The sequence below is a fragment of the Mycobacterium sp. IS-1742 genome (assembly GCF_001500125.1).
In the GTDB taxonomy this organism is placed as follows: Bacteria; Actinomycetota; Actinomycetes; order Mycobacteriales; family Mycobacteriaceae; genus Mycobacterium.
In genome coordinates, this window is record NZ_LQIV01000034.1 from 115,343 (window position 1) to 172,645 (window position 57,303).

The 57,303-nt window shown below is 69.2% G+C and carries 52 protein-coding genes and 3 tRNA genes (1 of these 55 running past the window's edge); 22 read left to right on the forward strand and 33 right to left on the reverse strand.

Going from position 1 to position 57,303, the window contains the following annotated elements; translation table 11 throughout:
• Positions 1-1,317, forward strand: partial view of a YncE family protein gene (locus AU196_RS18040; RefSeq protein ID WP_059096438.1) — the final stretch only. It extends 1,341 nt beyond the left edge of the window; the window shows 1,317 of its 2,658 coding nt (coding positions 1,342-2,658); the start codon falls outside the window, past its left edge; it ends in the stop codon at positions 1,315-1,317.
• Positions 1,318-1,337: 20 nt separating this feature from the next.
• Here AU196_RS18040 and AU196_RS18045 read toward each other — a convergent pair whose 3' ends face one another.
• The 11 genes from AU196_RS18045 to AU196_RS25625 all read right to left on the reverse strand — a co-directional run bounded on the left by AU196_RS18045 (position 1,338) and on the right by AU196_RS25625 (position 14,949).
• Positions 1,338-3,695 carry an AAA family ATPase gene (locus tag AU196_RS18045; protein WP_059096439.1) on the reverse strand — a complete coding sequence of 786 codons (2,358 nt, stop codon included), beginning with the start codon at positions 3,693-3,695 and terminating at the stop codon, positions 1,338-1,340.
• Entirely contained in the window at positions 3,692-4,708 is a 1,017-nt protein-coding gene (locus tag AU196_RS18050) for a TIGR03617 family F420-dependent LLM class oxidoreductase (protein WP_059096440.1), read from the reverse strand. The genes AU196_RS18045 and AU196_RS18050 overlap by 4 nt, the downstream gene beginning before the upstream one ends.
• A gap of 97 nt (positions 4,709-4,805) precedes the next feature.
• Positions 4,806-8,168: an ATP-binding protein gene (locus AU196_RS18055; protein WP_059096441.1), complete on the reverse strand. Its 3,363-nt coding sequence runs from the start codon at positions 8,166-8,168 to the stop codon at positions 4,806-4,808.
• On the reverse strand, positions 8,161-8,850 hold the full coding sequence (locus AU196_RS18060) for a DUF4194 domain-containing protein (protein WP_059096442.1): 690 nt from the start codon (positions 8,848-8,850) through the stop codon (positions 8,161-8,163). The genes AU196_RS18055 and AU196_RS18060 overlap by 8 nt, the downstream gene beginning before the upstream one ends.
• Positions 8,847-10,289, reverse strand: coding sequence for a DUF3375 domain-containing protein (locus tag AU196_RS18065; RefSeq protein WP_059096443.1), 1,443 nt, complete (start codon positions 10,287-10,289; stop codon positions 8,847-8,849). The genes AU196_RS18060 and AU196_RS18065 overlap by 4 nt, the downstream gene beginning before the upstream one ends.
• A 104-nt stretch (positions 10,290-10,393) precedes the next feature.
• The gene (locus tag AU196_RS18070) at positions 10,394-11,263 is read right to left on the reverse strand and encodes an LLM class F420-dependent oxidoreductase (protein ID WP_059096444.1); all 870 of its coding nucleotides are present in this window, start codon (positions 11,261-11,263) and stop codon (positions 10,394-10,396) included.
• Between the two features lie 59 nt (positions 11,264-11,322).
• Entirely contained in the window at positions 11,323-12,300 is a 978-nt protein-coding gene (locus tag AU196_RS18075; RefSeq protein WP_059096445.1) for a hypothetical protein, read from the reverse strand.
• 33 nt (positions 12,301-12,333) lie between these two features.
• Positions 12,334-13,323 (reverse strand): SDR family NAD(P)-dependent oxidoreductase, encoded by a 990-nt coding sequence (locus tag AU196_RS18080; protein ID WP_059096446.1) that lies wholly within the window; start codon positions 13,321-13,323, stop codon positions 12,334-12,336.
• A 79-nt stretch (positions 13,324-13,402) separates the two neighbouring features.
• Entirely contained in the window at positions 13,403-13,981 is a 579-nt protein-coding gene (locus tag AU196_RS18085; RefSeq protein WP_059096447.1) for a YdcF family protein, read from the reverse strand.
• A 104-nt stretch (positions 13,982-14,085) separates the two neighbouring features.
• On the reverse strand, positions 14,086-14,769 hold the full coding sequence (locus AU196_RS18090; RefSeq protein ID WP_197415832.1) for a DUF3060 domain-containing protein: 684 nt from the start codon (positions 14,767-14,769) through the stop codon (positions 14,086-14,088).
• Positions 14,770-14,811: 42 nt separating this feature from the next.
• Positions 14,812-14,949 (reverse strand): hypothetical protein, encoded by a 138-nt coding sequence (locus AU196_RS25625; protein ID WP_157546465.1) that lies wholly within the window; start codon positions 14,947-14,949, stop codon positions 14,812-14,814.
• A gap of 117 nt (positions 14,950-15,066) precedes the next feature.
• On the opposite strand from AU196_RS25625, the gene AU196_RS18095 reads away from it, so the two are divergent.
• The 3 genes from AU196_RS18095 to AU196_RS18105 are packed head-to-tail and all read left to right on the forward strand — an operon-like array spanning position 15,067 to position 16,031.
• Entirely contained in the window at positions 15,067-15,285 is a 219-nt protein-coding gene (locus tag AU196_RS18095) for a hypothetical protein (RefSeq protein WP_059096449.1), read from the forward strand.
• A gap of 44 nt (positions 15,286-15,329) precedes the next feature.
• Positions 15,330-15,782 carry a carboxymuconolactone decarboxylase family protein gene (locus AU196_RS18100; RefSeq protein ID WP_059096450.1) on the forward strand — a complete coding sequence of 151 codons (453 nt, stop codon included), beginning with the start codon at positions 15,330-15,332 and terminating at the stop codon, positions 15,780-15,782.
• A 33-nt stretch (positions 15,783-15,815) separates the two neighbouring features.
• The gene (locus AU196_RS18105; RefSeq protein ID WP_059096451.1) at positions 15,816-16,031 is read left to right on the forward strand and encodes a hypothetical protein; all 216 of its coding nucleotides are present in this window, start codon (positions 15,816-15,818) and stop codon (positions 16,029-16,031) included.
• Positions 16,032-16,119: 88 nt separating this feature from the next.
• On the opposite strand, the gene AU196_RS18110 is transcribed toward AU196_RS18105, so the two are convergent.
• The 11 genes from AU196_RS18110 to recC form a co-directional block, all read right to left on the reverse strand.
• Complete coding sequence (locus AU196_RS18110; RefSeq protein WP_059096452.1) at positions 16,120-17,316, reverse strand: SfnB family sulfur acquisition oxidoreductase; 1,197 nt, start codon at positions 17,314-17,316, stop codon at positions 16,120-16,122.
• The gene (locus AU196_RS18115) at positions 17,313-18,482 is read right to left on the reverse strand and encodes an LLM class flavin-dependent oxidoreductase (RefSeq protein WP_059096453.1); all 1,170 of its coding nucleotides are present in this window, start codon (positions 18,480-18,482) and stop codon (positions 17,313-17,315) included. Before AU196_RS18115 ends, AU196_RS18110 begins: the two co-directional genes overlap by 4 nt.
• A 1-nt stretch (position 18,483) precedes the next feature.
• Positions 18,484-19,914: an LLM class flavin-dependent oxidoreductase gene (locus AU196_RS18120; RefSeq protein WP_059096454.1), complete on the reverse strand. Its 1,431-nt coding sequence runs from the start codon at positions 19,912-19,914 to the stop codon at positions 18,484-18,486.
• Between the two features lie 90 nt (positions 19,915-20,004).
• Positions 20,005-22,368, reverse strand: coding sequence for a lysylphosphatidylglycerol synthase transmembrane domain-containing protein (locus tag AU196_RS18125; protein WP_059096455.1), 2,364 nt, complete (start codon positions 22,366-22,368; stop codon positions 20,005-20,007).
• A 2-nt stretch (positions 22,369-22,370) separates the two neighbouring features.
• On the reverse strand, positions 22,371-24,140 hold the full coding sequence (locus tag AU196_RS18130) for a sulfatase-like hydrolase/transferase (RefSeq protein WP_059096648.1): 1,770 nt from the start codon (positions 24,138-24,140) through the stop codon (positions 22,371-22,373).
• Between the two features lie 25 nt (positions 24,141-24,165).
• A complete protein-coding gene (locus AU196_RS18135) occupies positions 24,166-24,618 on the reverse strand; it encodes an SRPBCC family protein (RefSeq protein WP_059096456.1) in 453 nt (150 codons plus the stop codon).
• 57 nt (positions 24,619-24,675) lie between these two features.
• Positions 24,676-26,373, reverse strand: a complete 1,698-nt coding sequence (gene recD / locus AU196_RS18140; protein ID WP_059096457.1) for an exodeoxyribonuclease V subunit alpha — start codon at positions 26,371-26,373, stop codon at positions 24,676-24,678.
• The gene (locus AU196_RS18145; RefSeq protein WP_059096458.1) at positions 26,370-27,260 is read right to left on the reverse strand and encodes an NYN domain-containing protein; all 891 of its coding nucleotides are present in this window, start codon (positions 27,258-27,260) and stop codon (positions 26,370-26,372) included. Before AU196_RS18145 ends, recD begins: the two co-directional genes overlap by 4 nt.
• A gap of 31 nt (positions 27,261-27,291) precedes the next feature.
• Entirely contained in the window at positions 27,292-27,612 is a 321-nt protein-coding gene (locus AU196_RS18150; protein ID WP_059096459.1) for an STAS domain-containing protein, read from the reverse strand.
• 169 nt (positions 27,613-27,781) lie between these two features.
• Entirely contained in the window at positions 27,782-31,078 is a 3,297-nt protein-coding gene (recB, locus tag AU196_RS18155) for an exodeoxyribonuclease V subunit beta (RefSeq protein ID WP_059096460.1), read from the reverse strand.
• Complete coding sequence (gene recC / locus AU196_RS18160; RefSeq protein WP_059096461.1) at positions 31,078-34,326, reverse strand: exodeoxyribonuclease V subunit gamma; 3,249 nt, start codon at positions 34,324-34,326, stop codon at positions 31,078-31,080. The genes recB and recC overlap by 1 nt, the downstream gene beginning before the upstream one ends.
• Before the next feature lie 60 nt (positions 34,327-34,386).
• Here recC and AU196_RS18165 point away from each other — a divergent pair, with 60 nt between their 5' ends.
• On the forward strand, positions 34,387-34,983 hold the full coding sequence (locus tag AU196_RS18165; protein WP_059096462.1) for an HD domain-containing protein: 597 nt from the start codon (positions 34,387-34,389) through the stop codon (positions 34,981-34,983).
• Here AU196_RS18165 and AU196_RS18170 read toward each other — a convergent pair.
• Entirely contained in the window at positions 34,935-36,203 is a 1,269-nt protein-coding gene (locus AU196_RS18170) for an MFS transporter (protein ID WP_059096463.1), read from the reverse strand. The two genes, AU196_RS18165 and AU196_RS18170, sit on opposite strands and share 49 nt — an antisense overlap.
• Positions 36,200-36,676, reverse strand: coding sequence for a MarR family winged helix-turn-helix transcriptional regulator (locus AU196_RS18175; protein WP_059096464.1), 477 nt, complete (start codon positions 36,674-36,676; stop codon positions 36,200-36,202). Before AU196_RS18175 ends, AU196_RS18170 begins: the two co-directional genes overlap by 4 nt.
• Before the next feature lie 72 nt (positions 36,677-36,748).
• Here AU196_RS18175 and AU196_RS18180 point away from each other — a divergent pair, with 72 nt between their 5' ends.
• Complete coding sequence (locus AU196_RS18180) at positions 36,749-37,903, forward strand: NAD(P)/FAD-dependent oxidoreductase (protein ID WP_059096465.1); 1,155 nt, start codon at positions 36,749-36,751, stop codon at positions 37,901-37,903.
• On the opposite strand, the gene AU196_RS18185 is transcribed toward AU196_RS18180, so the two are convergent.
• Positions 37,849-38,730 (reverse strand): hypothetical protein, encoded by an 882-nt coding sequence (locus AU196_RS18185; protein WP_059096466.1) that lies wholly within the window; start codon positions 38,728-38,730, stop codon positions 37,849-37,851. The genes AU196_RS18180 and AU196_RS18185 overlap by 55 nt on opposite strands.
• Positions 38,731-38,898: 168 nt before the next feature.
• A complete protein-coding gene (locus AU196_RS18190; RefSeq protein ID WP_059096467.1) occupies positions 38,899-39,894 on the reverse strand; it encodes a magnesium transporter CorA family protein in 996 nt (331 codons plus the stop codon).
• A gap of 76 nt (positions 39,895-39,970) precedes the next feature.
• Here AU196_RS18190 and usfY point away from each other — a divergent pair, with 76 nt between their 5' ends.
• On the forward strand, positions 39,971-40,279 hold the full coding sequence (gene usfY / locus AU196_RS18195; RefSeq protein WP_059096468.1) for a protein UsfY: 309 nt from the start codon (positions 39,971-39,973) through the stop codon (positions 40,277-40,279).
• Here usfY and AU196_RS18200 read toward each other — a convergent pair.
• The 4 genes from AU196_RS18200 to AU196_RS18215 form a co-directional block, all read right to left on the reverse strand.
• Positions 40,276-41,856 (reverse strand): HD domain-containing phosphohydrolase, encoded by a 1,581-nt coding sequence (locus AU196_RS18200; protein WP_059096469.1) that lies wholly within the window; start codon positions 41,854-41,856, stop codon positions 40,276-40,278. The genes usfY and AU196_RS18200 overlap by 4 nt on opposite strands.
• A gap of 10 nt (positions 41,857-41,866) precedes the next feature.
• Positions 41,867-42,607 (reverse strand): hypothetical protein, encoded by a 741-nt coding sequence (locus AU196_RS18205; RefSeq protein ID WP_059096470.1) that lies wholly within the window; start codon positions 42,605-42,607, stop codon positions 41,867-41,869.
• Positions 42,608-42,716: 109 nt separating this feature from the next.
• Positions 42,717-43,304 (reverse strand): TetR/AcrR family transcriptional regulator, encoded by a 588-nt coding sequence (locus AU196_RS18210; RefSeq protein WP_059096471.1) that lies wholly within the window; start codon positions 43,302-43,304, stop codon positions 42,717-42,719.
• 7 nt (positions 43,305-43,311) lie between these two features.
• On the reverse strand, positions 43,312-44,010 hold the full coding sequence (locus tag AU196_RS18215; RefSeq protein ID WP_059096472.1) for a crotonase/enoyl-CoA hydratase family protein: 699 nt from the start codon (positions 44,008-44,010) through the stop codon (positions 43,312-43,314).
• Positions 44,011-44,123: 113 nt separating this feature from the next.
• Here AU196_RS18215 and AU196_RS18220 point away from each other — a divergent pair, with 113 nt between their 5' ends.
• A complete protein-coding gene (locus AU196_RS18220) occupies positions 44,124-44,774 on the forward strand; it encodes an HD domain-containing protein (RefSeq protein ID WP_059096473.1) in 651 nt (216 codons plus the stop codon).
• A 14-nt stretch (positions 44,775-44,788) separates the two neighbouring features.
• On the opposite strand, the gene AU196_RS18225 is transcribed toward AU196_RS18220, so the two are convergent.
• Positions 44,789-45,802 carry a phospholipase effector Tle1 domain-containing protein gene (locus tag AU196_RS18225; protein WP_059096474.1) on the reverse strand — a complete coding sequence of 338 codons (1,014 nt, stop codon included), beginning with the start codon at positions 45,800-45,802 and terminating at the stop codon, positions 44,789-44,791.
• Positions 45,803-46,019: 217 nt separating this feature from the next.
• Positions 46,020-46,670, reverse strand: coding sequence for an MBL fold metallo-hydrolase (locus AU196_RS18230; RefSeq protein ID WP_231737648.1), 651 nt, complete (start codon positions 46,668-46,670; stop codon positions 46,020-46,022).
• 173 nt (positions 46,671-46,843) lie between these two features.
• Between AU196_RS18230 and AU196_RS18235 the strand changes: the two genes are divergently transcribed.
• The 13 genes from AU196_RS18235 (at position 46,844) to rplA (ending at position 53,346) form a co-directional block, all read left to right on the forward strand.
• Complete coding sequence (locus AU196_RS18235; RefSeq protein ID WP_059096476.1) at positions 46,844-47,305, forward strand: RrF2 family transcriptional regulator; 462 nt, start codon at positions 46,844-46,846, stop codon at positions 47,303-47,305.
• Positions 47,305-48,510 carry a globin domain-containing protein gene (locus AU196_RS18240; protein ID WP_059096477.1) on the forward strand — a complete coding sequence of 402 codons (1,206 nt, stop codon included), beginning with the start codon at positions 47,305-47,307 and terminating at the stop codon, positions 48,508-48,510. Before AU196_RS18235 ends, AU196_RS18240 begins: the two co-directional genes overlap by 1 nt.
• Positions 48,511-48,630: 120 nt before the next feature.
• Positions 48,631-48,703, forward strand: a tRNA-Thr gene (locus AU196_RS18245).
• 31 nt (positions 48,704-48,734) lie between these two features.
• A tRNA-Met gene (locus AU196_RS18250) sits at positions 48,735-48,808 on the forward strand.
• Between the two features lie 45 nt (positions 48,809-48,853).
• Positions 48,854-49,021 carry a 50S ribosomal protein L33 gene (gene rpmG / locus AU196_RS18255; RefSeq protein WP_011854752.1) on the forward strand — a complete coding sequence of 56 codons (168 nt, stop codon included), beginning with the start codon at positions 48,854-48,856 and terminating at the stop codon, positions 49,019-49,021.
• Between the two features lie 53 nt (positions 49,022-49,074).
• Positions 49,075-49,554 (forward strand): (3R)-hydroxyacyl-ACP dehydratase subunit HadA, encoded by a 480-nt coding sequence (gene hadA / locus AU196_RS18260; protein ID WP_059096478.1) that lies wholly within the window; start codon positions 49,075-49,077, stop codon positions 49,552-49,554.
• Complete coding sequence (hadB, locus tag AU196_RS18265) at positions 49,541-49,969, forward strand: (3R)-hydroxyacyl-ACP dehydratase subunit HadB (protein WP_059096479.1); 429 nt, start codon at positions 49,541-49,543, stop codon at positions 49,967-49,969. The genes hadA and hadB overlap by 14 nt, the downstream gene beginning before the upstream one ends.
• 12 nt (positions 49,970-49,981) lie before the next feature.
• Positions 49,982-50,521 carry a (3R)-hydroxyacyl-ACP dehydratase subunit HadC gene (hadC, locus tag AU196_RS18270; protein WP_059096480.1) on the forward strand — a complete coding sequence of 180 codons (540 nt, stop codon included), beginning with the start codon at positions 49,982-49,984 and terminating at the stop codon, positions 50,519-50,521.
• A gap of 135 nt (positions 50,522-50,656) precedes the next feature.
• Positions 50,657-50,732, forward strand: a tRNA-Trp gene (locus AU196_RS18275).
• Positions 50,733-50,811: 79 nt separating this feature from the next.
• On the forward strand, positions 50,812-51,255 hold the full coding sequence (gene secE / locus AU196_RS18280; protein ID WP_059096481.1) for a preprotein translocase subunit SecE: 444 nt from the start codon (positions 50,812-50,814) through the stop codon (positions 51,253-51,255).
• Positions 51,256-51,291: 36 nt separating this feature from the next.
• Entirely contained in the window at positions 51,292-52,104 is an 813-nt protein-coding gene (gene nusG, locus AU196_RS18285; protein ID WP_059096482.1) for a transcription termination/antitermination protein NusG, read from the forward strand.
• Between the two features lie 37 nt (positions 52,105-52,141).
• Positions 52,142-52,570 (forward strand): 50S ribosomal protein L11, encoded by a 429-nt coding sequence (gene rplK, locus AU196_RS18290; RefSeq protein ID WP_011558342.1) that lies wholly within the window; start codon positions 52,142-52,144, stop codon positions 52,568-52,570.
• A gap of 68 nt (positions 52,571-52,638) precedes the next feature.
• Positions 52,639-53,346 carry a 50S ribosomal protein L1 gene (rplA, locus tag AU196_RS18295; protein ID WP_059096483.1) on the forward strand — a complete coding sequence of 236 codons (708 nt, stop codon included), beginning with the start codon at positions 52,639-52,641 and terminating at the stop codon, positions 53,344-53,346.
• Between the two features lie 1,690 nt (positions 53,347-55,036).
• On the opposite strand, the gene AU196_RS25630 is transcribed toward rplA, so the two are convergent.
• Positions 55,037-55,324 (reverse strand): hypothetical protein, encoded by a 288-nt coding sequence (locus tag AU196_RS25630; protein WP_059096484.1) that lies wholly within the window; start codon positions 55,322-55,324, stop codon positions 55,037-55,039.
• A gap of 377 nt (positions 55,325-55,701) precedes the next feature.
• On the opposite strand from AU196_RS25630, the gene AU196_RS18305 reads away from it, so the two are divergent.
• Entirely contained in the window at positions 55,702-57,030 is a 1,329-nt protein-coding gene (locus AU196_RS18305) for a UDP-glucose dehydrogenase family protein (RefSeq protein ID WP_059096649.1), read from the forward strand.
• Positions 57,031-57,303 lie beyond the last annotated feature (273 nt).

The following is a 57,303-nucleotide window of genomic DNA, read 5'->3' on the forward strand; positions in this document are numbered from 1 at the left end:
GCGACCAACGCGGTGAACCCCGATCCGATCCTGATCGACGGCAACCCGGTGTCGTTGGCGCTGTCGCCGGACGGCTCGCGCCTCTTCGTCAATGCCATGTCGTTCACCGATCCACTCGGCTCTCCGACGAACCAGTCGACCCTCGTCGTCGTCAACACGGCGACGAAAGCGATAGTCGGGACCCCGATCTCCTACGGCTCGGTCGCCGAAGGGCCTGCGACCAACGGTATGACCTTGGTGAGCCCGAACGGGCGGTACGTCTACACCGAGTCTTTCGCGTTGACGCCAGGCGCCACGCCGTCCGGGACCCTGTGGAAGATCGACACCGTGAACGGGACTGCACAGGCGCTGTTGAGCGGAGTGTACCCGTCGGCGCCGGTCATGAGTGCTGACGGCACTCGGCTGTACGTGCCGGCTGTCGCGGTCGTCGACGGCGAGCCCCACCTCGCGATCGGCGCAGTGAGCGCACAGGACGGCGCGATGCTCACTCGGATCCCCATCGACGCGGGAACCCCGATGGGGATCGCGCTGAGCGCCAACGGCAGCCGCATCTATCTTGGTCAACTGCTGGTGGGCGACGGGGGAGACCCCACAAGCCTGACGGGACAGCTCGCGGTGATCGACACGGGGACGAGCAACTCGGTGACGCCGCCGAGGGCGGTCAATCCGATCACGCGCATCGTGCGCGGGGTGACCAATGCGGGACGCGCTTCGGCGCAGGCCATCGCGCATGCGCTCGAACGCAGCGTCACGACGATCGGCAGGTTGGTCCAGTCCGCTCGCGAGATAGCCCTCGCTGACGGCAACAGCCACGCAGAGGTTCCGTTCTGGAATGATCTCGGCACTGGCTTCTCGATAGCCGGGCTCGTCGACGACATCAGCAACTTCCTCACCGACAACCTGGTGAGAAGACCGATCATGAGCGCGGTTCTCGGTGTCGGCAACCTCGCCTTCGGGCTGCGCGACATGATCGTCGGCCACGCATCGAACGACCCCGGTAGAGAGCTCAGCGGTCTGATCGACACAGCCTCCGTCATCGTGGCTCGAGTCAGCGCTCCCATCGCCATCGCCGCCCAACTGGCCAAGCTCTATGCATCCTTCTGGGTGCCGATAGGGAACTCCGAGCAGACAGCGTTCCTCAACCACATCAGCCAGTGCTACTTCAAGAAGAACGCTGACCAGCTCAACAGCGGGCAAGCCAAGCGGATCACTGATCGCTACAGCGGCGGTTGGGGATTGGCGAACCTCCTGAGCGACCATTCGCTGTACAAGACCAAGGGATTCTGGAACTTCGTCGGCCAGTCCGGTTGTCCGTAGCGCAGCGTCACCGCGTGGTGTCACCCACGCGACGTCGGCGGTGTGACACCGCTCAGCCAGGCGAAGAACTCCTCGGCGGTGAACACCGGCTTGCCGTACTCCTGCGCCTTGCGCGCCTTGCCCGACTGCGTGCCCGCCTCCGCCGTCACCAGCACCTCGCACCGCGTCTTGGTCACCGACCGCACCGGTGTCAAACCCGCCGCCTCGGCCATCCGCTCGATCTCGTCGCGCTCCACCACGCGCCCCGACGGGTCCAGAGCCGTTCCGGTGAAACAGATCCGCGCGCCGGGCACCAACGTGTCGCCGATGTCGTGTCGGGTCACCGACCCGGCCTCGCCCACCACGTCGACACCGAGCAGCGTCGACGCCTCGTGCAGGCGTGCCACCACCTCGCCGGGCAGCAGTGCCCTGGAGGCGGCCGCACGTAACTGGTCGGCCACCGCCAGCCGCGCCGCCGCGTCCCAGGAGGAGTCGAGGCCTCGGCGCACCGACGCGCCCAGCAGCACCGCCCCCACATCGCGGCTGACCCGCAGCAGCGCCGACAACGCCGGGAGATGGCCCGCCGCCGGCGTCGGCACGTCGGGGTCGCGGCTGACCAGCAGACCCGAAACCGAATTCCCCGGTTCGGGTTCCTCGAACGCCGACGAGCCCTCCTCGACGGTCGCCGAGGCCAGTGCCGCGAGCGTCGACCGCGCACGTTCGAGCGCCGTCCGGCCCAACACTCTCGCCCCGCGTAGTTCGACACCCAGCGGCATCACCGCCACATGCCCGCATCGTTTGAGCTCGAAGTCGATCAGTCCCAGGGTCTCGTCCACCCCCGGCCCGACCGGCGTGCAACCGGCCAGCATCGGTGCGATCACCGCCCACGCCTCCCGCAGTGTCGGCGCCAACAACACGTCGGACACGCCGATGCCGTACGCCTTCCGCGCATCGGCGAGATCGCGCTGCGGGTTCACCAGCGTCGACACCGCGGTGCCGTCGTCGAACGCCACCGCCAGCTCCACCGGCCGCGGCCGCGACATCCGACCCTCGTCGCCGACGGTGAGCATGCCGATCGCGCAGTACCTCCGCGCGGCGGCGCTTTCCACCGAGCTGCGCAGGAACCGCGCGATACGCCGGTCGGTCTTCAGATCCTTCGGCAGCACAGGGCGTTTGAGCACCAGGCCCGCCAGCGACGTACAGCGGCTCAACGCCACGTAGAGCTGGCCCGTCGAGAACATGCCGCCGGTCAGGTCGACGACCACCCGCTCGAGCGTCTGGCCCTGGCTCTTGTGGATGGTGATCGCCCACGCCAGCTTGAACGGCAACTGCGTGAACGTTCCGACGACCTCGCGCCGCAGCGCACCGCCGTCGACCACCGGACGCGTCGCCTCCCAGGTGAGCGGCGTGACGTCTGCGCACGATCCGTCGGCGAACTCCACCTCGACGACCACGCCGTACCGGTCGTAGCCCACCCCGACGACGCGCCCGATCGACCCGTTGACCCACCGGTCGCCCTGGTCGTTGTTGAGCATCATCACCTGTGCGCCGACCTTGAACCGCAGCTCGTCCTCGATCGGCTTGTCGAACAGCGACAGGTCGCCGGACTCGCGGGCACGGTGCAGCATCTCGTCGCCGGGCAGCCGCTCGAGCTGCTGGCGGTTGCGCGCCGTGACCAGCCGATTGGTCGGCGCCAGCGTCAACCAGAACTCGTCGTCGGGCGGCACGAAGTCCTTGTCGGCGCGGGCATTGAGCTGCGCCTGCGCATGCCCCAGCAGGATGCCTTCACGAATCTCGTTGAGGATGGCGGTCATTCGATCGTCACCGAGTTGGCGGAACACCGTCGTCAACGAGATCGTCGGAAAGTCGTCGCGGGAGAACGTGCGGGCCGAGAAGAAGTACGGCGTGTCATAGACCGACGAGAAGTAGCCCGCCTCGCCGTCGCCGACCACCGGCGGCAACTGGTACAGATCGCCGACGAGGACGATCTGCACTCCGCCGAACGGTGCGCCGGGTTCCGGGCCGTACCGCTGCAGCGCGGTGGCCACCATGTCGAAGACGTCGGCTCGGATCATGGACGCCTCGTCGATGATCAGCGTCTGCAGCGACGCCAGCGTCCTGGCGAACCGGCCCGGCCGGTACTCGCCGCCGGTGACGTCGGCCAGCGTGGTCGTGGTGCGGAACCCGAACAGCCGGTGGACGGTGTAGCCGTCGACGTTGAGCGCCGCGATGCCGGTCGGCGCGACCACCACCACGCTGCGGTCCGTCTGTGCCATGAAGTGCCGGATGAGCGTGGATTTACCGGTGCCGGCCTTGCCCGTCAGGAACAGATGCCGGCCACCCGCCAGCAGCGCCAACGCCTCCCGGAACTCGTCGGTGAGGACCAGGCCCTGCGTCATGGTCTCGACAAGCGTTGCGCCACAGCGCCGTAGCGTTCGAACCGCTCAGGGTCGGACAGCGCGTTGTAGAACACGAGCCGCGTGGCGGTGTCGCCGTACGCGGCGGTGAGCGCGTCGGCCAAGCCGTCCCAGGTCGACTCCGTCGCGAACGTGGCGATGTGCTCGTCGGAAATCTGCGCGGCCATGCCCGCGTAGTCGCCGGCCTTCTGCTTCTCCCGGATCCGGGCTGTCGTGCCCTCGAAGCCGGCCTCGTCCCAGATGAACGCATAGTTCGGCGTGCTGCCGTAGAAGCTCATGCTCGCCCGCACCAGCTCGCGTTCGCGGTGACGTTCCTCGTCGGTGTCGCCGACGATCGTCATCACCGGCACGATCAGCGCGATGTCCTCCGGTGAGCGGCCCGACTTCGCCGCTCCCTCAGCGCGATTCGGCAGCACGTGCCGGGCGATGTAACCCGGTTCGCCGAGCGGATGCACATGGATGCCGTCGGCCACCTCACCGGCCATCCGCAGCATCCACGGATTCACCGCGGCGATGTCGACCTTGGGGTCCGGCGCGTCGATCGGCCCGGCGCTCCACTGGGGGGTGATGAAGTCGAGACTGTAGAAGTCGCCGCGGTGGTCGAGCTTGCCGGTCCGGAACGCCCGGAAGCACGCCTTCACCGCCAGCACGTAGTCCCGCAGCCGCGGGCCCGGATGCTCGAACTCCGTGCCGTAGCGGCGCACCACGTGCGTGCGGACCTGCGTGCCGAGCCCGAGCCGGAACCTGCCGTCCGTCGCCTCCTGCAGTTCCCACGCCGTCGCGGCGGTCACGAAGGGACTGCGCGGGAACGCGACCGCCACCCCGGTCGACAACTCCAGACCCGGCGCCGCCTGCGCCGCCACCGCGGCGTTGAGGTAGGCGGTTCTCCCGGTCTCGGTGAACAGCAGACCGTCGAAACCGGCCGTCTGCGTGCGCCGGGCGAGATCGCCGATCGACTGCAGTGGCTGCGGGGTCGTCATCGCGTCGACGTGCACGTTTCGCACCCTACGCGGTGCTTGCCGAATGTGAATCCATTGCGATTTTCCGGCCGAATTCTCGCAGTGGTTTCACACTCGGCGACGGGGCCGTGCGTCACACCCCGGCGGGCACCTTCGCGCCGGCCCGCATCTCGCGGCGCAGCTCTCCGAACTCCGAGATGGTCCGCGTCGCGACCGTCGCCACCGGGCGGGCGTTGCGGCCCGTCGCCTCCGTCTTGCTCACCATCACGACGCTGTCGATGTACGGCTGGATCGTCGTCGCGTTCTGCACCGTCGCCACGATCACCAATTGGAATCCGAACTTGCGGAACGCCTGCAGCGCCTGCTGCGCGAACTGCGGATCCGATTTGGAGAACGCTTCGTCGAGCATCAACTGCGCGAAAACCGGCCGGTTGTCGGTGCTCTCGGGGTTCGCGAGGTTGAAGCTCAACGCCCCCGCCAGGCAGAACGCCATGAGCTTCTCCTGCTCACCGCCGGAGTTGTCGCCCGCGTTCGAATGCGTACGGATCAGCTCCTCGGTACTGATGTCCCACTCCGCGCAGTCGAACGTGAACCGGTTACGGACGTCCAGAGCATCGCGCGTCCACGCCTTGTCCTCCGGCGCCGGAGACGCCAGCCGGTTGCGCAGCCGCAGGATGTCGGCGTACTGGTCGAGGATCGCCTGCTTGTCGCCCAGGCCGACCTCGGCGATGCGCCGGGAGATCGCCCGCACGATCTCGGTCAGCTCCGACACCGCGGTCAGCTGCCGCGGCGTGGCCCGCAGCGTCAACCGGGTGCCGCGGTTGAACTCCACCGCCCCGAGCCCGGTATTGACCCGCTCGATCTGCTCGGCGATGCGCCGCGCCTCCTGCTCGGCTACCCGGTGCAGGGTCAGGATCGCGTCGGGCGCCTGCTCGGTCACCAGCCGCATCATCCGCTCGTAGGCCTCGGGCAGCTCACGCTCGTCGATGTGCCGGCACAGCGCCACGTAGTCGTGCACGCGCTCGTCGAAGTTGGTGCTGTCGTTGGGGATCGCGTCGGGGAACGCGGTGTCGAACGTGTTGAGGATCCGGGCGAGTTCGTCGTAGGAGCGGCGCCGGCTCTCCCGCAGCTGCTCGCGCTCCTTCTTGATCGCCGCGAACAGCGCATCGCGGTGTGGTTCCGGGTTCAGCAGCTCCAGCGTCACCGGGACCTGCCCGGCGTAACGGTGCAGCAGCTCGGTCAACGGCTCCGACACGAAGGCGGGCTGCAACCGTTCGGACAGTTCCAGAAGCTGCGTGCGCCGGGAGTCGAGATCGTCGCGGCGGGTCTGGATCGCTCCGCGGCGCGTCATCAACACCTGGATCTGCGACCAGCATTCGTCGGCGCGCGCGTTGAGCGCCTCGATGTCGGGGTGGTCGGCGAGCAGCAGCTCGTACTGTTCGCGCAAGCGGTCGGCGTGCCCGTCGGCGGTCTCGACATCGATGTGGCTCCACTGCGGGAACTGCTCGCAGATCGCCTTGCACGCGGCCGCCCGGTCGCGCCACTGCTGCCGCTGCGCGGCGATCTCATCGGCGGCGCGCCGGGCCTTCTGGTAGGACTCCTCGGCGGCGGCGAGATCGACGGTGAGCGCGTTGATCTTCGCCGACACGTCGCCCTGGTACAGATACTCCGACTGCTTGAGCGGGCGGCGGTCGTCCTTGATCGCCAACCGGTCGGAGTCCTTGTAGAGCCCCGTGTCGGTGACCGCGCGGCGGAACCGCGCGAACACGTCGGGGGTGTCGACGCAGATGTGGTCACCGGCCCCGGTGACGACGTCGACGGCCTCGGCCGCGCACGGATGGCTCGGGTCGACGGCGAACAGCTTGCCCGCCAACGTGTTCGGCTCGGGGTCGACCGGTTCGGCCCCGTAGAGCTTCGCCCGCACGTGGTGCAGCGCCAGCCGCCCGCGCATGTTCGTCGCGTTGACGAACTGCAGGACCTTCGTCCAGTGCTGGTCGGGGACCAGCAGCCGCAGACCCGCCCCGCGCAGTACCTTCTCCACCGCGATCCGCCAGCGCGTCTGGTCCGGACGCAGATCCATCAGTTCGGCGACGTAGGGCAACTCCGCCGCCTCGACGCCGATCGCCGCGCAGATCTGGTCGCGCATCAGCAGCGCGAATTCCGGCAGCGCCGACCCGACGTGTTCGACGCGTTTGAGTTCTTTGGCCGCGTCGTCGCGGGCGATGCGCGCCGCCTTCTGGGCGTATTCGGCGTCGGTGGACGCCTCCCGGTTGCGCTCGACCTTGGCCAGCAGCTCGGTCGCCTCGGTGAGCAGTTCCTCGCGCAGGTTCCAGAACTCCTCGGCGGTGTCCGGCACGTCGAGCCCCTGAGCGGTCACCATGTCCTCGTAGGCGCTGCGCCGGCGCGACACCTGCTCGGCCTCGGTCTCGGCGGCGGTCACCTGCGACTGCAGCGGCCCGATGCTCGCGCTGTTGCCGCTGATCTGCGCGTTGAGTGAATCCGCCTCGGCCTTGGCGAGATTCAGGCTTCGGGTGACGTCCTCGTACTCGTTGTCGAGCTGGTCGATCGTGGTGTCGAGCTGCGCGATCTGCGCCGGACACTGCGCTAGCCGGACGTGGTCGGTGTACGCGCGCACCATCGGCAGGTCGACCAGGTCGATGATGCCCAGATCCGACGACTCCGAGGCGTAGCGGTGCTGGATCTTCTCGATGTCGCCGAGGATCTTGCGCTTGCGCTGCGCGACCGCGAGCAGTTCACGCGCCTCGACGAGCGGGTCGATCTGCTTGAGCGCCTCGGGCAGGCGCGCCAGGCTGTCGGGTTCGTCGAGCATGAACTCGCGGACGAACTGTTCGAGGCCGCCCACGCTCTTCAGCGACTTCGCCTTGCCGAGCAACTGCTGGGCGGCGTCTGAGGCGCGGATGCCGATGGTCGCGTACAGCTGCGCCAGGTACTGCGATTCGACCTTGGTGCTGAACCGCCAGCCGTGACTCTTGAACACGCCGGTGTCGAAACGCCCCGCCGCCCAGCGGTTGCAGACGTCCTCGATGTCGAGGTCCCCGTCGCCGATCACGAACCGGCTCGAGGAGTCCGACCGCGACTCCCCGGTCAGCCACTTGAGCACCAGGCCGGTCACGGTGCGCCCCGAGTCGCCGGCGTAGGTGACCGCGACCGCCGACCAGGCGGTGCCGTCCCCGCGCAGGTACATCACCCGGCTGGTGCCGCCGTCGCTGCGCTGGCCCCACGCGCCGCGTACGTACTTGTCGACGGTGCGGCGGCCCGCGCTCGACCCGGCTGCTGTGTTGTCGCCCGAGGCATTGAAGTTGCGTCGGTTGAACGGCAGGAAGCCGAGCGAGATCGCGTCCAGCAGCGAGGATTTGCCGCTGCCGGAGGCGCCGGCGATCAGCGCTCCGCCGGGGCTGAACGGGATCGAGTGGTAACCGTCGAAGACACCCCAGTTGATGACCTGCAGCCGGGACAGGTGGAACTGTTCAGTCAACGGCCACTTCCTCCTGGTCCTCCGGCGCGGGGCCGCCGCCCAGCAGCTGTTCGAACTGCTGCTGCAGTTCGGTGATCACGCTCGCCGTCATCACGGCGGTGATCACCGCGCTGATGGTGTAGCTGTCCTCGTCGTCGCGGCTGCGGCGCAGGATCTCCAGCCCGGCGAGGCGGGCGATCGCGCCGTCGATGCGCGCGGTGAACGTCACCGCGTCGCGGTCGGTGTCGTTGAGCACGCCGGAGAACAGGCCGTGGATCTCCTCGCGGCTGATCAGCACGCTCTGCCCGCCGGCGGCGCGCATCATCTGCGCGAGGTGCAACGCCAGGATCGAATCGTAGGTGCCCAGCGGTTCGCGGCGCAGAAGCTTGGCGCCCCTTGCAGATTCGTATCGGGCCTGTTCGACGAACGCGACGTCGGTGCCGTCGACGATGCGCAGGATCAGGTCAAGTTCGGAGAGCCGCACGCTGAGCTGCTTGCGGTACTCGAGCACCCAGCTGTAGAGATCGCTGTCGGACTCGGCGCTGATGTAGCGGCGGGTGAGCAGGTTCTGCAGCGCCCAGCACGCCCGGTCGGGCAGTTCGGAGACGTCGCCGTCGAACCGCGGCCTGTGCTGGTGCGGGGGCCGGGCGTTCTGGTCGACCTGGGGGAGTTGTGAGAAGTCGATGTCCGGCTCGGTGGTCACTGCGAAACTCCGGCGAGGGTGGTGATCGGTTCGGTGAACATCAATGCGGGGACGGCTATTTCGCGGTCACGGCCGTCGAGGGACCGGAACCGCACGGTGGTCGACGCCGGCGGGCCGTCGAAGGGCTGCTTCAACGCCCACGACCACAGGACGATCACGTGGCCGAGGTACGCGTTGTCCAGCATCGCCACCGCGTCGGGCAGGGACACGGGCAGCGCCTCGTTCAGCATGTCCGACATCGCGGGCGCGTCGACCTGCGTGGTGAGCGCGGCGAAGCTGGCCAGATCCACCTCGCCCCCAGCGGGTTTGGCGGGTTTGGGTGCGGACAGGTCGCCGATCTTGAAGGTCAGCGCGCCGACGGAGCTGATTGCGTGGCGGGCCAGCGGCACGTCGATGCCGAGCCGCGAGTCGGCCAACGACGTCTTGAGCAGGGCCCGCGCGGCGCCGATCGCCTCGTTGAGCTGACGGGCCACCCCGCGGCTCTGCTCGAGCGTCCCGAACGCGGTGAACCGCTTGACCCGCTGTGCGCAGCGCTGCTGGATGCGTTCGACCTCGTCGATCTGGTGGCCCACCAGTTCGAAGAACCCGGCCATCACCTTGCGCAGCGCCGGATCCAGGGCGGGCAACGCCTCGGCGACCGCCGCGACGTCGGCCTCGAACTCCGCGCGCTGGTCGGGGTCGTTGATCATCCGCAGGAACGCGCGGTGGCTGTCGCGGCCCTGCGAATCCCACGCGGCCTGGTAGTCGGCGTACATCTGGCGCTGCCGGTCGCGGTACTCGGCATTGCTGTCGATCGGCTCGTCCAGCGCCGCGGTCGCCTGTTCGATCATCGACCCGTACTGGCCGATGTCGGTGATGAGCCGTTCCATCTGCAGCGCGATCGCGCGGGCCTCGTCGTAGGCGTCGGTGACATCGGGCTCGGGGCGCCGGCCGGTGTCGAGCTCGTCGAGCTCGGCCTGCAGCGCGGCGATCTCGGCTTCGATGCTCTTGCGGATGCGCGCGGGGTCGTTGCCGACGCGGATCGCGACCTGCTTGAGGCGCGAGGCGATGCCGTTGATCGACCCGCCGGTGGCGATGGTGTCCTGGCGGCGCATTCCGCGCAGGAAGTCCAGCGCGCGGCGGGCGTCCTGGGTGAGGTAGCAGATGTTCTGGTCGCTGCGTTCGTCGACGATGCGGTGCAGCCAGCCCTGGCTGGCCCACGACTTGATCAGCGCCAGGCCGGACTGGCCATCGGGGTCGAGGTCGTGCAGGTCACGCTCCAGGCGCACCACCAGTTCGGTCTCGGGGACGACACCGTCGCTGAGATGGCGCTCCATGAGCGTCGCGTAGAGCCCGAGGTTGTGGGTGGCCAGCAACCGAATCGCCCGGGATCCGTGCAGGTCGCGGTTGAATTCGAGCAGCTCAGCCGCCGACAGCCCCCTGTTGTCGTCCACCTGCATTTCTCGATCTGTCCCCGTCCGTCTGCCTCGCCCGTGGCCGGACGACCCAACATAGGCCACGGCGGGGACATCGGCGGTGCGGGGGCTAGAGGTCCACGCGCCCGCTACCCCAGATCGGCGAGTTGCGGCACGACCGGCGCGATGCCTTCGATCCACGACGACGGCGATCCGCCCGGCGGCATGACGATCGCGGTCTGCACGCCGACCTTCGCGTATTCGGCCATGGCGCGCACGAATTCGTCCTTGGTGTCCGGGGTGGGGCCGTCGTGGGCGAGGATCGTGACGCGGATGTCGTCGACGTCGCCGCCGACGTCGTCGCAGTGCCGCCGCAGCACGTCGAGTTTGTGCGCCACCTCGTCCGGCGAGCCGAACAGGTTGCACGCGTCGCCGTACTGCGCCACCAGTCGCAGGGTCTTACGTTCACCGCTACCGCCGATCATCACCTTCGGCTTGTTGATCGGCTGCGGATTGCACAGCGTCTCGGCCAGCTGGTAGTGCTTGCCCTCGAACGGCCCGTTGTTTGCGGGATCCCACATCTGCGCACAGATCCGCAGCGTCTCCTCCAGACGCTCGAAGCGCTCGGAGACAGGCGGATACGGCACGCCGAGCCCGTGGTGTTCACGTTCGAACCAGGCGGCGCCGATTCCCAGCCACGCCCGTCCGCCGGAGAGCACGTCGACCGTCGTCACCGTCTTGGCGAGCAGCCCGGGATGCCGGTATGTCACGCCCGTGACCAGCAGGCCGAGCTCGATGGTGGAGGTGTGGGCGGCCATGAAGCCGAGCGACGTGTAGCCCTCGAGCATGTTCGCCTCGGCGGGCAGGCCGGTCGGTTCGATCTGAAAGAAGTGGTCCATGAACGACAGCCAGGTCGCACCGGACGTTTCCGCCGCCTGGCCGACGCGGGCGAGTTCACCGGCGATGGCCGTCGTTCCGCCGTCGATGTCGAAGATGGGTACGTGGTATCCGAGTTCCATGTCTCCGGACAACCGGTGTGACCGGCGTCCCATTCCCACCTTCGCCGGCGAATGTGAGGTCAATCCGCCAGGATCGCGTTCATCCGTCTGGCGATGCGGCTGGTCAACTGCTCGTCGATGTCCATGTGCAGCACCACCGGATCCGCCTCGACGATGCCTCCGTTCGCGTAGCGCAACAACTGGGGCATCTCGCCGACCCGCTCGACGAACTCGTCGACGAACGTGCGATACGCCTGCAGCGGGATGTCCGCCACCCGTGCGCAGTCGCGCAGCACGTCGGCGTACTCACCGGAGACCGAGACGCTGCGACAGCGCTCCGAGATGTCGAGCAACCGGTCGTGGTAATCCATCAGCCGGTTGGCGGTGTGCACGACACCGTCGGCGTCGGCGGTCTGCTCGTCATGGCCGAACACGTCGGTGAAGGCCGGCGCCCGCATGAAGCTCTCCAGTTGGTCGACGAGGACGACCAACTCGTCGAGCAGCCCGCTGAAGTAGTGCACCACCCGCGTGCCGGTGTACAGACGCTCTCCCGTGGCGGAGGTGAAACCCAGTGCGCTGTCGCGTAATCGCGCCTGCAGCGGCGCGCGCCGCTGCACGAGAACGGACGCGAAAGCCGCCCACTGCCAGCACGGCGGCTTGTCCCGCAGGAGGACGGCCAAATCTTCCTTGGTGTACGCGACGGCGGCCACCGCCGGAAGATCAGGTGGTGCGCCGCCGGTGTCCTCGAGTCTCGGTGCCGGGGAGATCGCGTCCATCGCCTCGGCGCCGCCGGGGCCGAAGACACCTCTCCTGTCGCCGCGCAAGGTCCACCGGTGTTGTTGCTCGGCGCGTCGCGCCAGTTCGGCGTCCCGTTCAGCCGCCTCGAGGCGACGCTTCTCGACTCCCCGCACGATCGCGCGCGCGGCGAAGAACGCGCCCACCAACGCCGCCGCGCCGGCGAACCACAAGAAGTACTCGACGATCAGGCCGAGGACGACCAGCAGCACGAACACCGCCGCGAAGCCGGCACCGTGGTCGTTCTGACGCCTCGCCCCCATGGCCCGAGGCTAGAAGAGGGCACCGACAACGGGCTACAGGCGACCAACTTCGCGCAGTCCCGCGACGGTGTCGGCGATCGTCTCGGCGACCTCGCGCTGGGTGATGCCGAGGTCGCGCTCCGCGGGGGAGTCGTCGGACGTCGGCATCTGCGTGTAGTACTGCATCGCCGCTGAGTTGATCGGCGTCTCGAACGGCAGTTGGTCGCCGATCACGTCGAAGATCCGGCCCACGGTGCGCAGCGCGACGTCGGGGATCGGGATCGGCGCCAGGTCGCGGGCGGCGGCGTCGCCGATCACCGAGGCCAGTTCACCGACCGGCACCCGCCGGCCGCCCAGCATGTAGCGGCGCGGTCCGCGGCCCTTCTCCAGCAGCGCCACGTGCAGCGCGGCCAGATCGCGGACGTCGATGACGATCCACCCCGCCCCGCGTCCGGGCACCGAGCGCATCTTGATCGACGCCTCGACACCTTCGGCGGCCTCGCCGAACTGGTCGCCGGCGGGCGGGCCGAGCACCATGCCCGGGTAGGTGATGTTCACCGGCGCCCCGGCATCCTGCAGGCCCCGGGCGTACGCCTCGACGACGGCCTTCGACTTCCCGTAGCCGTCGGATCCGCCGGTGACGGGCAGGTCGGCGTTCAGCACGTCGAGGCCCGGACGGAACAGCGCGGTGAAGCTCGAGACGTGGATGATCGGGTCCAGCTTGGCCTTGGCCGCGCCGCCGAGGACGTACCGAGCGCCCTCGAGATTGGTGCGCAGCATCTCGTCGGCCATCGCCGGGTCGGTGGAAACCGTTGCCGCACAGTGGATCACCGCATCGCAACCGTCGAGCGCCGCGGCGGTCGACTCGGGATCGGAGATGTCGCCGACGACGTAATCGCCGATGTCGGCACCGATCTTCTGCGCGCTGGTGGTCAGGCGTTCGGGTTTGCGGACCAGGAAGCGGACCTGATGGCCGGCGTCTTGAACGGCCTTGGCGGTCCAGGCGCCGACGAAACCGGTGCCCCCTGTGACCAGAACTTTCATCGAACCCCCGGTTGCGGCGTTGCGGAAGGATGGCACCGGACAGTACCCCTCGTAGTGTCCGGTGAAACCCTGGGGCGCGTCAGCTCTGGTTGACGAGCGGGCTGATGACGTCGCGGGCGAACTGCGCGGCGTTCACCTGCGGGTTGCCGTCGGGATAGCTGACCGTCGCGAGCACGTTCGCGCCCGCGTCGACGAAGTTGCCGTCGGCACGGTCCTGATGGGTCGACGAGGTGACGAGAATGATGCCCGAGGTGCCCGCCTCCCTGGCGAGCGGCACCGAGAAGCGGGCGTTCTGAACGGTGCTGTTCGCCTTGTCCTCCACGATGATTCGGTGGGCGGGGAAGCCCAGGATGGTCAGCATGCGCCGCATCGCGGCGGCCTCGGTGATGCCGTTGCGGGGGTTGCCGCCGGTGACGATGATCGGCGACTGTGGAAAGAACTGGGCGACCGTCAGGCCGGTGATGACGCGGCGGCGCAGGATCGGTCGCATGGTGCCGTCGGGTTCCAGGCCGTAGCCCAGGATGACGATGGCCGGCTTCGAGAAGTCCTTGACCGCGACGGCAGGTTGCGCATGGGCGACCGGCGGGGAGACGTCGGCGACGACGGCGGCCGCTGCGAGCGCCACGGCTGCCGCGGCGGTTCTCCAGGATCTCCGCATACGCCTCTCCGACTCCTGCGACCACCGGGGTTGATGGTGCTGACGGTGTGATCGTGATCTCTGTCGCAGGTGTTACGGACGAGGTTCGGGCTGGGGGGAGTGCCTCAGCCGCGCTCGACGACGTTGTCCCCGAAGCTGTCGATCTGGGGGTCGCCGGTCTGGAACGTCACCCGGTTCTCGAAACCCGACGCGCTGATGCGGTCCGCGCTCTCCACGACCACCTCGTTGCTCACTCCGGACACCGTCACGCTCACGCAGTGCCCGGTGATCGTCACCGTGTTCGACACCCCGCTCACGCTGATCAGGCTGTCGTTACAGGCAACTCGCTTGTCGCCCTCGACACCCGACACGCTGAACTGCCCGCCCGGTGGCGCCTGCGCGATCGCCTCGCCGCCACCGGACGGCCCGCCGGGCAGGATCACGATCGGCAACTCCCCGGTGGCCGGCGCCTCCGGCGTCTCGTCGAGCGCCCCGCCACCGCCGGCGATCGTCGGCCGGCCCGCCGTGACCGCCCCGTCGCCCGGCCCGGCCTTCGCGAAGTAGATCGCCACGCCCGCGCCGAAGACCAGCAGCAGCAGCACCACGACCACCAGCACGATCACGCCCGTATGCGAGGTCGTCTTCGAATACGGTTGCGGCGCAGCCTGATACGGCGTGTCGTAGACCGGCTGTGGATACGCCCCGGCGACGGTGTAGGGCTGGGTGCCCAGCTCGGACGTCTGTGCCCGGTCGGCCAACGGGCGCTCGAGGTCACGGATGCGGGCCTCGGGGTCGTCCTGCGGGTTCATGCGCAGATGCTCCCACACGCATCGCCCCTGCTCAATGGCTGATCAGCGGGTCTGCGAGCGCACCTGCTGCACCACCGCCGTCGCCCCGACGAACACCACGCCGAGCACGGTGATCAGCCCCCACAGGCCCGACTCGAGGAACTCGCCGTCCAGCGCCCGCGACACCGACGACGCGATCAACTGGCGTTAGTCGTGCCCGCTCCGAGCCCGCATGACAACGTGCGTTGCCGGATCCGGTTGTGATTGCGATCACGATCAGTTTAAATTGTGTCCGCCACCACAACGAAAGGCCGAACCATGGATGCGGTAAACGACGGTTCGTTGACTCCGGCCCAGCCCGCGGTAACCCGTCGAGCCAAGCCGGCCGACCGCCACACCGTTCAGTCCGTCCTGTTGACCGCGGTGTTCATCCTCGGGCTCATCGGCGTCATCGGCGCCCTGACCCTCGGACAGTCCACGGCGGCGATCATCATCGCGCTGATCTCCAGCGCGGTCATCCTCGGCACCGTCTGCTGAGCGCGCCCGTCCGAAGGCCGCCGGATGCTGCGTAGCATCGGGCGATGGGCACCCGGCACCTCCACATCGACAAGCATTCGCCGTCGGCGTACAAATCGCTGATCGGCGTCTCGACCGCCGTCACCGCGCTGGCCAAGGAGACCGGCCTGCCGCGCAGCCTCGTCGAACTGGTCAACGTACGGGTATCCCAACTCAACGGCTGCGCCTCGTGTCTCGAGGTGCACCACCGCCGCGCCGACGACGCCGGCGTGAGCGCCAAACAACTCGCGACGGTGTCGGTCTGGCGGGACACCGAACTGTTCGACGAGCGCGAACAGGCCGCGCTGCGCCTGGCGGAGATCACCACCACGCTGCCCGACCACGACGCCGCCGAACGCGAATACGCCTTGGCCCGCGAGGTTCTCGACGACGACGAACTCTCCGCGGTCATCTGGGTGGCGACGACCATCAACGCGTTCAACCGCGTCTCGATCCTGAGCGGTCACACCGTTCGATGATGCGCAAGTCAAGATCGCACTGAGTTTTTCTCTGTGCGCCTCGGCAACATGTACCTGGGGATCGCCGAGGGCGCGCACCGCGTCTACGCGGTCACCGGTTCCAGTTCCGCCCGCAGTGACGTGGGGCTGGATCTGTTCTGGCGCAACGTCCGAACGCATTCACTGCACGACCCCGTCGACTACAAGAGGCTCGAGGTCGGCGCGCACTACCTGACCGGCGACGTGCAGCCGATCGCGCTCTACACCTGAGACACCCACCGCGAGCGTGCGCAGACTGCTGCACTCCTCGCGGCGTGTCGTGTGCAGACACGCACCCTCGCGGGGGGTGGTAGGGACCCTAGATCTGGCCGTGGCGGGGCGGGTGCGTGCCCGCGAGCGTGTAGCGGCCGATGTGCTGCAGCTTCCACCGCACCGGGTCGTGCAGCGTGTGCGTGCGCGCGTCGCGCCAGTAGCGGGACAGGTTGCCCGAGACCGAAGCGCTTCGCGTACCGCCCAATTCGAACAGCCCGGTCGACGCCTCCAGCGACGCGCGCACCGCGGCCACCTTCACGACGGCCACGGCCACCGACGCCGCGGCCGCCGACTCGTCGGTCAGGTGCTCGGTCGCGACATCCACCGCGCGGGCGGCGTCGGCGAGCAGGGCCTGCGCCCCGCGGACTGTCACCGTCAACTCGGCGGCGGCCTGGATCAGCGTCGGATCGTCGACCGCCGTCGCGACGTTCGCCTCGAAGTGCGGGCGCGCGCGTTCCGCCTGGCGTACCCCGGCGGCCAGCGCACCCGTCGCGATGCCGACATCGATCGCGCTGTGCAGCAACTGTGCTCGCGCGCCATAGGTCGTCGGCTCGGAGAAGATCGGGGAGAACGGCACGACGTGTTCGTCGGGCACCGCGACGTCGGTCAGCGTCACGGTGCCCGACGCCGTCGTCCGCTGGCCCATCCCCTCCCAGTCGTCGACGATCGAGACGCCGGCCGCATCGCGCGGGACGAACGCGACCGCCTTGGGCGTCGACGCCGTCGGCACCGACCCGTCGTCCAGCGACGCCCGCACGACCACCCAGTCCGCGAACAGCGCACCCGTCGAGTAGAACTTGCGTCCCGTCAGCAGGTGGTCACCCGACGGGTTCCGGGTCAGCGTGGTCGTGTCGACGTCGATCGGATGCGGCCCGCGTTCGGACTGTGCGTTCACCAGCAGTGCGCCGTCGAGCACCTGCCGGTAGAAGTAGGCCTGCTGGGCGGCGGTGCCCTGCAACCGCAGTGCTTCGAGGAACACGAAATGCGAGTGCGGGATCTGCGCCAGCGACGGGTCGGCGTGGGCGATCAGCCGGAACACCTCGGCCAGCACGGTCGCGGGCGCGTCGATGCCGCCGTGCTCGACCGGCACCGAGATCGCCAGCAGCCCCGACTCTTTCAGTGCGCGGACCTGCTCGTGCGGGAGTTGCCGCTCGGCGTCGCGAGCGGAGGCCTCGGCGTCGAACTCCGCGGACAGCTTCGCCGCGACGTCGAGTGCGTCGTCGGCGGTGGCGATCACCGTCATCGCGTCGCGCCGATGAACGGGATGTGCGCCGGTGACGCCGACGTGGCCTGGCCCTTGAACAGCCCGCGCTCGCGCAGGATCGGCACGACGCCCTCGCCGAACCAGAACAACTCCTCGAGGTGCGGATAGCCGGAGAAGATGAACTCGTCGATACCGATCTCGGCGTATTCGGCGATCCGGTCGGCCACCTCGGCGTGGCTGCCGACCAGCGCCGTGCCGGCGCCGCCGCGCACCAGGCCCACACCGGCCCACAGGTTCGGGGCGACCTCGAGGGTGCGGGCGTCGTTCCAGCTGCCGTTGCGCCGGTTCTCCTCGTGCAGGGCGAGCATCCGCTTCTGGCCCTCGGACTGGCTGCGGTGCAACCCTTCCTGCGCCTTGCGGACGGTGTCCTCGTCGAGTGCGGCGACCAGTCTGTCGGCCTGCTGCCACGCCTCGTCGGCGGTGTCGCGGGAGATGGTGTGCAGGCGGATGCCGAAGCGGACCTGGCGACCCTCCGCTTCGGCCAGCCGGCGGATCCAGTCGATCTTCTCGGCCACCGCCGCCGGCGGTTCGCCCCACGTCAAGTAGACGTCGGCGTGTCTGGCGGCGACCGGCCCCGCGGCGGCCGAGCTGCCGCCGAAGTACAACGGCGGCACCGGGTTCGGCAGCGTCGGGATCGCCGCGTTCTCGACCTGGATGTGCTCGCCGTCGAGCGACACCGTCTCACCCGCCCACAGGCGGCGCACCACCTCGAGAAACTCGTCGCAGCGCTGGTAGCGGCCGTCCTTGTCGAGGTGGTCGCCGAACGCGCGCTGCTCGTGCGCCTCGCCGCCGACGACGACGTTGAGCAGTATGCGGCCCGGCGCGTGCCGGGCGAACGTCGCGGCCATCTGCGCCGACAGCGTCGGGCTGACCAGGCCGGGGCGGAACGCGACGAGGAAGGCCAGCGACGTGGTCTCGCGGGCCAGCAGCGCCGCGGTGATGAACGCGTCCTCGCACCACGCGCCCGTCGGGATCAGCGCGCCGGTGAAGCCGAACGACTCCGCCGCCCGCACGATCGACCCGAGGTAGTCGATCGACGCGTCGCGGTCACCGTGGGCCGCGCCCGCGGGCATGCCGTGACCGCCGCCGACGATCAGCCTGCTGTCGCCGTAGGTGGGCAGGAACCAGTGCAAGTGGATGGTCATGTCAGCGGCCTCCCGCTGGTGAGGACGGCACGGTCGAGGGCCGGTCGATGATCGTGGACGCCGGCCCGCCGACACGGTAGCGCGCGCCGCGATGCTCCTCGGGCAGCCGGTCGCCGCGGCCGAGCAGCTTGTGGCGCAGCGTACCCGGCGCGTAAGACGACTGGTAGGCGCCGCGGGCGGTCAGCACCGGCACGACGTGGTCGACGAAGTCCGCGAACGACCCGGGCGTGACGGCGTAGGCGAGGTTGAAGCCGTCGACGTCGGTCTCGTCCACCCACTCCTGGATCGTATCGGCTACGGAGACACCGGAACCGACGATGCGCGGGCCCATGCCGCCGATCTTGCCCCATTCGGCGATGTCGCGGACGGCCCACTCGCGGCCGTCGGGGTCGGCGGACTGGAACGCCGAGACCGCCGACAGGATCGCGTTGGAATCGACGTTGCCGACGGGTTCGTCGAGCCCGAAGCGGGCCAGGTCGACGCCCATCCACCCGGACATGAACGTCAACGCGCCCTCCGCGTCGCCGTAGGACAGGTACTCGGCGTGCTTGGCGTGGGCCTCCTCGTCGGTCGCGGCGGTGATCACCGTCGACAGGTTGAAGATCTTCACCGCGTACGGATCGCGGCCGGCGATCTCGAGTTCACGACGGATCGTGGTCACCGTCTCGCGCAGCAGCGCCTTGGTGGGAGCGGCGGTGAAGATGGCCTCCGCGTTCTCGGCGGCGAACCGCACCCCGCGCGGGCTGGAGCCGGCCTGGTAGATGACCGGGGTGCGCTGCGGTGACGGCTCGGACAGGTGAATGCCCGGGACGGTGAAATGCGTTCCCTCATGGCCGATGTGGTGGATCTTGGCCGGATCGGTGAAGATGCCGCGCTGGGCGTCGCGGACGACGGCGTCGTCCTCCCAGGAGCCCTCCCACAGCTTGTAGAGGACCTCGAGGTATTCGTCGGCGTGGTCGTAGCGGGCGTCGTGGGCGGGTTGGTCGGTCTGGCCCATGTTGCGCGCGGCGGCGGGCAGATAGCCGGTGACGACGTTCCAGCCGATGCGGCCGTTCGTCAGGTGGTCGAGCGTCGAGAGCCGCCGGGCGAACGGATAGGGGTGTTCGAAGCCGGTGCCGGTGGTGATCCCGAAGCCGAGGTCGTCGGTGACGTACGCCATCGCGGACACCAGCAGCAGCGGATCGTTGACCGGCACCTGCGCGGCCTGCCGGATCGCGGCCTCGTCACTGGCGCCGTACACGTCGTAGGTGCCCAGCACGTCGGCGATGAACAGCCCGTCGAAACGGCCGCGTTCGAGCAGCTGGGCCAGTTCGGTCCAGTAGTGCAGGTCCTTGTACCGCCAGGACTGGTCCTCGGGGTGCTTCCACAGCCCGGGGGACTGATGGGCGACGCAGTTCATGTCGAAGGCGTTGAAGCGGATCACACGAGTCACCGCGAAATCGTTGCCGATGGCGCCGGGCCGGTCACGGGTTCGACTCAGCGCGATTCTGGGGCGATGCCTGCGCCGTTCGGCGGGGAGGGGTCAGATCATCTCCCGGCGGGTGAGCCACCGCATGACCTGCCAGCCGATGAACACCGGCAGCCAGCACGTCAGCACCCGGTAGAGCAGCACCGCCGGGACCGCCACCGCCGCGGCCACCCCGAACGCCGCGAGCCCGCCGATCAGCGCCGCCTCCACCGCGCCGACACCGCCCGGGGTGGGCGCCGCCGAGGCCAGCGTGCCGCCGACCATCGTCACCACGGTCACCGTCACGAACGACGTGTCCCCGCCGAACGCCTCGATGCTGGCCCACAGCGCGAACGCGGCGCCCAATGTCGTTGCCGCACAACCGAGCACGATCAGCGCCAGCCGCTGCGGTTCGGCGGCCAGGTCGCGGAAGTCCTGAAGCACCTCGAGCAGCCTGGGCCGGACGGTCGTGAGCACCCACTGCCGCAGGCTCGGCACCACGAGGAACACCCCGACCAGGCCCAGCACCACCCCGCCGATCAGATAGATCAGCGTGGTGGACGGGACGAACTTCGACAGGTCGGCCGACGCGCCCGCCACGAAGCTGAACACGATCAGCAGCGTGATGTGCGTGACCACCTGCACCGACTGCTGCAGCGCCACCGCGGTGGTGGCCCGCACCGCGCCCAGTCCGCCCTTCTGCAGGAACCGCGTGCTCAGCGCGAGCCCGCCCACTCCGGCCGGGGTGGTGGTCGCGGCGAAGGTGTTCGCCACCTGCATCAGCGCCAGATGCCGGAAGGTCACCAGCCCGTCGGCGCACGCCCACAGCGCGGCCGCGGCGCCGAGGTACTTGAGCGCCGACACGGCCAGCCCGAGCAGCGCCCACCACATGTTGACGTTGCGCAGCTCGTTGGAGAACGTCGGGACGGCGGTGAGGAACGGGTAGGCGACGTACACCAGTGCGCCGATCAGCACCAGCTGGATGATCTGGTTGCGGGTGAACCGGGTGATGCTCTCGGTGCTGATGCTGTCGGTTCCGGTCTGCCGCATCACCTCTTCGCGGGTGGCCGCGGCGACGGCCCGCGCATCGGGGAGCAGCTTCCAGAACCTTCCGCCCACCGCGTGTTTGGTGAGACGGCGCGACGCGACCAGGACGGCCTCCGCGCCGAGCACCTCGATCGCCGCGGCGACAGCCCGCTCCGCGCCGTGCAGTTCGGCGGTGGTCAGCAGCAGCTGAGCGACATCGGTCTGCAGCTGCGTGTCCGTCGCACCGTACTCGGCGTATCCGAAGCCGCCGAACAGCACCGTACCGTCGTCGACGGTGATCTCGGCCGCCCGCAGGTCCCCGTGGGAGATCGTGCGCGCGTGCAGATCGCGCAACGCCTCCCACACCTTCTCCGGCGGGGTGCCGACGTCGAGCGGCACCCCGTGGACGGCGTCGTGCGCGTAGAGCGCCCAGCTGCGCGCCAGCGTCCCCGCCGCCACCGACGACGTGTTGGCCAGGCCCGCCTCGCCGATCGCGATCGCCATCAGCGCCCGGTGTTCGACGGCGCGCCGCAAGGAGGCCTGCAGCGGCGCCGTCTCCGACGACCGCAGCCGCAGCTTGCGCCAGACCTGCCGGACGGCGCCGCCACTTCGCTGGTTCGGCCCGTACATGTGCACGGTCGCGTGACCCTGGCCCGCGGTGTCGGCGGTCATCACCAGCGGGCCGCGGCCTGCCGGCCGCACCACCGTCAGCGCGGTCACCTCGAATCCGCGCCGCGCCAGCGCCCGCACCGCGTCGGCCAGCGGCACCTCCAGGGCGGGTGTGCCCACCACCAGCACCACCAGCGCCCCGACGAAGAAGCCCACCGACAGCCCCAGCAGCGAGCGGGCCGGGACGACGGCGCTGACCACCAGATGGATCGGCACGAACGCCAGCAGCAGCGCCCACCACCAGCGCCGCCACCGTGCGGGCACCCACGGCCCCGAGACCGTCAGCACCGCGGCGAGCATCGCGATCCACCGCGGATCGTCGAGGATCTGCGAGAGCAGCGTGTCGAGCCGCTCGGACAGGTCGAAATGCCATGTCGGCGCCGCGATCCCGTTACCCGTGATCGACAACGACAGCGTCGCGATCAACCCGGCCGCGGCGAACGCGCCGAGCAACCGCCACTGCCGCACGATGATCAGACCGACCAGGATCACGAACGGCAGCGCCAGGATCGCGACGCCGTAGGCGAGGTAGACCAGGTTGGACTGCGTCGGCGTGAGCACCCCGACGATCTCGGAGATCGACTGTTCGAGCGCGCTCCACTCGTAGCGGGTGATGAACGAACTGGTGATCACGACGGCCAACAGCACCGTCGCCAACGCCAGGCGCAGGATGTCGTTGGTGCGTCGAGTCAGCGGCAGCAGCAAGCTGCCCGTTACGGCGATCTCCCGCCCGTCGACTCGCATGCTCAAACCGCGGCGCCGACCCCCAGGCGCCCGAGCGCCCGGCGGACGAGGCCGACGCGGGCCCGTCCCGCCGGTGGGCGCCGGACGGCGTACGGCCACGGCTCATTGCGCTCCGGAACCGATTCGGCCCTGACGAGTTTGAGTTGCCGGCGCAGGTGTGCGCGCAGTTCGTGCAAGCCCGGGTCGAACCAGCGGTTGACCGCCTCGGTCGGGTCGTCGGTGAGGTCGTAGAGTTCCCACTGGTCGTCGAGCGGGCTCGCGCGGTACGCCTCGCCACCCAGACCGTTGGCGGCGAGGTGGCGCACACCCGGTTCGGTCCAGGTTGCCGGATCGTCGAAACTGCGCACCAGCTTCCACAGGTGGCCGTCGACCCGGGTGACGAGCCCCTCGAAGTTCGACGCCACGTGCGCGGGTACCCGGATCCGCAGCGGGCCCGGCGGATTGACGGTGCGCTTGAGCTTGCGGGCCAGACCCGATGCGCCGCTGTCGCCTTCGAGCATGTTGTCGCGGGTCATCAGGTACACCGCGCGGTCCTCGTCGGGCGCGCCGCCGTCGACCACCGGCATCAGGTTCCGGCCCGGAAGGGGATGGACCTCGGAGAACGATTCTGCGAGGGCGGCGGCAGTGGCGTCGACGTCGATACCGGCGGCGCCCAGCAGCGTCGGAACGAGGTCGACGTGCGAGGTGGGTGCGGTCACCGTGCGCGCCCCGGTGGCACGGGAACCCGTCCGGGCGATGACGAACGGGACGCGGGTCGCCTCGTCGTAGAGGTTGAACCACTTCTGGTGCAGGCCGCCGTGCGCGCCGAGCAGGTCGCCGTGGTCGGCGGTGCGGACCAGCACGGCATCGCGTGAACCCTCGACGACGGCGCGGCGCACCCGGTCCAGCGGACCGTCCACCTCGGCGTGCAGGCGGTAGTAAAGGTCGCGATATCGCTGGGCGTTGCGCCGATAGGTGCGCTCCATCACCGCCGCGGGGCCGTAGCCGGAGTAGTACGCCTCGCGGAAGGCGATCTGCGCGGCCGGTTTGGTCGACAGGTCCTCGTCGGCGGTGGGCGCCGCGGGCACATGCGGAGGGTCCAGCGGTGAGGGTTTCACCGGGCTGCGCCGCACCCACTGCGGGAACAACACGATGTCGTGCGGGTTGACGAAGCTGGCCACCAGCAGGAACGGCCGAAGGGCATCCGCGTCACCGGCGCGGCGTCGGGCGTAACGGTCCTGCAGCCACGCCACCACGCGGGCGGCGATCAGCGGGTCGCGGCGAAACCCGCTGTTGGACAACGCCGCTCCGTGCGGTTCGGGGCCGACCCACCCGGAGAACCCGTACGGGGCCAACGGATCCGCGTCGAGATAGCGCCGCACCGCATCCGGGTCGACCACACCGTCGTCGTCGTTGGTGTCCAGTGGCAGCCCGGTCGCCGGGTCGGTGACGTCGGCGTGGGAGATGTGCCACTTGCCGTCGTAGTGGGTGTCGTAACCGGCGGCGCGGAACCAGTTGCCCAGCGTCGGCACCTCACCCGGGCGCAGCCAGCGCATGCGGGAGTCCTCGTACGTCTTGCCGATGCCGTCGGTCTGGGTGACGCCGTGCAGATCGGGGAACTGCCCGGTGAAGATCGTCGGGCGGCTGGGCACGCAGGCCAGCGATCCGGTGTAGTGCCTGCCGAAGCTGACGCCGTGCTCGTCGAACCATCCGCGGCCGGGCAGCGCCCGGTCGCGCCAGGCCAACACCTCGGGCGCCTCGTAGGGCGGGACCGCGCGTTCCTCGTCGGTCATGAGGATGACGATGTCGGGCTTGATTTCAGACACGGGTGGACTCCGATCGCGTTGCCAGGGCGACGAGCATGGTGTCGGACGACATCTTCGCCAGCACCAGACACACCAGCCGTGCGGCCAGTCCCCGGATCCGGCCGGGTCCGAGGTCCACGGTGGTGGTCAGCGTGACGGCCGTCGCGGAGCCGTCGGGTCGCAGCGTCCAGCGGTTGTTGAAGCGTCGCAGCCGGCGGGGCAACCCGACGATGTCGTAGGCCAGCGTGGTCGGGGCGTCGAAGTCGGTGATGGTCTCGACCAGCGTGAGACGGCCCATCTGCACGCGGCGCGCGGTGCCGATCGGCCCGTCGGGATCGGTGCGCAGCAGGCACGAATGGTCGACACCGGACAGCCAGTCCCCGATCGCCCCGAAATCGGCGAGCGCCGCCCACACCGTCTGCGGGTCGGCGCGCACGATCCGGCGACGACTGATCTGGGCCACCACAGGGCCACCCTACGGTGCGGGATGCGCGATGGTCAGCAGTAACGGGCGAGTCGGACGCTATCGGCCCGCGGCGCTCAACCGGTCGGCCAGTCCCGACGCCCGCACCACGCGCCGTTCGATCGCGGCCCGCACCGCCGCCTCCGAACCGACCACCCGCACCTTCGTCTTCGCGCGGGTGACCGCGGTGTAGAACAGCTCCCGGGTCAGCAACCGCGACTCCTCGTCGGGGAGCAGCACGGTCACCTCCTGTGCCTGGCTGCCCTGGCTCTTGTGGATCGTCATGGCGTGCACGGTCTCGACGTCGGCGAGCCGGCTGGTCGAGAACTCCACCGGCCCGGCGCCCGCGCCCACCACGGCCGCCAGCCCGTGGTCGCGCACGACGGTCACACCGGTGTCGCCGTTGTAGAGCTGCAGTCCGTAGTCGTTCGCGGTGACCAGCAGCGGCCGCCCGGCATACCAGTCCGACCAGATCGGCTCGCCGGTCGCATCGGTGAGCCAGCGTTCGACCTGCCGGTTCCAGTACCGCACGCCGTACGGCCCGCGCCGGTGCGCGCACAGCAGCCGGTGCTCGTCGAGCGTGGCCAACGCGGTCCGCGCGTCGCCGAGGACCGCCGCCTCGCGCAGCCGCAACGCATGCGGCACAAGCACTCTGCGCAACTGCTCACCGGGGTTGTCGGTGTCGACCCACTCGATGTCCGAGCCGCCGTCGCGCAGCAGCGCGATCACGTCGTCGGTGTGGCCCTCCCGGATCGCCGACGCGAGCGCCCCGATCGGCGCGCCGAAGCGGTGGGAGGTGACGAGCCGGGCGATCCGCACGTCGTCGCGCGCACCCAACCCGTCGACCAGGTCGGCCAACACGGCGCCGGCCTCCACCGAGGCCAGCTGGTCGGCGTCCCCCACGAGTAGCAACCGGCTGTCGGGCCGAACGGCCTCCAGCAGCCGGGCCATCAACGTCAGAGACACCATCGACGTCTCGTCGACGACGATCACGTCGTGCGGCAACCGGTTCTCCCGGTGGTGGCGGAACCGCGACGCGTTGTCCCTGCGCCGCTGCAACAGCCGGTGCAGCGTCGAGGCCGTCAGCTCGGGCAGCCGGTCACGGTCGACGGCGTCGAGTTCGGCGATCTGCAGGTGCACGGCCTCGAGCAGACGCGCCGCGGCCTTGCCCGTCGGGGCGGCCAGCGCGATGCGCAGCGGCGGACGGTTCTGCAACGACGCCTGCTCGGCGAGCAGCGCCAGCAGCCGCGCCACGGTCGTCGTCTTGCCGGTGCCGGGGCCGCCCGTCAGCACGGTGAGCGATTGCGACAGCGCGATTTCCGCGGCGACGCGTTGCTCGGGGAAGTCCGCGGCGGGGAACAGGCGGTCCAGGCCCGGCACATCCCCGGGCGGCGACGATTCCAGCAGCGCGAGCACGTCGTCGCACACCTGCTGTTCTTCGCGCCAGTAGCGATCGAGGTAGAGCAGGTCGGCATGCAGCCGCAGCACGGGCGGCGCGCCGGTCAGCGGGCTCGCCCGCACCGCCGCCAGCCACACCTCCGGATCGGGCCACGGCAGCTCCGGCATACCGACCTGGGCGGCCACCGACCTCAGGTCGACGCACACCGATCCGTTCCGCAGCGCACGCACCGCGAACGCGACGGCGAGCGCCACGGATTCGTCGGCGTCCCCGGCCAATTCGGTGAGCCGCCGGGCGACGTGCACGTCGGCGGGTTCGAAGACCTCGGCGTCGGTGAAAGCGGGGGCGAACGCGGTCATGAGCCGCCGGGAGCGCGCAGCCGCACCATGCGGGTGGTCGAGCTCTCGTCGAGTTCGACGAGGTCCTGGCGTGAACGCAGGAAGTCGCTGAACGACTTGAAGCCCAGCGACTTCTCGGAAAACGACGGGTCCATCCGCTTCATCTGCGCCTTGACCGCGGAGTTGTGCAGCCAGTCGGCGTCGTCCTTCTCCAGGCCGATCTGCAGGGCGCGGGCGAGCAGACCCGTGGCGGCGATCTGCGGGTCGGGCTCGTCGGAGTCCGAGTCGGTCTTGCGGCGCCGCGTGCGCTTCTTCGGTGCGTCGCCGGCCTCGGCGGGCGGCGGGTCGGGCTGGGGCACCGGGACGCCGGGCAGCGCGTCGTAGGTGACGAACTCGTCGCACGCCGCCGCCAGCGACCGGCTCGACGCGCCCGCCACTCCGATGCCGACCACATACCGGCCGAGCCGTTTGCAGCGCTGCGCCAGCGCGATGTAGTCCGAATCGCCGCCGACGATGACGACGTGGGTCAGGTCGGGGAGCCGGAACATGTCCTCGACCGCGTCGACGGCCAGGCGGATGTCGGCGCCGTTCTTGCCGTAGGCGGCGGCCGGGAACAGTTGCACCAGGTCGACGGCGCGGGCCACGAGTTGGCCGCGGTAGTTCGCGTTGACGTCCGAGGACCAGTCCGCGTACGCGCGGGTGAGCACCAGGGTGCCGAACGACGACGCGAAGTCGATCACCGCGCCGATGTCGACGGTTGCCCGGGTGAGCTTCTCGGCGAAGTCGTCGGCGGCCTTGGTCTTGTCTCGCTGGAACGAATTGCGCCCGTTGACCTGGTCGTACCGCGAGATGACGATGTTGTCGAAGTCGAGGTAGACCGCGACGCGTGTGGCTCCCGGTTCCGTCACCCGTTCAGTGTCGCGTATCGGGCTTCCGTAGTCAGGAGGCCTGCGGCAGTGTCACGTGCGGATCGCAGACCTCGAGCACCCGGCGCACCGTCGGGTTGCTCACCAGCGTCCACGGGACCTCGGCGCGGACGCAACGTTGACCGATCGTGCACAGCACCGAGAACCCCGCGGTGGACAGGAAGTCGACACCCGTCATGTCGAGGGTCAGCCGGCGCGAGTTCGCGCCCCGGCGCAGCACGTACTCCTCCAGCTCAGGGGCGTTCGACGCGTCGATGGACCCGGCGACGGTGATGCGCACGTCGTATGCGTCGAGCCATTCGGTGGAAAAGGTCAGATGATCGATGGAAGGCATAAGGATCAAGCTCCGGAACCGCGCCGATACGGCGCAAGGGAAGATGTGGGGGGCGTCTGCGAGGCTGGCTCCATGAGCCTTTTAGTGCGACATGCCCGCGGCTGATTGATCAACCTCGACAGACTTTACGCCGGTGGCCCCCCATCGGCGCAAGCCCGCGCGCGAGACGTCATACTTTCGCGCCCGCGTCGAGCAGGTTCGACAGCGCGACGATCAACTCCGCGGGCGGTTGCCAGGTGAACACCCCCGCCGGCTGCCCGTCCGCCATCGGTGTCGACGCTCCGCACATGCCCCGCACGAACAGGTACTGCACCCCGCCGAGATGTTCAGCCGGGTCGTAACCCGGCTGCCGCCAACGCAGAAAACGATGCAGCACAACGCAATACAGCAGAGCCTGCAGCGGATAGTCCGAGTGCAGCATCGCCTCGGCCATCCGGTGACGGCTGTAATCGGCTGCGGTGAGCGGGGATTCGGGTTCACCGAGCCAGTTCGTCTTGTAGTCGACCACCACATGGCGGCCGCCCACCCGCAGCACCGCGTCGATCGACCCCGTCAGATACCCCTTCAGTGACTGACCGCCGAGCGCCCGATCGGTGAGCCGGTCGGCATACGACGCAAGCACGTCGTCGGCGGGCAGATGCGCGGCGAGCAGGCGGCCGACGTCGGCGAGCGTGATGACCGGCGCGTCGGCGCGCGCGTCGCCGCCGGCCAGCGGGAACTCAAAATCCAGTTCGCGCAGACGGTCTCGGAGACCGATCTTCCGCAACGTCACCTCCGGTGCGAGCGGACCGAGCGGGGTGTCGTGCATCGGCAGCAGCGCGTCGGCCAGCACCTCGGGTGCGACGTCGACCGGCCACCACACCGCCTGCTCGCGGATCGTGCGTTCGAGTTCGGCGCGGAAGTCGGTGGCGAACGGGTCGGCGTGCTCGAGCACCGCGTGCACCAGTGACCCGAACTTCGCCCCCGTCGGCAACTCGGCCATCGGCGACGGCACCGCCGCCACCTCGTCGTCCTGCTCGGACACCGGCACGTCGACGATCTCGTCGTCGAGTTCGGCCACCTCGGGTTCACTGGTCACCCCGCCGCCTCGGGAGTCCTCCGCGGCCCGCAGCAGACCCGAGTACGACGTGCGCCGCCACGCGGTGTCGATGCCGCGGTGGAAGTGCCGGACCGCCAGCCCCGTCGGGTGCTCACCGGGGTGGGGTGCGGCGGGTTCGGCGATCTCGGAGTCCTCGAGCACCGGCCCGCCGAGGTCCGCCCACGCGCGCAGCGCGGTCCTCGCGTCCGCGTCGTCGAGTCTGGGCGGGTCGCAGCGGTCGGGCACCACCGCCTCCCCGGGCCGGCGGCCCCGCAGCAGCCGGGACAGCCCGCCGTTGGGTTCGTCCCACGACGGTGCCCACCACGCCACCACCTGAGACTGCGCGCGCGTCAGCGCGACGTAGGTGAGGCGCACGTCGTCGCCGGCCGCCTCGATCCGGCCGAGGCGTTCGGCCTGGGCGTGGTCCGGGCTGTCGTCGGCGCCGATGTGCAGGCAACGGGTGCGGCCGTCGTGGAACAGCACGCAGTCGCGGGTCTGGATGTTGCGGTTGAACGCGAACGGCAGGTACACCACCGGATACTGCAGGCCCTTGCTGACCCACACCGTCATGATCTGCACGGCCGCGGCGTCGTTGTCGAGCCTGCGGTTGCGTTCGGTGGCGCCGCTGCGGTCCTCGCGCTGGGTGCGCAGCCAGTCCCGCAGCGCGGGCAGGCTGAAGTGTTCGCGATGGGCGACCTCGTGCAGCACCTGCGTCAGGTGCGAAAGGTCGGTCATGTGCCGGGCGCCGTCGCGCCACGACAGCACCCGCCTGCCCATGCCGGTCATGTTGGCCGCTTCGAAGATGGCGGCGACACCGCGCTCGCGGGCGTGATCGGCCCACTCCCGCAGCCGGTCGGCGATCTCGTCGGTCAGCGTGTCGCCCCGTGCGGCGAGCTCCTCGGCGGTGCGGCCGAAGAACATCGTGGTGGCCGCCGCCCGCACGAGCCCGGAGCGGTGCGGCTGGTCGAACGCCTCGAGCAGGCACAGCCAGTCGTCCCCCGCCGGGGAGTTGAACACGTCGGAGTCCCCGGTGTAGACCGCGGGGATACCTGCCGCCGAGAGCGCGTCGAAACAGGCGCGGGCGTCCTTGTGCGTCTCGACGATGACCGCGACGTCCTTGGCCTCGATCCGCTTGTCGCAGAACGTCGCTCCGCTGGCGAGCAGCCGGCCGACGTCGGCGGCGAGGTCCCGGCTTATGTGCGGCCGCAGCCTGTCCATCGGGATGACGCGGTCCGAACGGGTGCCGAAGGTGTCGCGCGAGACGATGCGCAGGCGGAAGGGGTCGTTGTGCGGGGCGCCTTCGAGCCGGTGCCCCGGGTGTCTGGCCTCGACGGGCCGCACGACGATGTCGGAGTGGCCGAGTTCGGCGTCGCGCAGCACGACCTGCAGCCGGTCGACCAGGTCGCCGTCGCTGCGCCAGTTGGTGCCGAGCGTCTGCCGGTGCCCGGCCGTGCTGGCGGCGTGCAGGTAGGTGACGATGTCGCCGCCGCGGAACGCGTAGATCGCCTGTTTGGGGTCGCCGATCAGGATCAGCGTCGAGCGGCCGGTGAAGGCCCGGTCGATCACCTGCCACTGCACCGGATCGGTGTCCTGGAATTCGTCGACCATGACGATCGACCAGCGGCGGTGCATGCGGGCGCGCGCGGGTGAGTCCTGATCGGTCAGCGCGTTGGCCAGTCGGGACAGCAGATCGTCGTAGTGCAGGATGCCCAGCCGGCGTTTGCGTCTCTCGAGTTCGGAGCACACCGCCCTGGCGAACTCGACGCGCACCGCGGCCTCCGTGCCGATGGGCGGGTGCTGCGGCCGCAGTTCGGTGCCGGCGTTGCGGACGACTTCGCGGGCGAGCTCCAGCGCCTGCGCGCGGGTCAGCGCCGGATCGTCGCGCTGTTGGCCGAAGTGGGCGAGGTACAGATCGTCGACGATCTCGGCGGTGAGGTCGTCGAGACTCTCCACCAGTTGCACGCCGGTGTCCGTATCGCCCGCAACACCAAGCGATTTGAGGACGAGTTGGCAGAACTGATGTGTGGTCGCGATCGTGGCGGCGTCGAAACCGGCCAGCGCGTCCCTGAGCCTTTGTCTGCGGGCGTGGCGTTCCTGGTCGGAGCCCTTGATGAGGTGGGCGACCAGTTGGTTGTCGCCGACCGTCGATTCGTCATCGAACGCCACCAGCGCGTCGAGCATCTGGCAGCGGACCCGCTCGCGCAGTTCCTGGCTGGCCGCCCGGCCGAACGTCACCAGCAGCATCTGGTCGAGCGTCGCGACACCCTCGGCGATGTAGCGCGTCACCAGACCCGCGAGCGCGAATGTCTTACCGGTGCCGGCACTGGCCTCCAGCACGGTCGTGGTCCGCGGGGCGGGAAGCGGGCCGAGCAGATCGAAACCGTCCATCAGTCGGGGTCCCTCTCGGCGTCGAGCATCGGCACCCACAGGCGGGTCGCGTATCCGTCGAGGCCGGCGGCGATCAGGGTGCCGAGCCAGGCGTTCGGACCCCACACCCGCACGTTGGCGGGTTCGGCGTCCTCGCCGGGGTAGCGGTCCGACTTCCAGCGGAACCGCGCCGCCCGTTCCGCGTCCCCACGGCCGTGGCGCGCCTCGGCCCACGCGTACGAGGTCTTCGGCGGCAGCGGAATCGGCTCACGCCGCCCCGCGTCGTACATGCTCACCAGGTCCCGCAGCACACCCGTCGCGTCCTGCGGTGCGCCCAGCATCCGCTCCCGCGGCGCGGTACCCCGCTTCGCGCGGCCGATGCACACCGCCGCCCAGTCGGCGCCCGGGCGCGCAGCGGTCAACGCCGCCAACTGGATCCACGACCCCAGCAGGTGGCGGCCGTCGAGCTTGGAGTACGTGACGGTGACCGTCCGGTCGCCGTACACCCTGGCGACCGTGCCGGTGACGCGGCGACCACCGCCGAGGTGGAAGTCGACGTCGTAGGCCTGCGGCGGCTGCCCGCGGTGCCGGTGCGCGGCGACCGCGAGCGCGGCGGCCTGATCCCGCAACTCCTGCGCCTTGCGCCAGCCGAGCCGGCCCGGCGGCAGCGACCCGCGCCGCCACTCGGCCTGTTGTGCCTGTTCAGGATTGAGGCCGCGCAGCATGTCGTCGAGCATCCGTTCGCCGACTTGCCATTCGGCCAGCGCGTCGATCTCGACCGGCATCGCGTCCTCGACGGCGTCGACATCCCACGGCAGCGTGAAGTCCAACGCACGGAAGAACCCCTTGACCGGATCCCTGAAGAACCCGATCAGGTCGTCGAGCGCGACGTCGTCCTCCGGTGGCGCGGGCAGGGGATGGGTGAGCAGGCCGGGCCGCTCGGCGCGGTCGCCCGCCGCGACCGTCGCCGCGGTCAGCGCGGTCGAGTCGAACGTGAACGGTGTGCCGGGCACCCCGAGCGCGCCCGGTGTGACGTTGCGAACATCGAAGGGCTGCAACGGATGTTCGACGACGATCGTGTCGCGCACCGGGCTCTCGGTGGTGACGTCGAGCGCGTCGAGCAGTTCGACCAGCGGCACCGCCGGCGGCCTGCGCTGCCCGGAGTATTCGTTGGCGCCGGTGTAGGTGACGACGAGTTTCTCCGTCGCCGCGCCGATCGCGTCGAGCAGCAGTTGGCGGTCCTCGGAGCGGATGTCGCGCTCGCCGGTCATCGGGTCGCGGGCCAGCGCGTCGTCGCCGTCGACGACGCCGAGGCGCGGGAAGGCCCCGTCGTCGAGACCCACCAGGCACACCACCCGGTGCGGGACCGAACGCATCGGCACCATCGTGCACACCGTGAGCGTGCCGGTGCGGAAGTTCGCGCGGGTGGGCCGTCCGGCGAGGTGGCGGTCCAGCAGTGCCCTCACGTCCGGCAGGCGCAGCAGCGTGTCGCGCCGCGCGCCGGCCTGGGCCAGCACGTCGGCGAACTCACGTTCCAGCTGAGTGGTCTGCCAGGTGTCGTCGTCGGGGACCGTGGTCAGTTGATCGATGCCGGTGCGCAGGGCGTCGAGCCACTGGTGCAGAGGTCGTGTGCCGCTGAGTGATTCGACGCAGTGCTGCAGCCGGTCGACGTACTCGGCGAGGCGGCCGGCGAGTTCGACCCTGTCGCTGCCGACGTCGTCGAGGGGCAGGGTGGTGTCGAGCCAGGCGTGGGAGTCGTCGGACATCGCGACCCCGGCGAGCACCCGGTCGAGCCCGAAACGCCAGGTGTTCTGGACGAAGTCGACGCCGTAGGGATGGCGGTGTCCGCGGTCGAAGCCCCACCGGATGTTGGCCTCGCGCACCCAGTCGCCGATCGCGTCGAGGTCGTCGTCGCTGAAGCCGAACCTGGCCCGGACCGACGGCGCCTCGGCGAGGTTGAGCACTTCGGTGGCGGTGGCGCGACCGCCGGCCAGGGCGAGCAGTTGGGCGGCGACGCCGAGCAGCGGGTTGGTCTGCGTGAGTGCGCGGTCGGCGAGTTTGACGCGGAGCCGGTGGGCCGGATGCGCGCCGTGCACCACGTCGCCCAGCCCGAACCCGGCGACGATCAACGGCGCGTAGTGCTCGATGTCGGGGCACATGACGAGGATGTCGCGCGGTTCGAGTGTCGGGTCGTCGACGAGCAGGCCGAGCAGCACCTCACGCAGCACGTCGATCTGCCGGGCGGCGCCGTGGCAGCTGTGCACCTGCACCGAGCGGTCGTGGTCGGGCAGCCGGCGGCCGGCGGGGCGCATCGCGTTGGCGGCGATGTCGGACTGCAGCCAGCCGAGCAGGGAGTCGGGATGGTCGGCGTGGCCGAGATGGTCGTCGGTCCGCGGGTCGGCGGGCAGGCTGCGCTGCATTTCGCGCAGGTCGCGGCCGAGGGTGGCGAGCAGCGGGTGGCCGACCTCGCGGTGTGTGGTGTCGTCGCGACGGCGGATGGGGCCGCGGTGGGCCCGTAGCGAGGTCCACAGCGGGTCGCTGGGATGCGGCAGCCACAGGTGCAGGTCGTGGTGGGTGGCGAGCGCGCCGAGCAGTTCGACCTCGGTGAAGGGCAGTCGGGTGTGACCGAACAGCGACAGGCGCTCGGGGAGGCCGATGGGTGACTTACGCAGTCGCGCAACGATTTCGGCGTGCCGGACGTGTGGCGGGTCGGCGGGCACCCGGTCGGCGAGCGCGCGCCACAGATGCGGTTGCCAGTGCAGGTCGTCGTCGAGGTCCCCGGTGTCGCCGGCGAGCCAGTCGACGAGCAACTGCGGGCGTTGCCGGGCGTAGCAGGCGAACAGGCCGGCGAGGCGGCGGGCGACGGCGTAGCGCCGGCTCTGCCGGAGCTCTCTTTCCTCGCCGTGTTCGAAGTGGCCCAGGTGGGTGGCGAGCGTGGTGCACCACGGTTGGTCGAGGCTGTCGTCGATGACCTCGAGCAGCGGCCAGACCAGGGTGTCGGGCGCCCACGGATCGTCGTCGCGGGTGCCGGTGACCTCTGCGATCAACGAGTGAGGGCTGCGAAAGGTGATGCCCGCGCAGACGCCGTCGTCGCCGGAACCGCGGCCCAGGACGTGGGACAGGCGCTGGCTCAGCCACCGCTCGACCCCTTTGGCCGGGACGATGACGAGTTCTTCGGCGAAGGGGTCGGCCAGGGGAGTGGACAGCAGGGCGCCGAGTCCGTCGGCCAGCAGGTCGGTGCGCTCCGCCCGGTGCACATGGAATGGCATCAACCCAAACCATAGAGCGCGGGTCCGACTAATCGCGGGTAAGGCGGGCATCCCCCGCGTATGGCGACACGACTGACCGAACGATTCGACGAGGCGCTCTCCTACACATCGGCGTTGCACCGCACGCAGCAGCGCAAGGGCGGGGACGTGCCCTACGTGGGGCATCTGCTCTCGGTGGCGGGCCTGGTGATCGAGGCGGGCGGCACCGAGACCGAGGCGATCGCCGGGCTGCTGCACGACGCGGCCGAGGATCAGGGCGGGGAACAGACGCTCGACGAGATCCGGACGAGGTTCGGGGCGGAGGTCGCCGACATCGTCGAGGAGTGCAGCGACACGATGGTCACGCCGAAGCCGCCGTGGCGGCAGCGCAAGGAGGACTACATCGCCGATCTGGGCAAGGCGTCGGACAGCGCAGTGCTGGTGTCACTGGCCGACAAACTCGACAACGCGCGGGCGATCCTGCGGGATCTGCGCCGGCTCGGGCCGCCGCTGTGGGAGCGGTTCAGCACCGCCGATCCGCAGGACCATCTCTGGTACTACAGGTCGCTGCTCGACGTGTACCGCCGGCGCAGCGAGAGCTGGCTGGTCGACGAGTTGGCGCGGGTGGTTCAGGACCTCGGGGAGGAGATCGGCCCCCCGGTCGCCGCGACGGTCTGAGGTCCGGTCAGCGCCGACGGGCGGCACAACAGCCCGACGCCCACCACCGACACCGCCGCGACCCCGAACGCCGCGAACACGTTCACCGCGTCGGCCGCCCCGCCCAGCACCGCCGCCGCAATCGGCCGCGATCCCAGGAACCCGACCAGCCACAGCGCCATGATGCGGCCGCGCAGCTCCTCCGGCGCCCGCTCCTGCACAACGGTGCTCAGCCCGGTCATCGCCCAGCCGAAGCCGAGACCCGCCAGCGCGAACCCCGCCACCGCCACCGGCGTGACCGTCCCGACCGCCAGCACCGCGCATCCGGCACACAGCAGCCACAGCCCGACCGACGACACCCACCCGGCCGCGATGCGCCCGCGCAGCAACGCCAGCACCGCCATGCCCAGGGCCGCTCCGATGCCGAACACCGCCGACAGCGCGCCGACCAGGCGGGTGTCCCCGCCGAGCGCATCGGCCATCGACGGCGTCAGCGTGATCGACGGGTCGGCCGCGAAACCGACCGTCGTCACCGCCAGCAGCGCCAGGAACAGCGGCTTGTCGTGCCAGACGTACTTCAGCGCCGCGCGGACCCGGTAGTCCGCGCCCTCCCGGCGCACCGGGGGAGCGGGGAACCGGACCACCAGCAGGAACATCGCGAAGATCAGGTGCAGACCCGCGCTGACCGCGAATCCTTCGGCGTATCCGAGGTGCGCGGCCAGGTAGGCGCCGATCACCGGGCCGATCATCCGGCCGATGGTCATCGGAATGCTGTTGAGCGCCATGGCCGTCGACAGTTCGCCGCTGCGGATGAGGTTGGGCACGATCGACTGCATCGCCGGCCCGCCCACCACGAAGCCGATGCCGACGAGCAGGGTGCCGAGCAGCACCGCCGCGGCGGCCTGTTCCTCGGTGATCGCCAGCCACACCGCGATCGACCCCGAACCGACCAGGCACAGCAGACGGCCCAGCAGGATCTGGCGCGCCGGGTTGCCGGTGTCGGCCCACTTGCCGCTGGTCGGGCTGAAGATGAGCTGCGGCCCGAACTGCACGACGCCGACCAGACCGACCATCAGCGCCGAACCGGTCGCCTCGTACATGACGATCGCCGAGATGATGCCGTGCGTCCAGACGGCGACGATCGAGAACATCTTGCCCCAGAACAGGGCGCCGAACACCGGGTCGAACATCAACCCGAGCGCGCCGCGGGCCTGCGGCGGTGCGGTGGCCTGTGCGGTCATGCCCGCACCCCGCGTTCGAAGTCCACGACGAGCCGGTCGAGCAGTCCGACCAGCGCGTCGACGTCGGTGTCGGGCCAGCCGGACACCACGTCGGCGACGATCTCGCGGCGACGGTCGGTGACGGCGGCCAGCGCGGCGCGCCCGGCATCGGTCAGGACCAGCACGCAGCGGCGCTGATCGTCGGCGGCGAGGGTCTTCGTCAACAGCCCGGCGGCGACGACGGATCCGACGGTCCGGCTGGCCGTCGAATGTTCCACGGCCATGTACTCGGCGACATCGCCGATGGATGCCCCGCGGCCGCTCGTCTCACACTGCTCGACGGCGCGCAGGACCCGGAGCGTCGAGACCGTGGTCACCGGTTCGGTGTGGTCGAGCAGCTGCCGCCGCCACTCGGGCCGCTGCCGGATGACGTGGATCCGGGTGAGCAGCTCGTCGAGATGGTCGTAGCGGGAAGACGGCACGGTTATATGCATAGCACATACATGTATCCGGACACCACGTCCGAACAGCGCATAACCGGGCGACGGCGGTGGTACTCCCCGGGAGTGGCAACGTCGTCAGGGTTGATCGCCGTCGGCAGCGGACCGGCCGGGCTCAGCGCGGCCGCGGCGTTCCGCGAGCGGCATCCGCATCTGCGCGTGCAGATCCTCACCGCCGACCCCGCGATGCCCTATGCCAAGCCGCCGCTGAGCAAAGACTTCCTCTGCGGTCGCGACCAGCACGTGGACCTCCACACGCCCGACTGGTTCGACAAGCGGCGCCTCGAACTGATCCGCGGCATCACCGTCGACCACATCGACCTCGACGCCCGCGAGGTGATCACCCGCGGCGGGCGGCGCTACCCGTACTGGAGCCTGGTCCTCGCACCCGGCGCCGCGCCCGTCCCCCTCGAGGTGCCCGGCGCCGCGAACGCGCTGCAGCTGCGTTCGCTCGCGGACGCCGTCGCCGTCCGCATGACCGCGCTGCAGGCCCGCACCGCCGTGGTGATCGGCGGTGGGCTGATCGGGTGCGAGGCGGCGGCGTGTCTGGCGGCCAACGGGATCGCCACGACCATGGTGGCCGGCGAACCGGTGCCGCTGCAGCGCCGGTTCGGCCTCGACGCGGGTGAGCGTATCGCGAAGCTGTTGTCGGACAACGGCGTCCGGTTCACCGGCCCCTCGCGGGTGGTGGAGGTGCACGAGGACGGCGTGCTCCTCGACGACGGCGGCGCGCTCGACGGCGACCTCGTCGTCGCCGCAACCGGGGTGCGCCCGGACGCCCGGTTGGCCGAGGCGGCGGGGATCCGCACCCGGGACGGGCGGATCGTCGTCAACGAGCACATGCACACGTCGGCGCCCAACGTCTTCGCCGCGGGCGACGTCGCGCTGGCGTTCAACGTCACCGCGGGCAGGCCGATCCCGACCGAACACTGGCGCGATGCGGCCGACCAGGGGGAGATCGCCGGTGCTTCCGCCGCCGGATATCCCACCGACTGGGCCAAGGTGCCGGGGTTCCACTGCGCGATCGGCGCGGCCCGGCTCAAGTACCGCGGCTGGGGTGTTCCGTACGAGCACAGCCGGCTCGTCGACCACCGCGACGGCTTCACGGTCTGGTACGAGGCGGGCGGTGAGGTGGTCGGGGTGCTCAGCCTCAACGCCGACGACGACTACCGGCTGGCCGCCGATCTGGTGGGCACCCACTCGCCGCTCCAGGTGCGGTGAGCACGGGACATGAGCGCCGCCCGCGCTCGTGACCGGACGATCCGGAGGCTTCGCCACGGATGTGCGCGAATGTGCAACCAGCCGAGGCGTTGCACCAGTTCCTCGGTCTCGAGCCGCTGCACCTGTGAGTATCTCTCGAGCTGGTCGTCGGACTCGAAGCTGATTCCGACCTTCGCGAATTCCCAGCCCATGGCGATGCGCGCCGCCCAGTGTTTGTCCTCGAGCTGGATGCCCGTACTCGGTCTCGGCAGGCCGGCGTCGGTGAGGAACAGTCGAGTGATTGTCTCCTCCCGAGACCGGGCGCCGCCGTCCATCAGCCCGACGGCTTCCCGAGCCGCGGGGATCCCGCGCATGCCCGGGTAGCGGGCTGCCAGCGCCTGAACCTCCGCGGCCGTCACACCCGACGCGGCCGCCAGCGCGTCGAGCACGGCCACCGCCTCGACCCGGGGCAAACGGCGGCCGAGATCGAGAGCGGTGCGGGCCGGAGAGGTGAGGAGGAGTTCGGCTCCGTAGCGGCGGATCTCGTCCGGGGCGATGCGTTCGTCGTGGATCTCGACACCGTGTGCGGATCTGCGGTGCCTGCCGATCACCTCGATGTCATGGTTCTCGAGGGCCCACCGGACGCCGTGCCAATAGGCGGCGGCCCGGCCGGCGATCACGCCCTTCCGTCCTGTCCAGAGGAACGCGGCCACGGCTCTGGCGTGAGGTGTGGGGGGAGCGCCTCTGGGCAGGTAGATGTTCGGGTGGATCGCGGTGTAGTTCCACCGTAACGCGGCCCGCGTCAGCCGCCCTGCGGCGATCTCCTCGGAACCCACGATCGGGTACATGCCGCGATGATGACCGGCCTCACCGACAAGCCGGCGGTTCAGGGCGAGGGAGCCTTTCTCGATGCTGTGCCCGTTGTCGACGACAGGGCTGTGGTGGGGCGGCAGGGACGGGAATCGACGACCGTGGTGTCGACAACGGGCCCAGGGCGCGTGAAGCGATGCCGAACCTCAGAGCCAGTCGCGGCGCTTGAACATCACGTAGAGGATCGCGACCAGCAGCATGATCAGCACCGAACTGGTGATGAACCCCGCGACCGTCTCGATCCCCGGATAGGTGACGTTCTGGCCGTAGAAGCCGGTGATGGCCGTCGGCACCGCGATGATCGCCGCCCAGCCGGTCAGCTTCTTCATCACCATGTTGAGCCGGGCGTCCTGTAGCGACAGGTTCGTCTCGAAGACGGTCGTGATCATGTCGCGCAACGACTCGGTCCATTCCGACGCGCGCAGCACGTGGTCGTAGAGGTCGGCGTAGCGCGGGTCGAGCTCGGGCGAGGTTTTCGCGTCGAAGCGGCGGTGCTGGATCGAATTGACCACCTCACGCATCGGAAGCACCACCCGCCGCAGGTGCACGAGGTCCTTCCGTAGCTGAAACGTCCTGCGCTGCAGCCCACCTGGCAGCTTCGCGTCGGAGAACAGCGCGTCCTCGACCTCCTCGATGGCGTCGTCGAGGTACTGCACCGCCGTGAAATGGCTGTCGACCACCGTGTCGAGCAGGGCGTGCACCAGTGCGCCGATGCCGAACTCCTGCCCGCCGAGTTCGTCGAACCGCTCGGAGACCGCGTCGATGTCGAAGTCCGCCGACAACCGCACGGTGATCAGCCCCTGCGGCAGCACGAACCCGGAGATGCGGTGCACCGCCAGCGTGGAGTCGGTGTCGCTGTCCGGCTCGTGGGTGTCGACGCTGTAGACGGTGAAGAACGTGTGCGTCGGATAGACGGTGGCCTTGGTGCGTTCGGCTTCGGCGACCGCGTCCTCGACGGCCCACGCGTTGAGGCCGAGTTCGTGGGCGAGGTCCTTGAGGATGGCGTGGTCGGAGGCGTAGACATCCGCCCAGACGAGGGTGCCCGGTTCGGCGAGGTAGTCGGATATCCCGGCGAACTCGAACTCGTCCTGCGGTTCCCCGTTCCGCCACACGCGCCCACGGACGTCACTCACGGCGCCCATCTTGTCAGGAAGACGTCATGTGACGTGCATCACTTCGGGCGTAGCCTGGGGTATCCCTCGAAGAAAGAAGGATGCGATGAAGGGCGCGCATCACGATCCCATCGACCATTCGCGGACCTACCAGCCCCGCGCGGGCGAATCGTTCATCGACACTCTCTGGTTTCCCGGGCTGGTGTTGATCGCGCTCGGCGTCATCGGGCTGGCCGCCATCGTGGCCTCGGCCGCGTACGGAGAGACCAGCCTGGTGCTCCCGCTCGCGTTGGTCACCGGCGCCGTGGTCACCGCGGGTGGTGGCCTGATCGCACTCGAGCACCGCCGCGTGCTGCGCATCGAACGGCTCTGGCGCAGCCAGCATTCGGACGCCACGCACCGGCCCGCCGCCTAACCGGGGCGCCCGAGGAGTCCGTGCTCGAGGGCGTACAGGCTCGCCGCGACGCGGTTGGACACCCCGATCTTGGCGTACGTGCGCTCGACATGGTTGCGTGCGGTCTTCTCGCTGATGACGAGCCTCGCCGCGATCTCCCTGTTCGTCGCGCCCTGAGCCACCAGGCACAGCACCTCGGCTTCGCGCGCGGTCAGCGCACCGGATCGTGCCCTGGGCCGGACCGGTTGGCCCGCGGCGTGCAGCACCGCCTCGGCGGCGGCCGGATCCAGTCCGCCGTCGCGCACCCGCTGCTGCACCCGTCGCGCCGCGTCACCGGCCGCCATCTGCGCACGGTACGGCCGAGGCTCGCACGCCGCCTGAAACGCCACGGCCGCCGCCAGCACCCGATCGGGCACCGTGAGCTCCCGGGCACCGAGCCCCCGCGGGTACCCGGCGCCGTCGAGACGCTCGTGGTGGTTCGCCGCGACCGACGCCACCTGCCCGAGACCGGGCACCTGGCGCAGTATCCGCTCGGTCAGGTACGGATGCAATCGCACCCGTTCGAACTCAGCCGTGCTCAGCGCCGACGCCTTCGACCACACCTGGTTGGACACCCCGATGCGGCCGACGTCGTGGAGGTGGCCGGCCCGGCGCGTCGACGCCACCGCCTCGGCGTCGAGGCCCAGCACGCCGGCCGCGGACTCCGCCAGCGCGGCGACCGCACGCGAATGTCCGGCCGTGAAAGGACATTTGAGGTCGACGAAGTCGCCGAGCGCGATCAGCAGGGCATCGAGGCCGGGTGCGTCGAGCCGGGCGTGCCGGTCCGGCGCCTGTTGCAGCGCTGTCGCCCACACGGTCGTGGGCATCGCCAGCACCGCGTCGGGATCGGCGACGAACGCGTCGACGACCGCGGGGTCGAATTGGCCGCCGCGGCGGCTGCGGGCCATCGCCACCGCACCCTCCACGCCGTGGTCGCGGTGATGCACCTCCACCAGATCCGCGAACTGCGCCACCCGCATCTCGACGGGGATCGCGTCTCCGGCGGCGCCGCCGGGCAGTCCGCCGCCGTCGAAGCGTTCGAAGGTGTACCCGAGCACCCGCTGCACGTCGTCGTCCAGGCCGATCCGCTCGGCCAGCATCGACGCCGACGCGCAGTGGGAGTGGATGAGCCGCGAGATGTTGCCCCGCGCATCGGCATACAGCGCCGCCGCGGTCCGCAGCCGCTGCAGCAGCGGTTCGCCGTGGGCGATGTTGGCCAGCAGAAAGCGCTGATACGGCAGCCCGGACCAGTCGACGAGATACGACGCCCGGCGCACCGCGATGTCGTCGCCGAACCACCGCGCGTACTCGTGCGAGTCGGCGTGGCAGCCGATCCACATGATCAGCGTCGCGTAGTACACGCAATCACGTTGTGCCCGTGTGAGTCCCAGGCGGTCGGCGAGCCGGGTGGCGATCAGCGCCGAACGCAGCATGTGCTCGGCGGGCTGGCCGAGGCCGAGGTCGATGGCCACCGACAGGGCCGCGAGGACCTCCGCCCGTGTCGGGAGTCCCGCGGCCTGCACGCGACTGGTCACGAGCTGATTGTGCGCCGTCGTCATGGCCCGGTCATCAGGTCAGCGAAAGCCGGTCGGCGTCACGATGCCGGTGAGTGTCGAACGGGTCGAACAGGCCCTGCCCGACGACGCAGATGCCGCGCTGCGGCAGCCGGAAGTCGGCCAGCCGGGCCTGCTGTGGCAGTGCCCCGGTCGGTCCGAGATCCTCACCGCGCACCGTCGCGGTGGAGCCGGCGACCACCCACACACGCTTGGGGCCGATGCGGAAGTGCTGGCCGTTGGACGACGTGCCCGTCAGCCGGATGCTGCCCGCGCCGAGGACCGGGCCGACCGCGCGGCCGAGGATGCCGAGCGCGGCGCGGTTGGTCCACGTCCGGGCGGGCAGCCGGGTGCCGACGGCCGTGAGGGCCTTGGTCGCGGACGTGGCGGCGATGTCGACCCGCCACCGCAGGACGTCGGGGATCGAGATGTCCAGCGTCCAGGGTGTCGTCCACGTCGCGGTGATGTCGCAGACGACGGGGTCGACGGTGGTGGCGGAGCTGAAGTAGCGCGAACAGCTCTGTGCGCCGGGCGTGGTGGCGTAGAACGTCCACACGCCGTCGGGGGTGCGGTGCCACACCGACAGGTAGGCGGGGGAGAACGACGTCGCGGGGAAGTCGCGGTAGGCGAGGTAGTGGCCGCTGGTGAACGGCAGGCCCATCACGCCGAAGCCGACGACGCGCTCGTCGTCACCGTCGGGGAGGGGTTGGGTCGCGGTCGCCTGGGCGGCCGCCTGGGGAGTGGGTTGTGTGGTCATGCCACCGATGCTGCGGCGGGGGACCCCCGGCGGGCATGGGGCATTCGCCTCAACTACACGGCGATTTCGGCGTGCGCGGTCGCGCTGGGAGCAACCCAGCACGCCGAAATCACGAGAAACCCGCCAGCAGCGCGTGCACGCCGAGCCGCCACCGGCGCTCGACCGAACGGGCCGTCGTGCCGAGCCAGCAGCCGGCCTCCTGCACCGCCAGGCCTTTCGCCATGGCGAGCAGGACGTGCGCGATGTCCACCGCGTCGCCGGTCAGCGCGCCCTCGTCGAGGCACCGCTGGATGCGGTCGAGGAAGGTGTCGCGCACCGCCTCGCCTGCGGCCAGTTCCTCGGGGCCGGGGTCGAAGTCGGCGAACGGGCGGGAGAACATCACCTGCGCCAGCCTCGGCGAGTCCAGGCAGAAGCGACGGAACACCGGTACCAGCGCCTCGACGTCCGCGACCGGGTCGTCGGTCACCGGCGTCTGCGCAAGGTCGCGGCCCAACCGCCGGAACCCCTCGAAGAAGATCGCCCGAACCAGCCCGGCCTTGTCGTCGAACAACTCGTAGACCGCGGGCACCGACGTGCCCGCCCGCTCGGCGACCCGCCGTGTGGTGAGCCGGGCGACGCCCTCCTCGTCGAGCGTCGCGACGGCGACCTCCAGCAGCCGGTCCCGCAGTTCGGGGGTGCGCTGCTTGGCTCGGGGCATGGACGTCCTAGCCGCCGAACTCTGTTGCCAGCCCGTCGATTCCGGCACGGATCGCCTGCACAGCGTGGTCGCGGGCCTTGAGCTTGCTCGCGAGGTGCGCGCTCAGGTGCAGCGTCGAAGCCGCCTCGGCCGCCACCTCCTGCGCCCGCGTGAGCACGGCGTCCTGCTCCACCACCTCGTCGAGCCAGCCGGCGGCGATCGCCGCGTCCCCGGCGAACGTCGCGGCCATCGAGATGCCGCGGTGGAACGCCGCGGGTGTCAACCGCATGCGCATCAGTTCGATCGCGCTGATCGGCAGCACCATGCCGATCGCGACCTCGTTGGCCTGGCAGCGCGAGCGCGGTGAGCCGATCCGGACGTCGCCCGACAGCAGCAGGAACGAACCCATGGCGATGGCCGGTCCGGTCGCGGCCATGATCACCGGCTTCGGGAAGGTCAGGCAGCGCACAGCCAGTTCGAACCCGCCGGTGAGCATGCCGAGCGCGGCCTGCGCATCTCCGGAGGCGAACACCGCCAGGTCGAAGCCGCCGCTGAACAACTTCTGATTGCCCGCCAGCACAACGGCTTTCGAATCGTCTTTCTCTGCGCGGTCGAAGGCCTCGTTGAGGTTGGCCTGCATGGCCGGTGAGAGGACGTTGGCTTTGCCGTCGTCCATCGCGATGGTCGCGACGGATTCGGTCAGGTCGTAGGTCACGGTGCCGCTCATGTGGGCGACGTTACGTAACGCTGTTACGAAAACCAAGAGCCTGGCTAGATCCCGGCGTTATATGGCGATCTAGCCACTCGCCGGAACGGTCGCGAGTACGGCAGGCTCATCGCATGACGCAACCGTGGGATCTACCTGACAACGAAGTCTGTTCCGCCGCACTGCGATTGGTGCTCGACGTGTCGACGCCGTGCATCGCCAACCACACCGTCCGCAGTTACGTGTTCGCCCGCGAACTCGCCGCGGCCAAGGGTCTGCGTAGCGGCGCCGACTACGACGACGAGCTCGTCTACCTCACCTGCGTGCTGCACGACCTCGGCGTCACCGACCATGGCGACGGCGATCAGCGCTTCGAGGTCGACGGTGCCGACGCCGCGGTGCGCTTCCTGCGTGAGTACGGCGTCGACGGCGCCCGGGCCCGCACGGTGTGGGAGGGCATCGCGCTGCACACCAGCGTGGGCCTGGCGGACCGGTTCGGCGCCGAGCAGGCCGTGTCGTTCAACGGGATCTCGCTCGACATCAACGGCGTCGACCGGCAACTGCTGTCGCCCGGGTTCGTCGACCGGGTGAACGCGACGTGGCCGCGCCACGATCTCGGCTACACGATCGCCGACCTGATCGCCCGCGGTGCCGCGGCCAATCCGCGCAAGGCGCCGCCGTTCACGTTCCCCGCCCATGTGCACGAGCTGCTCAACGGCGGTTCGCTCACCTTCCTGGACATGGTGAAGAACTCCGGCTGGGGGGATCAGCCCGTCGACCGGTGACACGTTCGACGGCGCTAGTGCGCGGCGGCGGCCAGCTCACGCGGTGCGGCAGGTGCGACCGGCAATGGCGCGTGCGTGTGCACGAGCCGCTCGCCGCGGGCCAGCCATTCGGCGTCCGCCCATTCGAACCGGGCCGGGAGCCGTCGCCAGTACTGCGGGTGGGCGCGTAGGTACAGCTCGACGCCGGCGTGCACGCGGGCGTCCTCGGGCAGTTTGCGCATCGACAACGGATGGCTGCTGCCCGCGAGCGCGTCGAACTCCGTCGGCGTCGGCAGTCGGCACCCGCCGCGCAACCGCACTCCCGCACGCACCGCGCCGTCGAGCACCCAGTCCAGCGGGATGTCGGCCAGCGGCCAGCAGGCGCCCCGCGTGCCGGCCACGTCGCAGTGCGCGCCGCGGAACCAGACCTCCTCGACGGTGTCCGCCCCGATGCGCTCACCGAAGTGACCGCCGTCGATCGCCACGGCGTGCCGTCCGGCGGCGACGTGGGCGAGGTCGTCGTCCGCCGGGCGCGCGGTGCCGGGCACGGTCACCGCGTCGAACAGGCCGAGATAGCGGACGGGCACGGCCGCGTGGCGCCGGCCGCTCAGCTCGGCGGCCAGGCGGCTGATCCGTTGCCAGTCCGCGGCGTTGCGGCCGGCGCGCGGCAGCACGTAGGTGGCCAGCAGGTAGTCGAGCAGATGGTCGCGTCCGTCGTGCCAGACGCCGATGGTGCCGAGCAGCCGGGCCAGTTCGCGGGCGCACGAGGCGCCGCGGCCGACGCCGAGCAGGACGATCTCGTCGCCGGGAACCCAGGTGTCGACGAGGAAGCGGTACGCCTCGACGATGCTCGTCCGGGCGGCGTCGGCGGCGGTCTGTCGCCATTTGAGCGCGTTCATCCCGCGGGGTTGCGCACCGGCGCCGGGGTCATACCAGGTGCGCTGTCGCGGCGAACTCTCGACGAGTCCGAAGAGTGCGCCGGCGTTGGTTGCGGCGCGTCGGCCAGGTTGGTCCTGTGAACGGTCGAAGCACATCACGATGTTCTTCACAGCGACCCCCGGCTGGTGAACGACTCTGTCCACGTCTCAGTTTGCGCGCTCGCGCGCGTCATGTCACTACTTTGAGTGGACTTTTCGCGAGTTCGCCACGTTTTCTTGACGAAGCAGGGGTTTGAGCGACGAAATCCGTGGCACGTGGCCCCGACAGCTCACGAAACGCTCCGGCGCGCGCGCAACAGGGTGCGCACAGCGAGACGTTTGCGAAAACTCAACCGCCCATCAACATGCGCCACTGGTCGAGATCGCGGGCCCGGTAGACGTAGTTCGACCGCTTCACGTTCGACAGCGCGTCGCTGGGTTCCGCGGAGTACCAGTGACCGGGGAACACCGTCGGGTCGCCGGGCAACTGGGCCAGGGCCTGCAGGCTGCGGAACATGTCGTCGACGTCGCCGCCCGGGAAGTCGGTGCGGCCGCAGCCCTCGAGGAACAGCGTGTCCCCGGCGACCAACCGGCCGTCGAGCAGGAAGCACTGGCTGCCCGGGGTGTGGCCGGGAGTGTGCAGCAGTTCGATGTCGATACCGCCGACACTGACCACGTCACCGTGGTCGTGGGCGGTCAGATCGCTGCGGGCGATCCCGGTGACCCGCGAGACCCAATCCGCCTCGTGGCTGTTGACGTGCACCGGCACGCTGACCCGCTCGAGCAGTTCGGCCAGCCCCTTGAGCTCGAAGCCCATCATCGACCCGCCCACGTGGTCGGGGTGGTGGTGGGTCGCCAGCACACCCGAGAGGTGCATGCCGTCGGCCTCGAGCGCGTCGACCAGATCACCGGCGGCGTAGGCCGGATCGATGACCACGCAGTCACCGGTCTCCCGGTCGCCGATGAGGTAGGCGAAGTTGCGCATCTGCGTGGCGATCATGTCGCCGACGGCGAAGTCGCGCCCGGCGAGCAGTTGGCGGAAGTAGAGGCGTTCGGAATTCGACACGTCCCACAGCCTAAAGCGGCTGGTGAAAAAACCGCACGTCGCGGGGTGTTTAAGGGCACACCCGCAAAAGTGGCATCCGATCTACGCATTTACATAGCGTTCTCGGTGTGCAACTCACCCGATTCACCGACCTGGGCCTGCGGACCATGATGCTGCTGGCCGCCGGCGAGGTCGACGGGCAGCGCGTGACCACCCGCACGATCGCCGCGGGCGCCAACGCGTCCGAACACCACATCGCCAAGGCCGTCGCGCGCCTGGCCGACCTCGGCATGGTGCACGCGCGCCGCGGTCGCGTCGGCGGGCTGACCCTCACCGACGCCGGCCGTACCGCGTCGGTCGGGTGGCTGGTGCGCCGCCTCGAAGGCGACCGCGAGGTCATCGAGTGCGGCGGCGAGGACCCCTGCCCGCTGCTCGCGGCCTGCCGGCTGCGCAAGGCGATGAGCGATGCCAAAGAAGCGTTCTACCGCGAACTCGACCGCTACACGATCACCGATCTGGCGGCCCCCGCACTTCCCCTGGTGTTCCTCGGAGCACCGGTGAAGAACCCCACCGATGAAAGGACCCTCTGATGACCGTCACCGCACACGTTGCCGTCGGCGAAGAACTCGACCCGCAGCACGCGGAGATCATCACCGCCACGCTGCCGCTCGTCGGCGCGCACATCGACGAGATCACGACGGTCTTCTACAGCCGGATGTTCGCCGCCCGCCCGGAACTGCTGCGCAACCTGTTCAACCGGGGCAACCAGGCCCAGGGCGCTCAGCAGCGGGCCCTGGCCGCGTCCATCGCCACCTACGCGACCCACCTCGTGGACCCGAACCTGCCGCATCCGGCCGAACTGTTGTCGCGGATCGGGCACAAGCACGCATCGCTCGGCATCACCGCCGGCCAGTACGAGGTCGTGCACGAGCACCTGTTCGCCGCGATCGTCGAGGTGCTCGGCGCCGACACCGTCACCGCGCCGGTGGCAGAGGCCTGGGACGCCGTGTACTGGATGATGGCCCGCACGCTGATCGAGTTGGAGCGCGGGCTCTACGCCGAGGCCGGCGTCGAGGACGGTGACGTCTACCGCCGCGCCCGGGTGGTCGCCCGTGAGGACGATCCGTCCGGCGCCGTCCTGCTGACCGTGCGCTCGACCACACAGCCGTTCTCCGGCTTCCGGCCCGGCCAGTACGTGTCGGTGGGCGTGACGCTGCCCGACGGCGCGCGCCAACTGCGGCAGTACAGCCTCATCAACACCCCGGACGCCGACGGCGACCTGACCTTCGCGGTGCGTCCGCTGGGCGAGGTGTCGAACTGGATCCGCGCCAACGTGCGGGCCGGCGACGTCCTCGACGTCACCGTGCCGTTCGGCGACCTGCCCGACCCCGAGCAGCACCACCGGCCGCTGGTGCTGGTGTCCGCGGGCATCGGCATCACCCCGATGATCGGCATCCTCGAGCACCTCGCCGCCGTCGCGCCCGCGACGAGCGTGCTGGTGTGGCACGCCGACCGGTCGGCGGCCACCCATCCGCTCAAGGACCGCCAGCAGGAACTGGTCGCCGCGTTGCCCGACGCCACGCTCGAACTGTGGTACGAGGAGGCCGACGGCGCCGACGCCCGCGTGGGCCTGCTCGACGTGAGTGCGGTGGAGCTGCCCGAGGACGCGGAGGTGTACCTGTGCGGCGGCAACGGTTTCGTGCAGGCGGTGCGCGCCCAGCTGCAGGAGCGCGGTGTGCCCAGCGACCGGCTGCACTGCGAGTTGTTCTCCCCGAACGACTGGCTGCTGGCCTGATCGAGCGAGTACGGACTGGCCCGCGGATGGTCGCACTGACCAGCGGTTTGGCGCCTGAGCGGGCCAGACTGTACTCTCTTTAAGGCCCACGGCACGGCCTTGTCCGCGTCCGAGGGTCAGGCCCCCTTAGCTCAGTCGGCAGAGCGTTTCCATGGTAAGGAAAAGGTCAACGGTTCGATTCCGTTAGGGGGCTCGGCGACCGCCGAGTGGTAGGCGCCTGGAATGGCGGTGTAGCTCAGCTGGTTAGAGCGCACGACTCATAATCGTGAGGTCGGGGGATCGAGCCCCCCCACCGCTACAGAGCACGAGCAACGACACGAGATTGTGAAAGAGGGCAGCTGACGTGGCCTCCAGTACCGACGTCCGGCCGAAGATCACCTTGGCCTGCGAGGTGTGCAAGCACCGCAACTACATCACGAAGAAGAACCGCCGCAACGACCCCGACCGGCTGGAGCTCAAGAAGTTCTGCCCGAACTGCGGTGTGCACCGTGCGCACAAGGAGTCGCGCTGATCGGTCGGCCCGTCGGCTTGACGCCGGGGTTCGGCTAGTTAGGTTCAACACTCGTGTCGTTTTTGGACAACTACGTCGGGACGCACTACCGCCATCCCGACCACTATGTCGTGGGCCGCGAGAAGATCCGCGAGTACGCCGTCGCCGTCAAGAACGACGACGCGGCGTTCTTCGACGAGAAGGCGGCCGCCGACCTCGGGTTCGACGCGCTGCTGGCGCCGCTGACGTTCATCTCGGTCTTCGGCTATCAGGCCCAGTTGGCGATGTTCCAGGCCAACGGCATCGCGATCAGCGACGCGCAGATCGTCCAGGTCGATCAGACGCTGAAGTTCATCCGGCCGATCAAGGCGGGCGACACGCTGCACTGCGACGTCTACATCGACGCGATCCGCAAGGCGCACGGCACCGACATCATCACGACCAGGAACATCATCTCGAACGAGAACGGCGACGTCGTACAGGAGTGCTACACCACCCTCGCGGGGCGTAGCGAAGAAGACGGAGAGAGTGGCTTCAGCAATGGCACTGCGTGAGTTCGATTCGGTCAAGGTCGGGGATCAGCTCCCGGAGAAGGTCATCCCCCTGACCCGTCAGGACCTGGTGAACTACGCCGGCGTCTCCGGCGACCTCAACCCCATCCACTGGGACGACGACATCGCCAAGCAGGTCGGGCTCGACACAGCGATCGCGCACGGCATGCTCACGATGGGGCTCGGCGGCGGGTACATCACCTCGTGGGTGGGCGACCCGGCCGCGGTCAAGGAGTACAACGTGCGCTTCACCGCGGTGGTGCCGGTGCCCAACGACGGGGTGGGCGCCGAGATCGTCTTCAGCGGACGCGTGAAGTCGACGGACCCGGAGACCAAGTCGGTGACCATCGCGCTGTCGGCCACCGCCGGCGGCAAGAAGATCTTCGGCCGCGCCGTCGCGGTCGCGACGCTGGCGTAGGGGTTCGGTCACATGGCGCTGAAAACCAACATCGAGGGCATGGTCTGGCAGTACCCGGAGGCGTTCGTGGTGGGCCGCGAGCAGATCCGTCAGTACGCCGCCGCCGTCAAGGCCAAGGATCCCGCCAGCCACGACGTGGAGGCCGCGGCCGCGATGGGCCACGACGGCCTCGTCGCGCCCCCGACGTTCATGTCGATTCTCGCGGTGATGACGCAGCGGCACTTCTTCCAGCACGTCGACGTGGGCTTCGAGACCATGCAGATCGTCCAGGTCGACCAGAAGTTCCTGTTCCACCGCCCGATCAAAGAAGGTGACGCGCTCGTCGCCACGATGCACATCGAGAGCGTCGCCGAGCGGTTCGGCGCCGACATCGTCACCACCCGCAACGTGCTGACCGACCCGACGGGTGCGGTCGTCATGGAGGCGTTCACCACGCTGATGGGCCATGAAGGCGACAACTCGATCTCCGCGGGGTGGGATCCGGAGACGGGGCAGGTGGTTCGCAAACCGGTCAAACACGACGACGAGGTTGCGGTTCAGGACGCGGATTAGGAAGTCCGACAGCCTGCGCGCTAAACTCGGGAACCGGGGTTTTCCCATTACAGCGCGCTTCCGACAGAACGTCTGGAAGCGCGCGAATTGTGTGAGCCCCGTACGTGGTGACGGCAGTGCCAGCGTCGTCGCCGAAGGGGCGTAGCTCAACTGGCAGAGCAGCGGTCTCCAAAACCGCAGGTTGCAGGTTCAAGTCCTGTCGCCCCTGCCAACTGAATACTGGACAAGCGTGGACACTGGACAGTGATGACAACGAAGAGTCCACGAGAACCTGAGACGAAAGGCATGCGGTGAGCGACGAGCGCGATAGTGCCGGCTCCGCAGGCACCGGTGACGACGCAGGGACCGACGGCGTCGACGACACCCGCGGTCAGACAGCTGTGGTGACCCGGCCGCTGCGCCCGACCGGCAAGCGGACGCGGCGTGCGGCCGTCGAGACCGACGCCGAATCGGAGGCCACCGAGCTCACCGAGAGCGCGGGCACCGAGAACGGCTCCGGCACCAAGAAGAAGGCCGCGAAGAAGGAGCCGGGTCGGTACCCGAACCCGTTCCTGTTCGTCGTCAACTACATCAAGCAGGTCGTCGCCGAGCTGCGCAAGGTCATCTGGCCGAACCGCAAGCAGATGGTCAGCTACACCAGCGTGGTTCTCGTGTTCCTCGCCTTCATGGTGGCGCTGATCGCCGGGTTCGACTATGGCATGGCCCGACTGGTCGGCCTGGTGTTCGGCGAATAGCCGAGGATCGACCGGTAACAAGAGAGGACTACAACCGTGACGAGCTTCGAGGGCGATACGCCTTCGGCCGAGAGCGTCGATCTGGTCGACACCGATGAGACCGACACGGCGACCACCGACCCCGCGACCGAGGACGCCGACGTCGCCGGCGGCGAGGTGAGCGAAGAGGCCGCCACCCCGGCCGACTCCGAGCCCGCTGCCGAAGCGGCTCCGGTCGAGGACGAGGATCCCGCCGTCGCCCTGAAGAAGGAACTGCGCCTGCGGCCCGGCGACTGGTACGTGATCCACTCCTACGCCGGTTACGAGAACAAGGTGAAGGCCAACCTCGAGACCCGCGTGCAGAACCTGGACGTGGGCGATTACATCTTCCAGGTCGAGGTGCCGACCGAAGAGGTCACCGAGATCAAGAACGGCCAGCGCAAGCAGGTCAACCGCAAGGTGCTGCCGGGTTACATCCTGGTTCGGATGGAACTCAACGACGAGTCCTGGGGCGCGGTGCGCAACACCCCGGGCGTCACCGGGTTCGTCGGCGCGACGTCGCGTCCGTCGCCGCTGAGCCTCGACGACGTGGTGAAGTTTTTGCTGCCGCCCGCCGCGGCGAAGAAGCCCGGCAAGGCCGCCTCGACGGCGGCCGGTGCCGCCTCGTCGGAGGCGACGCTGGAGCGTCCGGAGATCCTGGTCGACTTCGAGGTCGGCGAGTCGGTCACCGTCATGGACGGCCCGTTCGCGACGCTGCCCGCCTCGATCAGCGAGGTCAACGCCGAACAGCAGAAGCTCAAGGTGCTGGTGTCGATCTTCGGTCGCGAGACACCGGTGGAACTGACCTTCAACCAGGTCTCCAAGATCTAACTAGAAGCCCCAGAAAAAGAAGAGGAACACACACAGCATGGCCCCGAAGAAGAAGGTCACCGGGCTGATCAAGCTGCAGATCCAGGCCGGGCAGGCCAACCCCGCCCCGCCCGTGGGTCCGGCGCTCGGTCAGCACGGCGTCAACATCATGGAGTTCTGCAAGGCGTACAACGCCGCGACCGAGTCGCAGCGCGGCAACGTCATCCCCGTGGAGATCACCGTCTACGAGGACCGCAGCTTCACCTTCGCACTCAAGACGCCGCCGGCAGCCAAGCTGCTGCTGAAGGCCGCCGGTGTGCAGAAGGGTTCCGGTGAGCCGCACAAGACCAAGGTCGCCAAGGTGACGTGGGATCAGGTGCGCGAGATCGCCGAGACCAAGAAGTCGGACCTGAACGCCAACGACATCGATCAGGCCGCCAAGATCATCGCCGGCACCGCCCGGTCGATGGGCATCACCGTCGAATAGTTCGACGTCGTAAGCGTGGGAGAGCTGGCATCGGCTCGGACACCACAACTTCGAAACAGGAGAGATCAATGAGCAAGAACAGCAAGGCATACCGCGAAGCCGCCGAGAAGGTCGACAAGACCAAGCTCTACTCGCCGCTGGAGGCCGCGAAGCTGGCCAAGGAGACGTCGTCGAAGAAGCAGGACGCCACCGTCGAGGTCGCGATCCGCTTGGGCGTCGACCCGCGTAAGGCCGATCAGATGGTGCGCGGCACCGTGAACCTGCCGCACGGCACCGGTAAGACCGCGCGCGTCGCAGTGTTCGCCGTGGGTGACAAGGCCGAGCAGGCTGCGGCCGCGGGTGCGGACATCGTCGGCAGTGACGACCTGATCGAGCAGATCCAGGGCGGCATGCTCGACTTCGACGCGGCGATCGCGACGCCGGATCAGATGGCCAAGGTCGGCCGGATCGCGCGCATCCTGGGCCCGCGTGGTCTGATGCCGAACCCGAAGACCGGCACGGTGACCGCGGATGTGGCCAAGGCCGTGCAGGACATCAAGGGCGGCAAGATCAACTTCCGCGTGGACAAGCAGGCCAACCTGCACATCGTGATCGGCAAGGCCTCGTTCGACGAGAAGAAGCTGGCCGAGAACTACGGCGCCGCGCTGGACGAGATCCTGCGGGCCAAGCCGTCGGCGTCGAAGGGCCGTTACCTGAAGAAGATCGTCGTGTCGACGACGACGGGCCCGGGCATCCCGGTCGACCCGCAGGTGACGCGGAACTTCGCCGAGGCGTAAGTCTCTAACTCCGAACGCCCCCGCCGATGGCGGGGGCGTTCGGCGTTTGTGGGGCTCAGAGTGACTGCATCTGCCTGATAGCGGGCAGCCCGATGACAGCGCAGCGCGCGGTCACGATGTCGTCAATTTGTCGTTCTCGAGTCGAGGTCAGCATCAGAGGGATGCGAAGCCCTGCATCTGGCGGACCGCAGGTAGTCCCACCGGCTTGTGCTTGGTGTTCTGGCAATGCTCAATGACATCGAGTACGGCATTACCGCGAAACCACCGTCGTTTGCCTTGATAGCCGCATTGGCATTGAGCGCGGTTGTTAAGCCAGGAAGTGACAAGGTAGGCCTGAGGTTCCCCCATGTCGCCAGTGTATATGCAGCAAACAATTGCGGCTGAGTATCGTCAATCTTGGGTGGAAGTTGGGCGTTGGCCACTTTGCCGGGGCGGAAACGATCGAACTCCCGAGTGTTGCGGACGCTCGGCCGGGTTCGCCGAAGCTCGATTAACTTGCGAATACAAAAACAGGACCGGCGTTGCTTCCGATATAGGACAACCGCACGCACGTACGTGCAACGCTTCCTTCCGGGCGTCCATTTGCTGACGCCTGCGCTTCGGGGGGAGACGCAGTGAATTCTGCTTTTTGCACGATTGCTTCAGGCTTTCGTTCCCACTCATCTCGTCCCCGGTTCATCGCTGCCACCGACAGGGCGTCAGGCCTCGGCCAGTCGGCCACATCGGTGGTGCTCAACGCACAGGGGGAGAGATCATGGGTCGGCACAACAAACGGTGCACGCGGCGCAACAGCCGTGTGGTGAGCGGTGCCCTTGTCGCGGGAGGGTTGCTCGCCGGCGGCCCGGTCGCGATCACACTGGCGTCGCCGGCGTTCGCGGACGCGTCGGCGTCCGTAGATCGCGGACCAAAGCCAGCCGGGCCACTCTGTTCACAGGTCTTGAGTGATTGCGGCGGCGAAGCGGGCGGCGCTGCGCGCCTTGGGGCGACGGTCACGTACACCGGTCCTTTTCTCGGCTTGATCGGTGACGGTGTGGATGCGCCGTCCGACTGCACCGGCGCTGCGTGCAACGGCGGAAATGGCGGCTTGCTGTGGGGGAACGGGGGAGACGGTGCCAACGGCGGCAAGGGCGGTAACGCCTCCTGGTTCGGCAACGGCGGACGAGGCGGTGACGGCACAGCCGCCGGCCAGGCCGGTGGTGCTGGTGGAAACGGTGGTCTCTTCTTCGGTACGGGTGGCAACGGGGGCGACGGAGCCCGAGGATCCGACGGTGCCGACGGCGTCAATCCTGGGCCGAACAACATCCCAGCCGATCCCGGTTCGTCGTCGCCACAGAAGTCAGGCCCTGGAGACCAGATCGGCTCGGCGGGCGGCCGGGGGTCCGACGGCACCATCACCGGTCAGGGGGATGGTTCCGGCGGCGGAGGTCAGACTGTTTACAGCGGTATCCAAGACATGAATGGACAGCCAGTGGTGACTCCGCCGGGCGGTCGCGCGGTGGGCGGCAATGGTGGTCAGGGAGGCGACGGCGCTCCCGGAGGGCGAGGCGGCGACGGCGGTAAAGGCGGTGACGCCTTCAGTGTGGGAGTCGTCGGAGGCGAGGAGGCCTGGGGAGGCAACGGCGGTAACGGCGGCAACGGAGGTACCGGTGCCGACGGAGGCAACGGTGGTGCCGGCGGCTTTGCCGTTGCGTCACAGGAGTTTCCGTCTCCCGAACAGGGCTTCCAAGGTAACGGAGGTAGCGGCGGGCGAGGCGGCGACGGCGGACCCGGCGCGGCGGGCGGTGACGGACAGGCCGGCGGAGCCGGTGGCGCCGGCGGACGGGGAGGACTGATCGGCGGGCGCGGCGGTGCCGGTGGCAGGGGCGGCGCCGGCGGCAACGGTGGTGATGGAGACCGGGGTGGCAACGGCGGCAACGGTGGTGACGGTTCCGACGCGCTCACCGATGGTCTCGGCGGTGAAGGTGGTGAGGGCGGTCAAGGCGGCGCCGAGGGCACTCGAGGGACCGGTGGTGCTGGTGGCGTCGGCGGCACGGGCGGGCTGGGTGCAGCATCCGGTTCTCGCGGCGCAAACGGCGACGACGGGGTCGATGGCAACCGAGGCGAGCCAGGGACGCCGGGACAGCGGGGGAATGGGCGCACGGACCCGTAAGCGACTGAACGACCTTGTGCCGGTCCGCTTCGGATTCGAGTGTCGTCTCGATGAAAAACCAGGTGGTTGAGCGTGAACAGCAGTGCAATCCTCTGGGAAGAAACGACATTCGCGTTGATCGGACTGCAATGAGCCCATTGTCCTTGATGCGAAAGCTCGGGCAGTGGCCCCTAGGATGATGCACGGGAGATTCTTGAGGGGGGATGATGAGTCGCCGCATCGCGGTGTTCGGTACAGGCTATTTAGGTGCGACCCACGCAGCCTGTATGGCCGAATTAGGGCACGAGGTTCTCGGAGTCGACATAGACGAGGGCAAGCTGGCGAAGTTGGCCGCGGGCGAGCTCCCATTCTTCGAGCCGGGGTTGCCGGAGGTTTTGCGCTCGAACATCGACGCGGGGCGGTTGCGGTTCACCACGTCGTACGAGGAAGCCGCCGAGTTCGCGGACGTCCACTTCATCGCGGTCGGTACGCCGCAGAAGCATGGCGAGCTCGCCGCTGACCTACGCTACGTCGACGCGGTGGTCGAGTCGTTGGCCCCGCTACTCACCCGTCCGGCGGTGATCTTCGGGAAGTCGACAGTGCCCGCCGGTACGGCGGCGCGCTTGGGTGTCCGTTTGCGCGACTTGGCGCCTGCCGGCGAGCAGGTGGAGCTCGCCTGGAATCCGGAATTCCTCAGAGAGGGATTTGCGGTTCAGGACACGTTGCATCCAGACCGGATTGTGCTCGGTGTGTCGCGCGACCGTCCTGGTAATGCGGAGGCTGTCGCCCGCGAGGTGTACGCGTCACTGCTCGAAGAAGACATCCCGTTCCTGGTCACCGATTTGGCGACGGCCGAATTGGTCAAGACCTCGGCGAATGCCTTTCTGGCAACGAAGATCTCGTTCATCAACGCCATTGCTGAGGTCTGCGAGGCAACCGGTGCGGACGTGTCGGTGCTGGCAGACGCGATCGGGCACGACGCCCGAATCGGGCGGCGGTTCCTCAATGCCGGCATAGGCTTCGGTGGCGGTTGTCTGCCGAAGGACATTCGTGCGTTCATCGCGATGGCCGGTGAATTGGGGGCCGGCCAGGCGTTCGCGCTACTGCGCGAGGTGGACAGCATCAACATGCGGCGGCGCAATAAAGTCGTGGAGTTGGCGCGGGAGGCTTCGGGCGGTTCCTTCATCGGCGCGCGGGTGGCGGTGCTGGGCGCGGCGTTCAAACCGGACTCCGATGATGTCCGGGACTCGCCGGCGTTGAATATCGCCGGGCAGATGCAGCTACAGGGTGCGGCGGTGAGTGTGTACGACCCGGAGGCGATGCAGAATGCGCGTCAGTTGTTTCCGACGTTGCAGTACGCATCGGGCATTCGCGAGGCTTGTGCCGGCGCCGACCTCGTATTGATTCTGACCGAGTGGAAGCAGTTCGTCGCAATGGATCCCGATGAACTCAGTGAAGTGGTGCGCCGGCGCAGCATCATCGACGGCCGCAATTGCCTCAGCCCGCAGCTGTGGCGCGACGCCGGATGGACGTACCGGGGGATCGGTAGGCCGTAGGGCCGGTCCTACCGGCTGCAGGGACTCGCGACAGCCGACGATGCGCGGCACGGGAAGCTCGGTGTGGACTGCAAGAGGAAGGCATTTGTTCTTCGTATGGATGCGAGCATCCAACCGTTCACGATGTTTACGGTCTCCTTACAGCGCCTTGAGCAAGCGCGGGTTGTCGCAGGTGGGTAGCGGTTGACATGGATTGTTTGCTCAACCCACTGCAAAGTGGCAAACAGATGGATGGAAGACAGTAGTTTGCCAGATTTTACGTTGCGTCGAGAA

Excerpts from the sequence above, each read along its gene's own strand:
- AU196_RS18230 (WP_231737648.1), bottom strand. The coding sequence starts at position 46,670 with ATGATCGCCACGCAGATGCGCAACTTCGCCTACCTCATCGGCGACCGG.
- AU196_RS18090 (WP_197415832.1), bottom strand. The coding sequence starts at position 14,769 with ATGAACCCGCAGGACGACCCCGAGGCCCGCATCCGTGACCTCGAGCGC.
- hadB (WP_059096479.1), top strand. The coding sequence starts at position 49,541 with ATGGCACTGCGTGAGTTCGATTCGGTCAAGGTCGGGGATCAGCTCCCG.
- rplA (WP_059096483.1), top strand. The coding sequence starts at position 52,639 with ATGAGCAAGAACAGCAAGGCATACCGCGAAGCCGCCGAGAAGGTCGAC.
- AU196_RS18075 (WP_059096445.1), bottom strand. The coding sequence starts at position 12,300 with ATGGGGGCGAGGCGTCAGAACGACCACGGTGCCGGCTTCGCGGCGGTG.
- AU196_RS18220 (WP_059096473.1), top strand. The coding sequence starts at position 44,124 with ATGACGCAACCGTGGGATCTACCTGACAACGAAGTCTGTTCCGCCGCA.
- AU196_RS18175 (WP_059096464.1), bottom strand. The coding sequence starts at position 36,676 with ATGCATATAACCGTGCCGTCTTCCCGCTACGACCATCTCGACGAGCTG.
- AU196_RS18215 (WP_059096472.1), bottom strand. The coding sequence starts at position 44,010 with ATGAGCGGCACCGTGACCTACGACCTGACCGAATCCGTCGCGACCATC.
- AU196_RS18190 (WP_059096467.1), bottom strand. The coding sequence starts at position 39,894 with ATGGGCGCCGTGAGTGACGTCCGTGGGCGCGTGTGGCGGAACGGGGAA.
- AU196_RS18200 (WP_059096469.1), bottom strand. The coding sequence starts at position 41,856 with ATGACGACGGCGCACAATCAGCTCGTGACCAGTCGCGTGCAGGCCGCG.
- AU196_RS18115 (WP_059096453.1), bottom strand. The coding sequence starts at position 18,482 with ATGACCATCCACTTGCACTGGTTCCTGCCCACCTACGGCGACAGCAGG.
- recD (WP_059096457.1), bottom strand. The coding sequence starts at position 26,373 with ATGACCGCGTTCGCCCCCGCTTTCACCGACGCCGAGGTCTTCGAACCC.
- AU196_RS18130 (WP_059096648.1), bottom strand. The coding sequence starts at position 24,140 with ATGACCGACGAGGAACGCGCGGTCCCGCCCTACGAGGCGCCCGAGGTG.
- AU196_RS18085 (WP_059096447.1), bottom strand. The coding sequence starts at position 13,981 with ATGCGGAGATCCTGGAGAACCGCCGCGGCAGCCGTGGCGCTCGCAGCG.
- hadC (WP_059096480.1), top strand. The coding sequence starts at position 49,982 with ATGGCGCTGAAAACCAACATCGAGGGCATGGTCTGGCAGTACCCGGAG.
- AU196_RS18240 (WP_059096477.1), top strand. The coding sequence starts at position 47,305 with ATGACCGTCACCGCACACGTTGCCGTCGGCGAAGAACTCGACCCGCAG.
- AU196_RS18110 (WP_059096452.1), bottom strand. The coding sequence starts at position 17,316 with ATGACGGTGATCGCCACCGCCGACGACGCACTCGACGTCGCGGCGAAG.
- AU196_RS18170 (WP_059096463.1), bottom strand. The coding sequence starts at position 36,203 with ATGACCGCACAGGCCACCGCACCGCCGCAGGCCCGCGGCGCGCTCGGG.
- AU196_RS18305 (WP_059096649.1), top strand. The coding sequence starts at position 55,702 with ATGAGTCGCCGCATCGCGGTGTTCGGTACAGGCTATTTAGGTGCGACC.
- AU196_RS18065 (WP_059096443.1), bottom strand. The coding sequence starts at position 10,289 with ATGCAGGTGGACGACAACAGGGGGCTGTCGGCGGCTGAGCTGCTCGAA.
- AU196_RS18165 (WP_059096462.1), top strand. The coding sequence starts at position 34,387 with ATGGCGACACGACTGACCGAACGATTCGACGAGGCGCTCTCCTACACA.
- AU196_RS18185 (WP_059096466.1), bottom strand. The coding sequence starts at position 38,730 with ATGTACCCGATCGTGGGTTCCGAGGAGATCGCCGCAGGGCGGCTGACG.
- rplK (WP_011558342.1), top strand. The coding sequence starts at position 52,142 with ATGGCCCCGAAGAAGAAGGTCACCGGGCTGATCAAGCTGCAGATCCAG.
- recC (WP_059096461.1), bottom strand. The coding sequence starts at position 34,326 with ATGCCATTCCATGTGCACCGGGCGGAGCGCACCGACCTGCTGGCCGAC.
- AU196_RS18045 (WP_059096439.1), bottom strand. The coding sequence starts at position 3,695 with ATGACGCAGGGCCTGGTCCTCACCGACGAGTTCCGGGAGGCGTTGGCG.
- AU196_RS18100 (WP_059096450.1), top strand. The coding sequence starts at position 15,330 with ATGGGCACCCGGCACCTCCACATCGACAAGCATTCGCCGTCGGCGTAC.
- usfY (WP_059096468.1), top strand. The coding sequence starts at position 39,971 with ATGAAGGGCGCGCATCACGATCCCATCGACCATTCGCGGACCTACCAG.
- AU196_RS18095 (WP_059096449.1), top strand. The coding sequence starts at position 15,067 with ATGGATGCGGTAAACGACGGTTCGTTGACTCCGGCCCAGCCCGCGGTA.
- AU196_RS18150 (WP_059096459.1), bottom strand. The coding sequence starts at position 27,612 with ATGCCTTCCATCGATCATCTGACCTTTTCCACCGAATGGCTCGACGCA.
- AU196_RS18210 (WP_059096471.1), bottom strand. The coding sequence starts at position 43,304 with ATGCCCCGAGCCAAGCAGCGCACCCCCGAACTGCGGGACCGGCTGCTG.
- AU196_RS18125 (WP_059096455.1), bottom strand. The coding sequence starts at position 22,368 with ATGCGAGTCGACGGGCGGGAGATCGCCGTAACGGGCAGCTTGCTGCTG.
- AU196_RS18070 (WP_059096444.1), bottom strand. The coding sequence starts at position 11,263 with ATGGAACTCGGATACCACGTACCCATCTTCGACATCGACGGCGGAACG.
- AU196_RS18080 (WP_059096446.1), bottom strand. The coding sequence starts at position 13,323 with ATGAAAGTTCTGGTCACAGGGGGCACCGGTTTCGTCGGCGCCTGGACC.
- AU196_RS18205 (WP_059096470.1), bottom strand. The coding sequence starts at position 42,607 with ATGACCACACAACCCACTCCCCAGGCGGCCGCCCAGGCGACCGCGACC.
- recB (WP_059096460.1), bottom strand. The coding sequence starts at position 31,078 with ATGGACGGTTTCGATCTGCTCGGCCCGCTTCCCGCCCCGCGGACCACG.